General features: G+C 59.0%; 49 protein-coding genes and 1 tRNA gene (1 of these 50 running past the window's edge). 32 read left to right on the top strand and 18 right to left on the bottom strand.

Going from position 1 to position 57671, the window contains the following annotated elements:
• The 15 genes from pyk to B5G40_RS12385 all read left to right on the top strand — a co-directional run.
• Window positions 1-1282: the 3' portion of a pyruvate kinase gene (gene pyk, locus B5G40_RS12450; RefSeq protein WP_087399810.1), read on the top strand. The gene continues 152 nt to the left of window position 1, outside the view; the window shows 1282 of its 1434 coding nt (coding positions 153-1434); its start codon lies off the left edge, out of view; the stop codon is at window positions 1280-1282.
• Window positions 1283-1468: 186 nt separating this feature from the next.
• A complete protein-coding gene (locus tag B5G40_RS12445) occupies window positions 1469-2752 on the top strand; it encodes a response regulator (RefSeq protein WP_087399809.1) in 1284 nt (427 codons plus the stop codon).
• A complete protein-coding gene (locus B5G40_RS12440) occupies window positions 2749-4470 on the top strand; it encodes a cache domain-containing sensor histidine kinase (protein WP_343286736.1) in 1722 nt (573 codons plus the stop codon). Before B5G40_RS12445 ends, B5G40_RS12440 begins: the two co-directional genes overlap by 4 nt.
• Complete coding sequence (locus B5G40_RS12435; RefSeq protein WP_087399808.1) at window positions 4457-5434, top strand: substrate-binding domain-containing protein; 978 nt, start codon at window positions 4457-4459, stop codon at window positions 5432-5434. Before B5G40_RS12440 ends, B5G40_RS12435 begins: the two co-directional genes overlap by 14 nt.
• 180 nt (window positions 5435-5614) lie before the next feature.
• The gene (locus tag B5G40_RS12430) at window positions 5615-6910 is read left to right on the top strand and encodes a substrate-binding domain-containing protein (RefSeq protein WP_087399807.1); all 1296 of its coding nucleotides are present in this window, start codon (window positions 5615-5617) and stop codon (window positions 6908-6910) included.
• Window positions 6911-7110: 200 nt separating this feature from the next.
• Complete coding sequence (locus B5G40_RS12425) at window positions 7111-8619, top strand: sugar ABC transporter ATP-binding protein (RefSeq protein WP_087388894.1); 1509 nt, start codon at window positions 7111-7113, stop codon at window positions 8617-8619.
• Window positions 8620-8750: 131 nt separating this feature from the next.
• A complete protein-coding gene (locus B5G40_RS12420) occupies window positions 8751-10406 on the top strand; it encodes an ABC transporter permease subunit (RefSeq protein ID WP_087388895.1) in 1656 nt (551 codons plus the stop codon).
• A gap of 189 nt (window positions 10407-10595) precedes the next feature.
• On the top strand, window positions 10596-11882 hold the full coding sequence (locus tag B5G40_RS12415) for a galactokinase (protein WP_087388896.1): 1287 nt from the start codon (window positions 10596-10598) through the stop codon (window positions 11880-11882).
• A gap of 40 nt (window positions 11883-11922) precedes the next feature.
• A complete protein-coding gene (gene galE, locus B5G40_RS12410; RefSeq protein ID WP_087187367.1) occupies window positions 11923-12915 on the top strand; it encodes a UDP-glucose 4-epimerase GalE in 993 nt (330 codons plus the stop codon).
• Window positions 12916-12917: 2 nt separating this feature from the next.
• Window positions 12918-14408, top strand: a complete 1491-nt coding sequence (galT, locus tag B5G40_RS12405; RefSeq protein ID WP_087399806.1) for a UDP-glucose--hexose-1-phosphate uridylyltransferase — start codon at window positions 12918-12920, stop codon at window positions 14406-14408.
• Window positions 14409-14732: 324 nt separating this feature from the next.
• Entirely contained in the window at window positions 14733-16010 is a 1278-nt protein-coding gene (locus B5G40_RS12400; protein ID WP_143383413.1) for a hypothetical protein, read from the top strand.
• 38 nt (window positions 16011-16048) lie between these two features.
• On the top strand, window positions 16049-16579 hold the full coding sequence (locus B5G40_RS16710; RefSeq protein ID WP_143383412.1) for a hypothetical protein: 531 nt from the start codon (window positions 16049-16051) through the stop codon (window positions 16577-16579).
• 41 nt (window positions 16580-16620) lie between these two features.
• The gene (locus B5G40_RS12395; RefSeq protein WP_158099530.1) at window positions 16621-18384 is read left to right on the top strand and encodes a dynamin family protein; all 1764 of its coding nucleotides are present in this window, start codon (window positions 16621-16623) and stop codon (window positions 18382-18384) included.
• Window positions 18359-20116, top strand: a complete 1758-nt coding sequence (locus B5G40_RS12390; RefSeq protein WP_087399803.1) for a dynamin family protein — start codon at window positions 18359-18361, stop codon at window positions 20114-20116. Before B5G40_RS12395 ends, B5G40_RS12390 begins: the two co-directional genes overlap by 26 nt.
• 72 nt (window positions 20117-20188) lie before the next feature.
• Window positions 20189-22258, top strand: a complete 2070-nt coding sequence (locus B5G40_RS12385) for a dynamin family protein (protein ID WP_087399802.1) — start codon at window positions 20189-20191, stop codon at window positions 22256-22258.
• Between the two features lie 155 nt (window positions 22259-22413).
• Here B5G40_RS12385 and B5G40_RS12380 read toward each other — a convergent pair whose 3' ends face one another.
• Window positions 22414-23364: a homing endonuclease associated repeat-containing protein gene (locus B5G40_RS12380; RefSeq protein ID WP_087339119.1), complete on the bottom strand. Its 951-nt coding sequence runs from the start codon at window positions 23362-23364 to the stop codon at window positions 22414-22416.
• A 314-nt stretch (window positions 23365-23678) separates the two neighbouring features.
• A tRNA-Leu gene (locus B5G40_RS12375) sits at window positions 23679-23764 on the bottom strand.
• A gap of 151 nt (window positions 23765-23915) precedes the next feature.
• Between B5G40_RS12375 and B5G40_RS12370 the strand changes: the two genes are divergently transcribed.
• The 13 genes from B5G40_RS12370 (at window position 23916) to cysS (ending at window position 36749) form a co-directional block, all read left to right on the top strand.
• Window positions 23916-25307 (top strand): hypothetical protein, encoded by a 1392-nt coding sequence (locus B5G40_RS12370; RefSeq protein ID WP_087399801.1) that lies wholly within the window; start codon window positions 23916-23918, stop codon window positions 25305-25307.
• A 29-nt stretch (window positions 25308-25336) separates the two neighbouring features.
• Window positions 25337-26023, top strand: a complete 687-nt coding sequence (locus B5G40_RS12365) for a response regulator transcription factor (RefSeq protein ID WP_087187359.1) — start codon at window positions 25337-25339, stop codon at window positions 26021-26023.
• A gap of 64 nt (window positions 26024-26087) precedes the next feature.
• On the top strand, window positions 26088-27506 hold the full coding sequence (locus B5G40_RS12360; protein WP_242959421.1) for a sensor histidine kinase: 1419 nt from the start codon (window positions 26088-26090) through the stop codon (window positions 27504-27506).
• A 122-nt stretch (window positions 27507-27628) separates the two neighbouring features.
• On the top strand, window positions 27629-28609 hold the full coding sequence (locus tag B5G40_RS12355) for a DUF1385 domain-containing protein (protein ID WP_087399800.1): 981 nt from the start codon (window positions 27629-27631) through the stop codon (window positions 28607-28609).
• Between the two features lie 54 nt (window positions 28610-28663).
• The gene (prmC, locus tag B5G40_RS12350) at window positions 28664-29527 is read left to right on the top strand and encodes a peptide chain release factor N(5)-glutamine methyltransferase (RefSeq protein ID WP_087399799.1); all 864 of its coding nucleotides are present in this window, start codon (window positions 28664-28666) and stop codon (window positions 29525-29527) included.
• A gap of 41 nt (window positions 29528-29568) precedes the next feature.
• A complete protein-coding gene (gene recA / locus B5G40_RS12345; RefSeq protein ID WP_087187356.1) occupies window positions 29569-30681 on the top strand; it encodes a recombinase RecA in 1113 nt (370 codons plus the stop codon).
• Entirely contained in the window at window positions 30668-31318 is a 651-nt protein-coding gene (locus B5G40_RS12340) for a regulatory protein RecX (protein WP_087328117.1), read from the top strand. Before recA ends, B5G40_RS12340 begins: the two co-directional genes overlap by 14 nt.
• The gene (locus B5G40_RS12335) at window positions 31318-31893 is read left to right on the top strand and encodes a nitroreductase family protein (RefSeq protein ID WP_087187354.1); all 576 of its coding nucleotides are present in this window, start codon (window positions 31318-31320) and stop codon (window positions 31891-31893) included. The genes B5G40_RS12340 and B5G40_RS12335 overlap by 1 nt, the downstream gene beginning before the upstream one ends.
• A gap of 12 nt (window positions 31894-31905) precedes the next feature.
• Window positions 31906-33225 (top strand): 30S ribosomal protein S12 methylthiotransferase RimO, encoded by a 1320-nt coding sequence (gene rimO / locus B5G40_RS12330; protein WP_087399798.1) that lies wholly within the window; start codon window positions 31906-31908, stop codon window positions 33223-33225.
• Window positions 33226-33231: 6 nt separating this feature from the next.
• Window positions 33232-33759 carry a CDP-diacylglycerol--glycerol-3-phosphate 3-phosphatidyltransferase gene (gene pgsA / locus B5G40_RS12325; protein ID WP_087399797.1) on the top strand — a complete coding sequence of 176 codons (528 nt, stop codon included), beginning with the start codon at window positions 33232-33234 and terminating at the stop codon, window positions 33757-33759.
• Complete coding sequence (locus B5G40_RS12320; RefSeq protein WP_087187351.1) at window positions 33759-34394, top strand: DapH/DapD/GlmU-related protein; 636 nt, start codon at window positions 33759-33761, stop codon at window positions 34392-34394. The genes pgsA and B5G40_RS12320 overlap by 1 nt, the downstream gene beginning before the upstream one ends.
• A gap of 242 nt (window positions 34395-34636) precedes the next feature.
• The gene (gene epsC, locus B5G40_RS12315; RefSeq protein WP_191433340.1) at window positions 34637-35323 is read left to right on the top strand and encodes a serine O-acetyltransferase EpsC; all 687 of its coding nucleotides are present in this window, start codon (window positions 34637-34639) and stop codon (window positions 35321-35323) included.
• Between the two features lie 13 nt (window positions 35324-35336).
• On the top strand, window positions 35337-36749 hold the full coding sequence (cysS, locus tag B5G40_RS12310) for a cysteine--tRNA ligase (RefSeq protein WP_087399796.1): 1413 nt from the start codon (window positions 35337-35339) through the stop codon (window positions 36747-36749).
• Between the two features lie 40 nt (window positions 36750-36789).
• Here the strand turns inward: cysS and bcp are convergent, their stop codons facing one another.
• From bcp to B5G40_RS12265, 9 genes are all read right to left on the bottom strand, one after another.
• Window positions 36790-37248 (bottom strand): thioredoxin-dependent thiol peroxidase, encoded by a 459-nt coding sequence (bcp, locus tag B5G40_RS12305; protein ID WP_087399795.1) that lies wholly within the window; start codon window positions 37246-37248, stop codon window positions 36790-36792.
• 1 nt (window position 37249) lies between these two features.
• The gene (gene yaaA / locus B5G40_RS12300) at window positions 37250-37999 is read right to left on the bottom strand and encodes a peroxide stress protein YaaA (protein WP_087399794.1); all 750 of its coding nucleotides are present in this window, start codon (window positions 37997-37999) and stop codon (window positions 37250-37252) included.
• A 14-nt stretch (window positions 38000-38013) separates the two neighbouring features.
• A complete protein-coding gene (locus B5G40_RS12295; protein WP_087399793.1) occupies window positions 38014-39180 on the bottom strand; it encodes a pyridoxal phosphate-dependent aminotransferase in 1167 nt (388 codons plus the stop codon).
• A 24-nt stretch (window positions 39181-39204) separates the two neighbouring features.
• Window positions 39205-39636 carry an ACT domain-containing protein gene (locus B5G40_RS12290; RefSeq protein WP_087187148.1) on the bottom strand — a complete coding sequence of 144 codons (432 nt, stop codon included), beginning with the start codon at window positions 39634-39636 and terminating at the stop codon, window positions 39205-39207.
• 15 nt (window positions 39637-39651) lie between these two features.
• On the bottom strand, window positions 39652-40953 hold the full coding sequence (locus B5G40_RS12285; RefSeq protein WP_087399792.1) for a phenylacetate--CoA ligase family protein: 1302 nt from the start codon (window positions 40951-40953) through the stop codon (window positions 39652-39654).
• Window positions 40954-40972: 19 nt separating this feature from the next.
• Entirely contained in the window at window positions 40973-41545 is a 573-nt protein-coding gene (locus tag B5G40_RS12280) for an indolepyruvate oxidoreductase subunit beta (protein ID WP_087399791.1), read from the bottom strand.
• A gap of 2 nt (window positions 41546-41547) precedes the next feature.
• Window positions 41548-43290 carry an indolepyruvate ferredoxin oxidoreductase subunit alpha gene (gene iorA / locus B5G40_RS12275; RefSeq protein WP_087399790.1) on the bottom strand — a complete coding sequence of 581 codons (1743 nt, stop codon included), beginning with the start codon at window positions 43288-43290 and terminating at the stop codon, window positions 41548-41550.
• A 152-nt stretch (window positions 43291-43442) separates the two neighbouring features.
• Window positions 43443-45020, bottom strand: coding sequence for a sodium:solute symporter family protein (locus tag B5G40_RS12270; protein WP_087399820.1), 1578 nt, complete (start codon window positions 45018-45020; stop codon window positions 43443-43445).
• 42 nt (window positions 45021-45062) lie between these two features.
• Window positions 45063-46700, bottom strand: a complete 1638-nt coding sequence (locus B5G40_RS12265; RefSeq protein WP_087187144.1) for a class I adenylate-forming enzyme family protein — start codon at window positions 46698-46700, stop codon at window positions 45063-45065.
• A 219-nt stretch (window positions 46701-46919) separates the two neighbouring features.
• On the opposite strand from B5G40_RS12265, the gene B5G40_RS12260 reads away from it, so the two are divergent.
• Window positions 46920-47378, top strand: coding sequence for a zinc ribbon domain-containing protein (locus tag B5G40_RS12260; protein WP_087399789.1), 459 nt, complete (start codon window positions 46920-46922; stop codon window positions 47376-47378).
• 38 nt (window positions 47379-47416) lie between these two features.
• Window positions 47417-47977 carry a TetR/AcrR family transcriptional regulator gene (locus tag B5G40_RS12255; RefSeq protein WP_087399788.1) on the top strand — a complete coding sequence of 187 codons (561 nt, stop codon included), beginning with the start codon at window positions 47417-47419 and terminating at the stop codon, window positions 47975-47977.
• Window positions 47978-48022: 45 nt separating this feature from the next.
• Here the strand turns inward: B5G40_RS12255 and B5G40_RS12250 are convergent, their stop codons facing one another.
• Complete coding sequence (locus B5G40_RS12250; RefSeq protein ID WP_087399787.1) at window positions 48023-48706, bottom strand: zinc ribbon domain-containing protein; 684 nt, start codon at window positions 48704-48706, stop codon at window positions 48023-48025.
• A gap of 226 nt (window positions 48707-48932) precedes the next feature.
• Here B5G40_RS12250 and B5G40_RS12245 point away from each other — a divergent pair, with 226 nt between their 5' ends.
• A complete protein-coding gene (locus tag B5G40_RS12245) occupies window positions 48933-49760 on the top strand; it encodes a TrmH family RNA methyltransferase (RefSeq protein WP_087399786.1) in 828 nt (275 codons plus the stop codon).
• 46 nt (window positions 49761-49806) lie between these two features.
• On the opposite strand, the gene B5G40_RS12240 is transcribed toward B5G40_RS12245, so the two are convergent.
• From B5G40_RS12240 to B5G40_RS12230, 3 genes are all read right to left on the bottom strand, one after another.
• Window positions 49807-51204: an MATE family efflux transporter gene (locus B5G40_RS12240; RefSeq protein WP_087399785.1), complete on the bottom strand. Its 1398-nt coding sequence runs from the start codon at window positions 51202-51204 to the stop codon at window positions 49807-49809.
• Window positions 51205-51275: 71 nt separating this feature from the next.
• Window positions 51276-51515, bottom strand: a complete 240-nt coding sequence (locus tag B5G40_RS12235) for a hypothetical protein (protein ID WP_087399784.1) — start codon at window positions 51513-51515, stop codon at window positions 51276-51278.
• A 157-nt stretch (window positions 51516-51672) separates the two neighbouring features.
• Window positions 51673-53814 carry an ATP-dependent helicase gene (locus tag B5G40_RS12230; protein WP_087399783.1) on the bottom strand — a complete coding sequence of 714 codons (2142 nt, stop codon included), beginning with the start codon at window positions 53812-53814 and terminating at the stop codon, window positions 51673-51675.
• Between the two features lie 13 nt (window positions 53815-53827).
• Here B5G40_RS12230 and B5G40_RS12225 point away from each other — a divergent pair, with 13 nt between their 5' ends.
• Window positions 53828-54040, top strand: coding sequence for a hypothetical protein (locus B5G40_RS12225; RefSeq protein WP_206407240.1), 213 nt, complete (start codon window positions 53828-53830; stop codon window positions 54038-54040).
• A gap of 42 nt (window positions 54041-54082) precedes the next feature.
• Here B5G40_RS12225 and B5G40_RS12220 read toward each other — a convergent pair whose 3' ends face one another.
• From B5G40_RS12220 to B5G40_RS12210, 3 genes are all read right to left on the bottom strand, one after another.
• Window positions 54083-54529 carry a hypothetical protein gene (locus B5G40_RS12220; RefSeq protein ID WP_087399781.1) on the bottom strand — a complete coding sequence of 149 codons (447 nt, stop codon included), beginning with the start codon at window positions 54527-54529 and terminating at the stop codon, window positions 54083-54085.
• 131 nt (window positions 54530-54660) lie between these two features.
• Entirely contained in the window at window positions 54661-55044 is a 384-nt protein-coding gene (locus B5G40_RS12215; RefSeq protein WP_087399780.1) for a metal-dependent transcriptional regulator, read from the bottom strand.
• 68 nt (window positions 55045-55112) lie between these two features.
• Window positions 55113-57491, bottom strand: coding sequence for a phosphoketolase family protein (locus tag B5G40_RS12210; protein WP_164496951.1), 2379 nt, complete (start codon window positions 57489-57491; stop codon window positions 55113-55115).
• Window positions 57492-57671: the final 180 nt, after the last annotated feature.

Below are 57671 nucleotides of genomic sequence, written 5' to 3'. Positions count from 1 at the left end.
GCGGGTCAGAGACGGACTGGGCGCGCCGGTGGCCACCATTTTGGACACCAAGGGTCCTGAGATCCGGGTCAAGACCTTTGAAAACAGCCCGGTAACCCTGGAGCGGGGACAGACCTTTGTGCTCCACACTGACGATGTGCCCGGCGATCAGACGAAGGTGTCGGTGACCTACCGGAACCTGCATAACGAAGTGGGACCTGGCTGCCGTATCCTGGTGGATGACGGCCTCATTGAGCTGAAAGTGGAGCGCATCGAAGGCACCAGCATTGTTTGCGAGGTGGAGAACGGCGGCCCCCTGTCCAGCAACAAGTCTATCAACATCCCCGACGTACATATCCACCTGCCCTCCCTCACCGACAAGGACCGGGACGATATCAAGTTCGCCGTGGAGAACGACTTTGACTTCATCGCCGCCTCCTTCGTCCGCAAGGCCAGCGATGTGGAGGATATCCGGGCCGAGCTCCACAAGCATGAGGGGGGCGACAAGGTCCAGATCATCGCCAAAATCGAGAACCGGGAGGGCGTGGACAACATCGAGTCCATCCTTGCCGCCTCCGACGGCATCATGGTGGCGCGGGGTGACCTGGGAGTGGAGATCCCCGCCCATGAGGTGCCCATCCTCCAGAAGCAGATGATCAAGGCCGCCACCCAGAAGGGCCTGCCCGTCATCACCGCCACCCAGATGCTGGACTCCATGATCCGCAACCCCCGACCCACCCGGGCAGAGGTGTCCGATGTGGCCAACGCGGTGTTCGACGGTACCTCCTGCGTCATGCTCTCCGGCGAGACTGCCTCCGGCAAGTATCCGATCGAGGCTCTGGAGACCATGGTAGCCACCGTCACCGCCGCCGAGGAGGCCATCGACTACTGGGGCCGGTTCCGGGAGCGCAATCTGCTGCCTGAGATCAGCGGTATCAGCGATGCCATCACCCATACCTGCTGCCTGACCGCTATGGACCTGGGGGCGACGGCCATTCTGGCCCCCACCAAGTCGGGCTACACCGCCAAGGTGATCTCCCGTTTCCGTCCCGGCTGCAACATCATTTCCCTGACTCAAAGCGAGTCCACCCGCCGTCAGCTGGCCATCTCCTGGGGTGTCCACCCCTATCTTTGCGGCGAGGTGGATTCCACCGACCGGATGTTCTCCCTGGCTGTGGATGTGGCCCGGAAGGAGGGGGTGGTGAAGCCCGGTGAGACCGTGGTCATCACCGCCGGCGTGCCCTTGGGCAAGTCGGGCACCACCAACCTGATTAAGGCTCAAGTGGTGGAAGAAGGACTATAACTTCTATATTTTCTGGAAAAGAACCGGGCGCTGTCAGCGTCCGGTTCTTTTCTGTTTTGGAGAGAAATCGCGGGGCACGGCGAGAGGTGTTGAGAGTCGTCAAACTATCTGGTATAATGTGTCTAACTGAATCCAAGAACGGGGAGCGGACTGTCCGGCGCCCTGATAGAAAGGATAGGTGCCCCAATGGCTGCAAAGACGCAGTATACCGTGGTCGTGGCCGACGATGAGGACGAGCTGAGAGAAGCGGTGTGTACCATGATTCCTTGGCAGGACTATGGATTTTGCCTGGTGGGGAGCGCCAGCAATGGACTGGATGCCCTCCAGCTGGTGGAAAAACACGCCCCCGACCTGCTGCTTACCGACATCAGGATGCCCTTTATCTCAGGTATTGAGCTGGCCCGGCAGGTGCGGGAGGTGCGCCCTGCCACCAACATTGCCTTTTTGAGCGGCTATGACGATTTTGAATACGCCAAGCAGGCCATTCAATATAATATCATCAGCTATATGCTCAAGCCCCTGACGATGGAAGGGCTGGGGGCCGAGCTGTGTACCATCCGGAAAAAGATCGATGCCCAATATGCCATGTTTCGGCAGACCGGGCCCCGTACCGATGGGTCCGACCTGCAGGCAGCCATGCTGATGCCTCTGGTACTGGATGACTACGCCGAGCTGGAAGGGGAGGTCCAGGCAGAGGGCTATGCCCGGCAGTGCGGCCTGTTGCGGGATGTGGATGACAGGCCGGGCTATACCGTAATGGTATCCACCCTGCTCAATGAGGACGGCGGCAACGTCACCGAGCCCTCCTTTGTGGCCTCGGTGGACCGGTTGGCCTCCAAGTACCTGCGGAGCGTCAGCTTTTTTGCATCCGGAAAGGTGATTTCGGTGCTGCTGGGCAATGCGTCGGACTTTGACGAATATCTCCACATCCTGGCCGACGAGATTCCCCAGATGGCGGACAGGGTGTTGGGCAAGCGTTGCCGCATCGGCGTCAGCCGGGTGGTGAGGGCCCTGACCGATCTGCACGGCGCCTATCGGGAGGCCATGGAGGCTCTGCGCCAGGGGGATCGGACGGAGGGCGGCGCCCAATTTATCAGCGATCTGGCTCCCGCCGTCAAGGGTGGGGAGCTGCTGTGCAAGCGGGCTCTGGAGGCCCTGGACCAGCACTATATGGAGGCCGATTTGTCTCTGGTGTCCCTTAGCGGGATGCTGACTGTCAGCCCCAATCACCTGAGCGCCTGCATCAAGAAGTACACCGGTGAGACCTTCATTAACATCCTGATCCGCAAGCGAATGGAGGCTGCCCGGGAACTGTTGACTACCTCCGGACTGAAGGTGCAGGAGGTTTCCCAGCGCTGCGGTTATACCGACCAGCACTATTTCAGCTACTGTTTTAAAAAATATTGCGGAGAATCTCCCAATGCCATACGCCGCAGGCTGGAACAGGAAAGGCTGGGTGAGGACGCGTGAAAGGGCGCGGCGTAACCCGAAAGGGCCTGCGGATCACCACCATCCTGGTGGCCATGGTGGTGGGAGTAGTGGCGGTCATCCTCTGCTGCTGCATCCTGCTGTTTTTGGACCGTTATCGGGACGCCATGGTGCAGAATGCCCGCACCAGCAGCAGCCAGGCGGTGTCCCAGGTATCCACTACAGTGGCCAACTATCTGCGGGATATGGATCAGGCCATGGAGCTGGTGGAGCAGTCCATGCTGGAAAGCGCGGACAGCCGGGACAAGCTGCTCACCGCTTTTTTGAACTTCCGGCCTGATGTGGTGGCGGTAACCAGCTACTCCTCCGATGGGGAATTGCTGGACTGCTGGTCCCTGGGGCGGGAGCCCAGGGAGACCATTTACGAGAATCTCTCTTTTGATCTGGAGAAGGCCAGGGCCGCTCAGGCGCCCTATATGATGGCACCCCATGTGGAGACTATTTTTGAGAGTTACTATCCCTGGGTGGTGACCATGACTGCTCCACTGGAGCAGGGAGGAGGGGCCGCCTGGGTCTCTCTGGACCTGAGCTTTTCCAGCATCTCCAGCTATATCAATAACATCAGTATCGGCCAGCGGGGCTACTGCTTTTTGATGGACGGGGCGGGCAATATCGTCTATCACCCCCAGCAGCAGTTGCTGTACGCCGGCCTCAAGACGGAAAACACCGCGACGCTGGCCGGGCTGGAGGACGGCTCCTACGCCGACGACACGGTGATCTACAGCCTCACCGGCGTGGCGGACAGCGACTGGCGGGTGGTGGGCGTCAGCTATGTGGATGAACTGGTCAACCGCAGTGTCCGGGAGATGATCCAGCTGTCCCTGCTGCTGGCGGCGGTGGTACTGGCGGCGGCGGTGCTCACCAGCTGGCTGCTCTTCCGCCTGCTGGGCCGCCCCCTGCGGGGACTGGCTTCTGCCATGGAGAACTTCGAGACCGACGCAGACCACTTTACCTATCATCCGGTGGGCGGTACCCGGGAGGTACAGGAGCTCTCCGACTCCTTTGAGCACATGGTACTGCGAATCCAGCGGCTGATGACCACCGTGCGGGAGGAGGAGGTCAACCTCCGCAAGACAGAGCTGAAGGCCCTCCAGGCACAGATCAATCCCCACTTCCTCTATAATACGCTGGACTCCATTGCCTGGATGTGCGAGCAGGGCCGCAACGCCGAGGCCGTCAAGATGGTCCACGCCCTGGCCCGGCTGTTCCGCATCAGCATCAGCAAGGGCCATGAGCTTATCCCCATCGCCAAGGAGATCGAACACGCAGAGAGCTATCTTCAGATTCAGAAGTACCGCTATAAAAACCAATTTACCTATGAATTTAATGTAGACCCCGATTGCCTGGATTATTATTGCAATAAGATTACCCTTCAGCCCATCATTGAGAACGCCATCAACCACGGCCTGGATCTGATGGTGGATGAGGGACATATCTGGGTACAGGTGCTGCAGGAAGGGGAGGATATCCTGTTCCGTGTGCTGGACAACGGGGTTGGCATGAGCAAGGAGCAGCTCAGTTCCATCCTCCAGCACGATCCCAAAGATCGCACCGGCATCGGCATTAAGAACGTTAACGACCGGCTGAAGATCTACTTCGGCAAGCACTACGGGCTGCATATCAGCAGCGAACCCGATGTGGGTACCTGCGTGGAGATCCTGATGCCCAAGATACAGGAGGGGGATTATGAGACGAAATAGATACATCCTCTTGCTGTTGGCCGCCCTGTTCGGCATGGCGCTGGGCGGCTGCGGGGGAAGCGGAGGCGCCGCGGAGCAGTATACCGTGGCGTTGGTGGCAAAATCCACCCAGACGGAATTCTGGCTGTCGGTCTTTGCCGGGGCGGAGGCGGCTGCCACGGAGTACAATATGGAGCTGACCATTGTGGGACCGGAGACCGAGGAGGACTACGAGACCCAGAACCAGATGGTGGAGGAGGCGGCCAAGGACGGTGCGGATGCCATCGTTTTTTCCGCCATCGACTTTGAAAACAATGCTGCCTCCATTGACAGTGCGGCCCAGCAGGGCGTCAGGATTGTGGCCATCGACAGCAATGTGGCATCCGACCAGGTGAGTACCTACATTGGTACGGACAACTACGCTGCCGGACAGATGGCGGCCCAGGCCGCATTGGATCGGATGGAAGGTCCGTTGAAGGTGGGGGTGGTCAATTACGACATCAGCAGCGCCAACGGTCAGGAGCGGGAGCGGGGAGCCACCGACCTCTTTTTGAAGAGTGGTCGGGCGGAGATCGTCTCGGTCATTAACACACTGGCCGATGCAGAACAAGCGCAGACGGATACCGCCGCTCTGTTGCGGGCATACCCGGAGATCAACGTGCTTGTGGCCTTCAATGAGCCCACCAGTGTGGGCGCAGCCAGAGCGGTGGAAGAGGCAGGACGCTCGGATGATCTGTTTCTGGTGGGCTTCGATTCCAATGTGATCACCATTGACGGCCTGCAGGAGGGTTCGGTAGACGCCCTCATCGTGCAAAATCCCTACGCCATGGGCTATCTGGGGGTGGAGAGCGCCTATAAGCTGCTGGCCGGTCAGGGCGGTGTGGAGCAGACGGTAGATACCTCCACCAAGATCGTGGACAGGGATAATCTTTTTACCATGGACAGTCAAAAAGCGCTGTTTGCCTTCGAAAAACGTTGGAATTAGCAGTTTGCACAGTTTTCGGAACAAAATTTTTTGTAGATTGTTCTGTTCCCATAAATTTTTGCCCTTCTTTCAGTGAAATTTCACCTTGTTTTTCCAGAGAATTTCCATTAAGATTATGAAGTGTAAGGCGGGGGTGTGAGGAAGAGCCCCGCAAAATCCTAAGGAAAAAGGAGAATTGCTATGAAGAAGAGAATTCTTGCACTGTCCCTGTCCGCTGCCATGGCACTCAGTCTGGCTGCTTGTGGCGGCGGTGACAGCGGCACCCAGCCCTCCGGTTCCCAGGAGACCAGCGGCGGCGGCGCTTCCACCACCGAGGTTGCCAACAAGGATAAGCCCCTGGTGTGGTTCAACCGTCAGCCCTCCAACAGCTCCACCGGCGAGCTGGACATGACTGCTCTGACCTTTAACGACAACACCTACTATGTGGGCTTTGACGCCAACCAGGGCGCTGAGCTGCAGGGCACCATGATCGTGGACTACATCAAGGCCCATGCTGCTGAGATCGACCGCAACGGCGACGGCATCATCGGCTACGTGCTGGCCGTGGGCGACATCGGCCACAACGACTCCATTGCCCGTACCCGCGGCGTCCGCGCTGCTCTGGGCACCGGCGTTGAGAAGGACGGCGCCATCGACAGCACTCCCGTGGGCACCAACGCTGATGGCTCCTCCACCGTCGTGAAGGACGGCTCTATCGAGGTGGAGGGCACTACTTACACCATCCGCGAGCTGGCTTCTCAGGAGATGAAGAACTCCGCCGGCGCCACTTGGGACGCTGCCACCGCCGGCAACGCCATCGGCACCTGGGCTTCCTCCTTCGGCGATCAGATCGACATCGTTGTCTCCAACAACGACGGCATGGGTATGTCCATGTTCAACGCCTGGTCCAAGGAGAACAAGGTTCCCACCTTCGGCTATGACGCAAACTCTGACGCCGTTGCCGCTATCGCGGAGGGCTACGGCGGCACCATCAGCCAGCACGCCGACGTGCAGGCTTACCTGACCCTGCGTGTGCTGCGTAACGCTCTGGACGGCGTGGACGTTGACATGGGTATCGGCACCGAGGACGACGCCGGCAACGTGCTGACCGACGACGTGTTCTACTATGACGAGGCTACCCGTTCTTACTACGCTCTGAACGTGGCTGTCACCGCCGACAACTATCAGGACTTCCTGGATTCCACTGTGACCTACGCTCCCGTCTCCAATCAGCTGGATGCCACTGCTCACCCCACCAAGAACGTGTGGCTGAACATCTACAACTCCGCTGATAACTTCCTGGGCTCCACCTATCAGCCCCTGCTGCAGAAGTACGACGATCTGCTGAACCTGAACGTGGAGTACATCGCCGGCGACGGTCAGACCGAGTCCAACATCACCAACCGTCTGGGCAACCCCAGCGCCTATGACGCCTTCGCCATCAACATGGTGAAGACCGACAACGCCGCTTCCTACACCGGCATTCTGAGCCAGTAATTGACCGGCTTGCGCAGACAGATCTGCGTCAGAAATAAGAAGGAATAACTGCTGCTATTAGGGAGAAGGAATTCTCCGTACGGGAGGAGGAACTCTCCGTTCGGGAGAAGGAATTCTCCCTAATAGCGCATTTTAGTGAAAAACCGGCAGAATCAGACTTTTCGCTGAAACTGCTAATATGCAAAACGGGAGTAACGAGAATGGCAGATGCGAAAGATGATATTGTCCTGTCAATCCGTGGTATGTGCAAATCCTTTGGCCGGAACCGGGTGCTGGACCACATCAATCTGGATGTGAAGCGGGGCACGGTCATGGGACTTATGGGCGAGAACGGCGCCGGTAAGTCTACCATGATGAAGTGCCTCTTTGGTACCTACCAAAAGGACGAAGGCAAGATCTTCCTCAATGGCAAGGAGATCAGCTTTTCCGGCCCCAAGGACGCCCTGGAAAACGGGATTGCCATGGTGCACCAGGAGTTGAACCAGTGCCTGGAACGGAACGTCATTGATAACCTGTTCCTGGGCCGCTATCCCACCAACTCCGCAGGTATTGTGGATGAAGGCGGGATGAAGAAAAAGGCCTCCGAGCTGTTCCGAAAGCTCGGTATGACCGTCAACCTGACCCAGCCCATGCGGAATATGTCCGTTTCGCAGCGGCAGATGTGTGAGATCGCCAAAGCAATTTCCTATAATTCGCAGGTGATCGTGCTGGACGAGCCTACTTCCTCTCTGACCGTGCAGGAAGTGGACAAACTCTTTGAAATGATGCGGATGCTGAAGGAGCAGGGCATCGCTCTGATCTACATTTCCCATAAGATGGACGAGATCTTTGAGATTTGCGATGAGATCTCGGTCCTGCGGGACGGTAATCTGGTCATGACCAAGCCCTCCAAGGAGACCAATATGAACGAGCTGATCACCGCCATGGTGGGCCGCTCCCTGGAGAGCCGCTTCCCGCCGGTGGACAATCAGCCGGGAGACACTATCCTCTCCGTACAGCACCTGTCCACCAAGTACGCGCCTCATCTTCAGGACATCACCTTTGACGTCCGGGAGGGCGAGATCTTCGGCCTGTATGGCCTGGTGGGCGCCGGTCGTACCGAGCTTCTGGAGACCATCTTCGGTGTGCGTACCCGCGCAGCTGGGCGGGTATATTTCAAAAACCGGCTGATGAACTTCAACAGCGCTAAAGAGGCTATTGAACACGGCTTCGCCATGATCACCGAAGAGCGTAAGGCCAACGGCCTGTTCCTTAAGTGTGACCTTACCTTTAACACTACCATAGCCAACCTGCAGCAGTACAAGTCCGGTGTGGCTCTGTCCACGCCCAAGATGGTGAAGGCCACCAACAAGGAGATCAAGGTCATGCACACCAAGTGCATGGGACCGGACGACATGATTACCAGCCTGTCCGGCGGTAACCAGCAGAAGGTTATCTTCGGCAAGTGGCTGGAGCGGGAGCCCCAGGTATTTATGATGGACGAGCCTACCCGCGGCATCGACGTGGGCGCCAAGTATGAGATCTATGAGCTGATCATTCAAATGGCCAAGCAGGGAAAGACCATCATCGTGGTCTCTTCCGAAATGCCCGAGATTCTGGGCATCACCAACCGGATCGGCGTGATGTCCAACGGACACCTGTCCGGTATCGTCAACACCAAGGAGACCAATCAGGAGGAGCTTTTGCGCTTGAGTGCAAAGTACCTGTAATGGTGGAGGGGACAAAGCATACGTGCTTTGTGTGTATTGCAACAAAGGCTGAACGCCATGATATGGTAAGGCCCCGCAGATCACCCGTACAGCGGATGATCTGAGCGACATTATAGTGGGAGAAATTGCTTATGGTAGCAAATAATTCGAAAATTCTGACGGCTGAGCAGGAGGAAAAACTGCGTCAGCCTATTGACGAGTATGTCGGTAAGATCCAGGCACAGATCGACGCCCTGCGGGCGGACGGCACAGACAAGGTTATCGACATTCAGAATAGCATTGACAGCCTGAAGCGGGATAAGATCTATACGGCTCAGGAGAAGGCTGCCAAGCTGAAGGAGTATCAGGCAGAGCTGGCAAAGGCCAAAGAGGTGGAGGCCAAGAATAAGGAGCAGGTTTCCAAGCTGATTGGCGATGCCGAGGCCTATCTGAAAGCACACTTTGACACCGACTATTATCAGGCGGTCACTGCCAGCTGCAAAGAAGAGAAGCAGCAGGCCCTGACCAATTACGCCGCGGCGGTGGATCAGCTCAACAAGGAGCATCAGGCGACCCTCTCCAAGCTGAGCGATCCCCACGAGATCAAGGACGAGAAATACGTCCACAAGAACCGCCTGTTTGATGCCAAGATGAAGCGGACCAAGGACCTGCAGGAGGTCAAGGACCGCCGCCATGCCGCCTTCGATCACAAGTTCCACCTGATCGATATGCTGCGGATGAGCAAGTTTACCTTCGGTGAGACCATGTCTCAGAAGTGGGAGAACTACAAGTACACCTTCAACCGCCGTGACTTCCTGCTGAGAAACGGCCTGTACATCGCCATTATCATTATTTTCATTGCCCTTTGTATTGCCACCCCGATCATCAAGAATGTCCAGCTGCTGACGGTAAACAACGTGCTCAACATTCTGTCTCAGGCATCTCCCAGAATGTTCCTGGCTCTGGGCGTGGCGGGACTCATCCTGCTGGCTGGTACCGACCTGTCCATCGGCCGTATGGTTGGTATGGGCATGACGGCAGCCACCATCGTAATGCACTCCGGCCCCAATACCGGCGGCGTGTTCGGTTACCTCTTTGACTTCTCCGGCATCCCCGTGATCGTCCGGGTGTTCCTGGCTCTGGTGGTCTGCATCGTGCTGTGCACCATCTTCACCACCATCGCCGGCTTCTTCACCGCCAAGTTCAAGATGCACCCCTTCATTTCCACCATGGCTACCATGCTGGTCATCTTCGGCCTGGTGACCTATTCCACCAAGGGCGTGTCCTTCGGCGGCATTGACTCCACCATTCCCGGCATGGTCATTCCCCGCATCAACGGCTTCCCCACCATCATCCTGTGGGCGGTAGCCGCCGTGGCGGTGGTGTGGTTCATCTGGAACAAGACCACCTTCGGCAAGAACCTGTTCGCTGTGGGCGGCAACCCTGAGGCCGCCGCGGTTTCCGGTATCTCCGTGTTCAAGGTCACTGTGGGCGCCTTCATCCTGGCCGGTGTGCTCTACGGCTTCGGTTCCTGGCTGGAGTGCCTGCGCATGACCGGTTCCGGCTCCGCCGCTTATGGCCAGGGCTGGGAAATGGATGCCATCGCGGCCTGCGTGGTGGGCGGCATCTCCTTCACCGGTGGTATCGGTAAGATCTCCGGCTGTGTGGTGGGCGTGTTCATCTTCACCGCCCTGACCTACTCTCTGACCACTCTGGGCATCGACACCAACCTGCAGTTCGTGTTCTCCGGCATCATCATCCTCGTGGCTGTTATGCTGGACTGCCTGAAGTACGTGCAGAAGAAGTAATTCCATCAAGCAAAAGCGCGAAGCCGCTGCAAGGCAGACGCGGGGGACCGCTCTGCTTTGCAGCGGTTTTTCTTTGTACACCGCTCTGTCAGGGATTGGATTTGAGGGCGGAATGTGCTATGATGAAAGAAACAGCCCGAGGAGTGGGGGCTGCCCGCTCTGTCCGGGACGCAAAAGGAGAGAAGAACCATGCAAGAACTGGGCGCTGTGCGTAACGCACTGAACGCAGGGGAGCTGGATGGCCCACTGAAGGGCCTGCTGTGTCATGACCTTACCGCCGGCCGGAAACGGGTGGCGGATCTGCTGGATGGGTTTCAAAAGACCTTTGGGGCGGGGGAGAACACACCTGTGACTCTGTGCTCCGCCCCGGGCCGCACCGAGATCTGCGGCAACCATACCGATCATCAGCACGGCCGGGTGCTGGCCGGCGCGGTGGACCTGGACTTTTTGGCTTGCGCCGCCCCCAACGGCACCAACACCATCCGGTTCCAGTCTGAGGGCTGGCCCCTGGTGGAGGTGAACCTGGACACCCTGGAGCCCAAGGAGGAGGAGAAAGAGTCCACTGCTTCTCTGGTCCGGGGTATGGCGGCGCAGGCTGCCCAGCGGGGCTATCCTGTATCCGGCTTTGATGTATATGCCACCTCTGAGGTGCTGCCCGGCTCCGGCCTGTCCTCCTCGGCGGCCTGCGAGGTGCTGCTGGGTGTCATCGAGAATCATCTGTTCTGCCGGGACGAACTGGACCCGGTGACCATCGCCCAGATGGGCCAGAAGGCAGAGAACATTTACTTCGGTAAGCCCAGCGGCCTAATGGACCAGACAGCTTCCTCCGTGGGCGGCGCGGTGGCCATCGATTTTGCCGACCCTGCCGCCCCTGTGGTGCGGACGGTGGCGGTGGATTTGGCCGGCCTGGGCTATGCCCTGTGTATCATTGACTCGGGGGCCAGCCACGCCGACCTGACGGCTGAGTACGCTGCGGTGCCTCAGGAGATGGGGGCTGTGGCGGCCTACTTCGGTAAGCAGGTGCTGCGGGAAGTGGAGGAGGATCAGGTGATCCAGGCCCTGCCCCAGCTGCGGAAGGCGGTAGGGGACCGGGCGGTGCTCCGTGCCCTCCACTTCTTTGCCGACGACAAGCGGGTGAAGCTGGAGGCCGACGCCCTGGAGCAGGGAGATATGGATACCTTCCTGGAAGTGGTGAAACAGTCGGGCCGTTCCTCCTGGGATCTGCTCCAGAATATTACTCCCATCGGCGCGGTGAAGGAGCAGGCCATGGCGGTGGCGCTCACCGTGGCGGAGCGGGCTCTGTCCGGCCGGGGCGCTTGCCGGGTTCACGGCGGCGGCTTTGCCGGTACCATCCAGGCCTTTGTGCCGCTGGATCTGCTGGAGAGTTTCCGCAAGCAGGTGGAGGCCTGCCTGGGGGAGGGCAGCTGTCATGTGCTGTCCATCCGCCCTGTGGGCGGCACCGTTCTCTGGCCCTGAACAAGTGCATACAGTGAAGTGAAAGGAGCGCGTCTGAACAATGGCGATTTTGGTATTGGGCGGAGCCGGATACATCGGCTCCCATACGGTATATGAACTGATTGACGCCGGCCGGGACGTGGTGGTGGCCGACAACCTGCAGACTGGCTTCAAAGCCGCAGTCCATCCCAAGGCAAAATTCTATCAGCTGGACATCCGGGATCGGGGGGCTCTGGATACCCTGTTCCAGGCCGAGGACATCGAGGGCGTCATCCACTTTGCCGCCTCCTCCCAGGTGGGAGAGTCCATGTCCGATCCTCTGAAGTACTATGACAACAACCTCCACGGCACCATGGTGCTCCTCCAGTCCATGGTGGCCCACGGCGTGGACAAGATCGTATTCTCTTCCACCGCCGCCACCTACGGTGAGCCGGAGCGGGTGCCCATCCTGGAGGACGACCGTACTGTGCCCACCAACTGCTACGGCGAGACCAAGCTGTCCATGGAGCACATGATGAGCTGGGTTTCCAAGGCCCACGGCCTGAAATACGTGGCCCTGCGCTACTTCAACGCCTGCGGTGCCCATATCTCCGGCCAGATCGGCGAGGCCCACAATCCTGAGACCCATCTGATCCCCATCATTCTCCAGGTGCCCCTGGGACAGCGAGAGGCGGTCAGCGTGTTTGGCGACGACTATCCCACCAAGGACGGCACCTGCATCCGGGATTATATCCATGTCACCGACCTGGCTCAGGCCCATATTCTGGCTCTGGATTACCTGCTCAAGGGCGGGGAGAACAACGTGTTCAACCTGGGCAACGGTGTGGGCTTTACCGTAAAGGAAGTAGTGGACGTGGCCCGGGCAGTTACCGGACACCCCATCCCCGCCAAGATGGCTCCCCGCCGGGCGGGCGATCCCGCTCAGCTCATCGCCTCTTCGGAGAAGGCCATCAAGGTGCTGGGCTGGAAGCCTCAGTACAACGACCTGAACACCATCGTGGCCTCCGCCTGGGCCTGGCATAAGAGCCATCCCAACGGCTTTGAGGAGGGCTGAGCATGGAGCGTGACCAGGCCATTGCCAAGCTGGTGTCCTATGCCGTGGAGAAAGGACTTGTCCGGCCCGAGGAGCGGATCTGGGCAGTAAACACCCTGCTGGACATCCTGCGGGTAGACAGCTGCGCCCTGCCGGAAGTGGGACCGGTAGGGGAGGAGGAGTTGCCCGTCATTCTGGGCGCCCTTACCGACGACGCCTGTGCCCGGGGAATGCTGCCCGAGGACACCGTAACTTACCGGGACCTGTTTGACACCCGGCTTATGGGTGCCCTTACGCCTCGTCCCGCCCAGGTCATTGACACCTTCAACGACCTGTTCCGTCAGGACCCCAAGGCGGCTACCGATTGGTACTATAAATTCAGCCAGGACACCAACTATATCCGCCGGGACCGCATTGCCAAGGACGTGCAGTGGAAGGCCCAGACCGAGTATGGCGAGCTGGACATCACCATCAATCTGTCCAAGCCGGAGAAGGACCCCAAGGCCATTGCGGCGGCCCGCAACCTGCCCGCTTCGGCCTATCCCCGGTGCCAGCTGTGTGCCGAGAATGAGGGCTATGCCGGACGGGTAAACCATCCCGCCCGCCAGAACCACCGCATTGTGCCCATTACCATTAACGGTTCTCCCTGGTTTTTGCAGTATTCTCCCTATGTGTATTACAATGAACACTGCATCTGCCTGAACAGTGTCCATACCCCCATGAAGATCGACAAGGCCTGCTTCGGCAAGCTGCTGGATTTTGTGCGGCAGTTCCCCCACTACTTCGTGGGGTCCAACGCCGACCTGCCCATTGTAGGCGGCTCCATCCTGGCCCACGACCATTTCCAGGGCGGCCGCTACACCTTCGCCATGGAGAAAGCACCGGTGGAGACCCCCTTCACCTTCCCGGGCTATGAGGATGTGCAGGCCGGCATTGTCAAGTGGCCCATGTCGGTGGTGCGCCTTACCTGTGCCGATCCTCAGCGGCTCATCGACCTGGCTGACCGCATCCTGACCAGCTGGCGGGGCTATACCGATGAGAGCGCTTTCATCTACGCCGAGACCGACGGTGAGCCTCACAACACCATTACCCCCATCGCCCGGCGGCGGGGGAGCGACTACGAACTGGACCTGGTGCTGCGCAACAACATCACCACCGAGGAGCATCCCCTGGGCGTCTATCACCCCCATGCCGAGCTCCACCACATCAAGAAGGAGAACATCGGCCTCATCGAGGTCATGGGCCTGGCGGTACTGCCTGCCCGGCTCAAGACTGAACTGGCGGCGGTGGCGGACAAGCTGGCACAGGGCGGCGACCTGCGCTCCGACCCGCTGACCGCACCCCACGCTGACTGGGCGGAGGGCTTTGCCTCCCAGATTACTCCTGACAACGCCCTGGACGTGGTCTACCACGAGACCGGCCTGGTGTTTGCCAAGGTGCTGGAGCACGCCGGCGTTTACGCCCGTACCCCGGAGGGCAAGGAGGCCTTCCTCCGTTTCCTGAGCCAGGTGTAAGACAGTTCAACTTCATACGGCTGAAATCCCCCGACGCGATTAGCGCCGGGGGATTTTGCATATGCGGCTCTGTGAAATTCGGATATTCTGTAAGGTGCGTCCATCTTTCTATTGTCAGAGAGGAATAAATTGGGTATACTGGAAGAGATAAAATTGCAGAATCCAGTCGGAACTGGTCGGAACTGTGGGCCGGTGGCGGCACACGGAGGGAAGACGGTGAAACGAGGAAAGAAATGGTGGGCGGACCGGCCTGCCCAGGCCGAAACAGCCCTTTCCCAAGACGCAATCAGCGGTATAAATCCAGAGATGAGTGCAGAGAGGAGCATGATCATGTTTGCGGATATGTTGGACAACTTCATGGACCTGTTTGACCTGGATGACCTGCCGAAAGAGCCGGACGATGGGCTTATGTCCCAGGCGGGAGGTCAGGAGCAGAACAGTGACCCGGTACTGGTGGACCTGGACGGGGACGGCATCCCTGACATGGTAGTCCAACAGCAGGGATTGGATTTGGATGGGGATGGCATTCTGGAGACCCAGCTGGTCAACCAGGCTTTTGACCTGGATGGAGACGGCATCATCGATGCCCAGCGGGTAAGTGTGGGTGTGGACGGTGACCTGGACGGAGTTGCCGATCTGAATGTGGATACCGTTGCTGTGGACTTGGATGGAGACGGTCTGGCTGATTATCAGCAGATGGGTATGGATCTGGATGGGGATGGTGTGTTTGAACGCCTGGACCAGTTTGTGGATCTGGACGGAGACGGCGTCTTTGATATGGCCCATACGGCCATGGACACAGATGGAGACGGCCGCTTCGATGCATTCCAGATGACGGAGGACCTGGATGGCGACGGCGTGTTCCACGGTGTGGAGCTTGCGCCCGACGACCGTGAACCTCAGGCGGACGACCAAAATCGTCCCGATGATCAGGACGATCAGATCTTTGACGACGAGGCGGACCCCTTCTACGAGCCTGAACCTCAGGCGGAAGTGGAGCCTCAGCCCGACCCCGGCTATGGCGCAGTTCCCAATTTTGAACCCTTTGATCCCGACCAGGCTGACCCGAGTAAGGTGATCGGCGATCCGGAAAGCGCCATGGAAAACTGGCACTGGCAGGAGACTGGGAGCAGCTGTGCGGTGGCCTCCCAGGAGTTTGTGCTGGAGGAACTTACCGGGCAGGAATTTGAGGAGTCGGACCTGCGGGACCTGGCCGAGGCTAACGGCTGGTATATGCCCCAGGCGGGTACCCCCATGGACGACGTGGGCAATATCCTGGAGCATATGGGACTGGACGTGGAGCGCAGCCAGGGCAATTCCATCGATGATATCGCTCAATGTCTCCAGGACGGCGGTCAGGTCATTGTGGCGGTGGACAGCAGCGAGCTGTGGGAAGGGGTCAATGACGACAACTTCGGCCCCGGTATGCAGGCCGATCACGCGGTACAGGTCATTGGCATCGACTATACCGACCCGGATGAGCCTATGGTGATCCTCAATGACCCCGGCGCCTCCAACGGCGGCGGCGCTCAGGTGCCTCTGGATGAATTTATGGATGCCTGGGAGGACAGCGGCTGCTATATGGTAGAGGCCTATGCCTGAGGGAACAGACGTGTCATTGGTGAAAGGAGCAAAGTGCGATGCAAGAGATGCAGATACCATCCGTTTATCAGCTGATCCGCAGCTTTAACCGGGGCGAATTCCGGCGAAAAAGCATTCCCCAGGAACTGGTGTCCGGCTGGCCTGCCATCCGGCGGCTGGGCAAGACCCTGTGTGTGACCATCCCCTATTATGCCCGGGGACGGGCGGGGGATAAGACCATCCTTTATCCCCTGTACTGTTCGGCCACAGTGCCCCTGGGCAACCCGGATATGCTGTTGGATTATACCGTTTATCCCCATCAGCAGGGCTGGCAGGACCTGGACTGGTCAAAGCCTGTGGGATCTTTTCCCCATGAGGCCCTTGCGGGGATAGGGCGAAAGGAATACCAGGCTTTGTGTGCCCGCTTGTACAACTATTACGATGAGATGGTACGGGCTATTCTTCAGGGTAAATCCTTTGCTGCCCGGGAGGAGATGGGGGAACTGTTCTGCCGGCTGATGGAGCCAGACCAGTATCCCCAGTATCTGCGGATCGATCAGAGATTTTATCGCTTCTTCTGTCCCATCTGAAGGCACGGAAGAGATTATCATGGAGAAGAGGGTGGGCGGACGTGTGGAAAGAGGAATATACCCAGGCCTGCAGTATTTTGGCGGCAGGGCGCTATGCTAAGCTGGCCAAGCAGGCGGAGGGGCTCCATCGCTGGGTGAATGCCCGTAAATTCAGCGTAGTGGTGGTGGGGGAGTTCTCCCGGGGCAAAAGCCGTCTCATCAACGAGCTGCTGGACCGGCCGATTTTGCCGGTCAGAACCTTGCCCACGACTGCCCTGCGTACCACAGTGACCTACCATAACAAAGAGATGCTGGTCCATGTAGGCCCTGACGGAAAAAAGACGGGCTACCCCCTAAAGGAGCAGGCATGGCAGCAGTTTCTGGCCGGAGAGGGCAGAGCGGACCCGCAGGGCACCCTCTATGTGGGCGTGGACATTCCCTGGCTGGGTCAGCACCGGCTGGAGCTGGTGGACACTCCGGGCACCGGGGATCTTGTGGAGCGGCGGACCATCCTGGCGGAGGAGGCCCTCACCGGCGCGGACGGCGTGATCATTGCCGTTTCGGCCCGTACGCCGGTCAGCGGCACGGAGCGCAAATGGATCCAGAGCCGGCTGCTGGCCCGGGAAGTGCCCCGCATCATGGTGGTCATCACCAAGCTGGACCAGATCGAGGAGGAGTCCCGGGCCAGGGTAGTGGCCCATATCCGGGACAAGGTCCGGGAGATCAGTCCGGCGGTGGAGGTGTACGTGGCCCATGGCTGGAGCGGGGAAGAGGGAGTCCCCGGCGGCCGAGAGCAGATCATCAGACGGCTGATGGACTGGGCGGATGCCCCGGAGCACAGCCAGCTGCGGGAACAGGCGGCCCGGGACCGGCTGGCTGGGTTGTTGACCATAGCGGCCGACGATTTGCGCTGCAGGGCGGAGCAGGCCAGGAATCAACGAACCCAAAAGGCTCAGGACCAGCAGCAGGCAGCCAGACAAGCCGCAGAGCAGGCGGGACAGCTGTGGGACATGATGATTTCTGAGCTGAAGGACCGGGCCCCGGCGTGTATCAGCAGCATCCGCGGCTTTGCCGCTGAGAAGGAGCAGCTGCTGCTGGAGAAATTCCAATATGAGCTGTCCCATGTCAGTGAACCCAAGCGGTGGTGGGAGGAGGACTACCCCTACCGGATGAAAATGGAGATGACCGGGTTTTCCACCGCCATGGAGCAGGAGTTTGCCAGGACCTTCAGCGATGATCTTCGGGGAATCAACGAGACTATGGCCCGCAACTACCGGCAGACCCTGTCGGTGGGCCGCATCGGTATCATGGACAAGGATCTGATCGATATCGGCAGCGGCGAACAGATCGCCGGACTGGAGGACATCCAGAAGAAAAAGGTCAACTTTCAGGTGGGACGAACCCTGGCTACCGCCGCCGGGTATGTACTGCTGGCCGGTACAGGCGGTCCCGCTGCCATTGTTACCAATCTGTGCCTGGGTGCGGGCAGCACGGTGCTGGGTGAGAAGGTATTCCGCTCCAGTGTGGACGTGCAGAGGGGCAAGGTGCTGGAAGCGGTCAAGGGACAGGTGGAGCAGTTTACCAAACGGGCAATTTCCGCTGCTGAGCAAAACATCAATCAGGCCTACCGCCGGATGTGCGGCGAGATCATGCAGCGGAAGGAACTCTGGTTGGATACACAGACCAGAAAACCGGCGGAATCCATGGCGGACGAGCGGGGCGGCAGCCTGGACAAGCTGCTGCTGGAGACAGAGAACCTCATCGCACGGCTGACCAGACATCAAGGTGGAGGTACGGACGATGGAGCACTCTGTCAAGGCGGTTGAGTTTCAATTATATGAGGATTTGGTCCAGCTGCAGAAGATGCTGGAGGTCATGGAGCTGGATCCGGCCCTGACGGAGCGGTTAGAGGAGTGTAAAGAGCTGATTCGCACCAAGCGCTACCGCGTGGCGGTGATGGGGGAGTTTAAGCGGGGAAAGAGTACCCTCATCAACGCCATGTTGGGTCTGCCGGTGCTGCCGGCGGACGCTACCCCCACCACTGCTACCGTAAACCGTATTACCTACGGAGTGGAGGAGCGGGCGGTGGTGCGCTTCCGGGACGGTCGGGAGCAGGAGATCCCGGTGGACCGACTGGCGGACTATGTGACCAAGCTGACGGAGGAGGGCCGGGCGGTCTCTGAGACCGTACAGGAGACGGTGCTGTACTATCCCAGCGTTATCTGTCAGAACCATATTGAGATCATTGATACCCCGGGCCTGAACGACGAGCGGGAAATGACCCGCATTACCCTGGAGACCCTGCCCCAGGTGGATGCGGTCATTATGCCCATCCACGCCCGGGTACCCTTCAGCAGCACCGAGCGGGACTTTGTGTGTCAGATGCTGGAGAGCAAAAACATCGATGACATTATCTTCGTCATGACCTTTCTGGACCAGCTGGACGAGGACGACTATGTGTACGAGGACTACGTGGAGGCGGTGAGCCGCCGCATCCGGCAGGAGGTTTTTGGGGCGCTGGAGGAACGCCGGGCCTCAGAAGAGGTGCTGCGGAAGGCTCACCGGGTACTGGACCAGGTTCGGCTCAGTGGCGTTTCGGCCTCCCAGGCTCTGAAGTCCTTCGTGAGCAACCAGAAAAAGCTGCTGGCTCAGAGTCATTTTGAAGGTTTTCTCAACGACCTGAAAAAGACCCTGGCAGGCCGCCAGATGGAGTGCGCCGTCTGGAAGGCGGCCGCCGGCATGGAGTGGGTAGTGACCCATCTGGAGGAGGCCCAGCGGGAGCGGGAAGGCTTTTTCCGGCGGGAAGAGGATAGACTTCGGGAGATGCAGCGGCGTACCCAACGCTTTTTTGGGGATTTTTCCCAACAGCTGGAGGAACTTTTCCGGCAGCAGCCGGACGTCATGGAGCTGGTGCTGGAGCCCCTGCGTCAGGAGGAAGAGAAGGCGACGGCCGCTGTGATCCGGGCGCTGAGCGGGGTCAGGGTTGCGGAACATATGGCGGTATTCCAGGCGATCAATCCGGTGATCTTGCAGATCCCAGAGCAGATGCATGACTGCTGGCAGCAACAATTAAAACCCATGCTGCTCAGCCGGCTTGCCCAAGTGCTGGAGCAGATCAGCGTGGTGGGCAACCAGGCCGGTGTGGATGAGCCGCTGATGAAGGAGTACGGCTATCTGTTGCAGGAAGCAGAGGATACATGGACTGCCCAGAGCTTTGTTTGGGTGGACGGCCCTTATCCCAACGTGCCGGATCTGGCTCACTGCAACTTCATCCGCTATTTCCGCCCCTATTTGCAGCGCTCGGTGCAAGCCATGGCCCAGCGAATTGTAGACACCGCCGAGGCGGTAAAGGGACGCTGTTGTGCTCAGCTGCCTGAGCGCAATGAACCGCTGCGGGAACGCCTGGCACAGAGACATCAGGAGCAGTATCGCCAGTTGGACGGCCAGCGCCGGGCTTATGAGCAGAATCTGGACAATCTGCGCCAGACGGTCAATCAGGCCTGGAGTAATACCCAGGCTTTGCTGCGGGAGTGGGAAGACGGTCCCGGAGTTGGATAAGATACAGAGAACGACCGGAAAAGGAGACCCTCTTTTCCGGCGCCATTGACAGAGAGAAAGGCGGGAACACCTATGGCAGAGGAGAAGAACAGCCAGGAGACTTCATTCAGCGGATTTATCAACTATAAGCAGACCATGACCAGCATTACTACCGATCTGAAGAAGCTGCGGGAGTACAGTGAGAAGCTGGATCTGAACGGCAACATCAATGGCATTGACGAGATCCTCAAGCGGATGGCCAATGACAACTTCAACGTGGCCATTGTGGGTGAGTTCAAGCGGGGCAAGAGCACCGTCATCAATGCCCTGCTGGGCAAAAACATCCTGCCGGTGGACGTGCTGCCTACTACTGCCACCCTCAATAAGATCACCTACAATGTGACGCCCTTTGTCACCGTGGAATATAAGGACGGACGCAAGGAGCAGATCGGCATTGAGGAGCTGGACAACTACGTCACCAAGCTGACCCGGGAGAGCGAGGAGCGGGCCAAGACCATCAAGGAGGCAGTGGTTTATTATCCTATCAACTACTGCAAAAATGGCGTTACCATCATCGATACCCCCGGCCTCAACGACGACGCGGCCATGACCGAGGTGACCATGTCGGTACTGCCAACCATTGATGCCGCCCTGATGGTCATCATGGCTCAGGCGCCCTTCTCCGAGTCGGAGCGGGACTTCCTGGAGAGCAAGATCATCACCAGTGATCTGGGGCGGGTGCTATTCGTGGTCACCGGCATCGATCTGCTGGACGAGGAGGATGTGGATCGGGTCCTGGAGAACATCAAGCGCCGCATCCAGGAGCACGTGCTGAAGAAGGCGGAAAGCGTCTATGGCGTGGATTCCCGGGAGTATCAGACCTATCAGCGCAAGCTGGGCAACATCAATCTGTATGGCCTGTCCGCCAAAAAGGCACTGAAGGCTAAGGTCAAGGGCGACGTGCAGATGTTGGAGGACAGCTGCTTCCCCACGTTTGAAGCGGCACTGGAGAAGTTCTTGTCGGAGGAGCGGGGAGCGATCACCCTCAGCGTGCCGGTGAGCCGGATCAAAACCGCCTCCATGGAGCTGGTGAAGGCCATTCAGCTGCGGATGAGCAGCATGGACATGATGGCCAGCGAGTTTGAAAAGAAATATACAGCTGCGCTGGGGGAGATTGAGTCGGTCCGAAAGGAGCGCAGCCGGGAATTTGATACCGTCAATGAAAATGCCGACAAGGCCTTTGCGGGCCTGCTGCCCATGATCGACAGTTACTGGGATACAGTGGAGCAGGCGGTATCCGATGCCATTGACGCCTATCCCATCAGCAACTCCGACCTGAAGAAGGAAAATGCCGCCGCTACGGCGCAGGCGCTGACCAACCAGGTGAAAAATGCTGTGGCCAAGGTAAGCCAGACAGTAAGTGAGCGCATCCAGAATGCCATCAATGTGGCACTGGAGGGGGAGGCCCAGCGCCTGGCCGGCTTTGAGAATTACTTCTTCCAGGCCACCGAGCGCATCCATGGAATGTTTATGCCCCAACGTACCAGCGCGTCGGGAGGAGACTCGGTGATCGGTGTGGTAGCCAACTCGCTGGTTGGTTTCGGCATCGGCGGTGTGTATGTAGGCTTCAAGGAGGCCGGCTGGAGGGGGGCGCTGCTGGGCGGCGCCACTGGTGTGGGCGGCATGGCCCTGGGCAACATCGGTGTGTTCGGCCTGCTGATGCCTGCGCTGGCCATTCCGATCACCTGGCCGGTAGTGATTGTTGGCTCCCTGGTGGTAGGAACCCTCAGCCTTTTCAGCAGTAAGTGGGTGGTTGACAAGACCTTCTCCCGAGAGAAGATCGAGACCTACAAGGCGTCCTTCAAGGCGCAGGTGCTGGAAGAGATCCAGCGGATGAAGGGTGAGAACAACTTCGCCGAGACGGTGCGCCGGCAGGTGGACGAGGCGTTTGGAGCTCTGAAGGAGAAGATCCGCAAGGAGACTGAAAATATTCTGGAGGATACCCAGAACCAGCTGACCCAGATCAAGGTGGAGCTGGCCCAGCAGCAGGTATCCGGCTCCAAGGAGAAGGAACAGCTGGATGAGATGCTGGAGAGCATCAACCAGATCTGTGTCCGGGCAGAGGAACTGGAACAGCAGTTGGTAGGTATTTTGTCCCGATGAAGCAGAAAACGGAAGGCACACCGTTGGGTGTGCCTTCCGTTTGTTATCGGCATAAAAAGACGTCGGAGCAAGCGATAAAAAGCCTGCTCCGACGTGGAACATCGCAACACTATAGATGCCTGCTAAAAATAATGTAATAATGTATGGTCATATATTTATTCGATCAAGTCACTTTTTCCCAAATTGCATTTACTACAAAGTGTTTGCAAATTTCCTATGACCGTTTCTCCACCTTTAGACCAGGGAATAATGTGGTCAACGTGAAGTTCGACTTCTGAATCTTTTGCTGGAGATGCTCCACAGACACAGCATTTAAAATTATCACGTTTCATCACCAGGAACCGAATTCGAAGGTTAATGTCTCGTTTAGTTTTGTGCTTTATAATAGACAGAGGAGTGTCCTGAGGGACTAAATCTTTTTTGGGGATAAGCGGATCGTCCTCTACACTCTGGTCTGTTTTACTCTCCATTGCCTGAATATCATTTTGTTCATCATTAATCCATACGACAAAGGCTTCAAGTGCATTTCGCCAACCGCCGAACCGGCGACTAAAAGTATTAAGTGCATATTTTGAGTATCCGTTTTTTATATCACTTACTGTTGGCTGCCGTCCTAAAGTAATCCACATGCGTTCTATTTCTTCAAGAAGGGAAACAGTTTCAATGCGTTTTTCCGAAATTTGCTTATAAGGTTGAAGTCCCGCTTTATCTAATGCATCGTTCCATGATTTAAAGCGTTTAAAAACAGTTGAACTACTATATTTTGCAAGGTCATTATACTCCCTGCTGCTAAAAGACTCTTTGCCCAAAATCTTTGAAACACGAATAATATCATCTAATAAATCTCTATTTGAAATCGAAGTATACAAATGAGAACTACTTGCGGCAGCCAATTGGAACTGATTTGATTCCAGTTTACATAATTTTAGAACTTTGAGCCAACTGCCAAAACGTCTACAAATTGTTTCTACGCCATATTGACCGTTTTGTGTATATTCCTTTTTAGTTAAATTCGCCTTGTTTAAGGCCTTTGCTACACGAGCAACATCATTTAATAAATCTTTATCAGAGATATTATGGTGGTATTCGTTTAGTTTAAATTCCATAATATGCCTTTCTTTGCACTATAGTGTTGCAACATTTTGATTGACTTTCGTGTGGCGCTCACTTAAGATTATTTTTTATTGTAATATAAGTTTATACAAATTACAAGAAACAAGTAAACTGTAATGCTTGTTGCTTTTCGGAAAGTATCGTCTAAATCTCTGCCCAACATAAAAATATTGTTTTTGCATTTGAAGAATTTTGAAAAACAAATCAGGGGCTACAAAAAGTGGAAAGTCCCTTACTACAAGGCTTTCCACATACGATGAGCCCCGCTTTTCAATAAAACAGTTCGAAAAGCGGGGCTCATTCATTATGGTGCCGGTGGTGGGACTCGAACCCACACGGTGTTGCCACCAACGGATTTTGAATCCGTCACGTCTACCATTCCATCACACCGGCGTCCTATATGCGGTCTGGATGGTATTATACACGAATTGCGGACAGATGGCAAGCCCTGTAATCGGAATAAATTCAGAAAACGCCATACCATTTCACCGGAAGATGTGTTATGATAACACTATCGAAAATTCCCACGGAGGGCAGAAAATCCATGAAAAAACTCAGACTGATTTTGGCGGCAGGGCTGTTAATGCTGCTGACAGGCTGCTTTTCCCAGTCGGTGGACGACCTTTACGCCCCGCCCAGAGCGCCGGACGACTATCTGAAGCTGGATAATAAGATCAACGAAGTCCTTAACGCCGGCGGCGAGTACGCCGCCCCCCTCACCGGAGAACTGACCCAGAAGGTACAGCTTCAGGATCTGGATGGCGACGGTGTTCAGGAGGCCATCGCTTTTTTCCGGGTCAGTTCGTCGGAGTGCCCCCTGAAGATCTACATTTATCGTCAGACCGGAGACGACTATGAGGTGGCGGCCATTATTGAAGGCGAGGGTTCGGCCATCAACTATGTCTCCTATGAGAATTTGGACGACAGTCCCAGCAAGGAGATCATCGTCAGCTGGCAGATGATGAGCGATCAGAACCACTCCCTGGCTGCCTATTCCATTCATAACGGCCAGGTACTGGAGCTGATGCGTACCAATTATACCAATTTCCAGATCTGCGATATGGACCAGGATGGCCAGGACGAGGTCGTGGTGATCCAGACCGGCGGTACCGAGGAGAGCAACCGGGTGGAGTTGTACAACTATAAGAACGGCATCCTGGGCCTGGACTCCTCGGCGCCCCTGTCCCACAATGTTACCAGCCTGCCGGAGGGCGGAGTTAAGACTGGATATTTGCAGGATAACATCCCGGCGGTTTTTGTCAGCTCTGCCTATGGCCGCAGCGGCAGCGAGACCGATTACGATTCCAGCACCGCCTACAGCCAGACCGGGCAGATCACCGATATTTTCGCCTGGAAAAACGGACGGATCCAGAACATCACCCTGGATCCTGAGACAGGGGAGAGTGACAATACCATCCGTTGGTATACAGCGGTGACAGCAAAAGACATCAATAATGACGGCATTATGGAGCTGCCTGACCCCTATGCGCTGCCTGATCCCAGCAGCACTAGCATTGCGGTGAACTTCTGGGCCATCCGCTGGCGGCAGTACGATATCAACGGCAACTCCCATCCGGTCTTCTCCACCTACTACAACGATCAGGACGGCTGGTATTTTATCCTGCCGGATAGCTGGGACGGCAAGATCACATTGTCCCGCAGCGACGTGGCCGGCGGGGGAGAGCGGGCGGTCATCTTCTCCTACTGGGAGGGAGACGCCAGTGTGGACCCGGCCCCATTCCTGGTGATCTACACCCTGCGGGGTGACAACCGCTATATGCGGGCCAATATGTCGGGCCGCTTCCGGCTGCTGGAGGGGGATGACGACAGCGACACCATCTATGCCGCCCGCTTCATCCAGAACAGCTGGGATTGCGGACTGGACGAGAGCGGTGTGAAGGCACACTTTGCACTGATTACCAACGACTGGTCCTGACACGGACAGGAATATAAGGAGGGAATGGGATGAAAAAGGTACTCGTACTGGAAGACGAGGCCAACATCCGCAGCTTTGTGGTCATCAACCTGAAGCGGGCCGGTTATGAGGCCATCGAGGCCGAGACCGGCGAGGAGGCCCTGGCCCAGCTCAAGCGCAATCCGGATATCAAGGTGGCGTTGCTGGACATTATGCTGCCTGATATGGATGGCTTTGAGGTATGCCGCCGTATCCGGGCGGGGGACAATAACATCGGCATCATTATGCTCACCGCCCGCACTCAGGAGATGGATAAGGTCACCGGGCTGATGACCGGCGCCGACGACTATGTGACCAAGCCCTTTTCCCCGGCGGAGCTCACCGCCCGCATTGATGCCCTGTACCGCCGTACCGGCGGGGCGGAGGCGGTGGATACTGGCGAGATTAGTCAGCCGCCCTTCCTGTTGAATACCCGCAACCGCACCCTGGAGAAGAACGGACAGCGGGTTAAGTTGACCCAGGTGGAGTATTCCATTATGAAGCTGTTTATGGATAATCCGGGGAAGGCTCTGTCCCGGGAGGAGATTCTGGACTCCGTGTGGGGCCGGGACTATTTCGGCGAGCTGAAAATCGTGGACGTGAATATCCGCCGCCTGCGCATCAAAATCGAAGACGACCCGACGAATCCTACCTTTATAACAACGGTATGGGGCTACGGCTACAAGTGGGGCTTCTGACGGCGGCCGCCCAACCCTGTGACGCGCTATTTTTTATCAAACCCAGGTGGTGAAACATCGACCTATGAAGAAAATCAAAGGCATCCGCGGCATTCGGAAGCGGTGGATGGTCAACTCCATCAGCGTGGTGCTCTTCATCGTGCTGCTGGCGGTGACTGCCTTTTCCGCAGCCATGGGCAGCTACTACTATTCGACTCTCAGCGAATCTCTGTCCCAAAAGGCGGAAAGCGCGGTGCGCAGCTTCAACTACTACCGGGCCAGCGGCGACTCCTACTATGAGTATGCCCGGACGCTGGTGGGCAGCGACCAGTCCAGCGACCAGCTGGAGGTGGAGTTCCTGGACGCCAGCGGCCAGATCCGCTACTCCAGTTCGGACCTGACTGCTTTCCGTTCTCCGGGTACCCCTGATATCTCCAAGGCGCTGAGCCAGGGCAAGACCGAGGTGTGGACCGGCTCCGATCCCAGCACTGGGGAGCACATTATGGCTGCCACCAGCCCCCTCATCATCGACGGGGAAGTGGTGGGTGCCATGCGCTATGTTACCTCTCTGCGGAACGTGGACTGGCAGATCGTTATTGTGGTAGCCATCTCCCTGGGCATCGGTATGGTGATCCTGGCTATTGTTTACTTTTCCAACCTGTACTTTGTCCGCTCCATTGTGGAGCCGGTGGCGGGAATCACGGAGACCGCCAAGCGCATCGCCGCCGGGTCCTACGGCGTGCAGATCGAAAAGCGCTTTGACGACGAGATCGGTGATTTGACCGACGCCATCAATGATATGTCTCTGAAGATCAACCAGAGCGAGAAGATGAAGAACGAATTTATCTCCTCAGTGTCCCACGAGCTGCGTACCCCTCTGACGGCCATCAACGGCTGGGCGGAGACCATCATGAACGGCGAGGTGCGGGACGGTGCCGATGTGAAGAAGGGCATGGGCATCATCGTCTCTGAGGCCCGGCGGCTGACCAACATGGTGGAGGAGCTGTTGGAGTTCTCCCGCATCCAGGACGGTCGTTTCACCCTGTCGGTGGAGCCCATGGACATCAAGGCGGAGCTGGAGGACGCGGTATACACCTACCGGGAGTTCTTCCGCCGGGAGGGCATCGAGCTCAACCATTTCGACTGCGACGAGGAGTTTCCGCCCATTGAAGGTGATCCGGAGCGGCTGCGGCAGGTGTTCTGCAACCTGCTGGATAACGCCGCCAAACATGGCGGCTCGGGTAAACGCATTGATACCGCCATCCGCAGGGAGGAGGATATGGTGGTCATCACCATCCGGGACTATGGTCCTGGCATTCCCGAGGAGGAGCTGCCCCACGTCAAGTACAAGTTCTACAAGGGTTCCTCCAAGGCCCGAGGCTCCGGCATCGGCCTGGCGGTGTGCGATGAGATTGTCAGCCGCCATGAGGGTGTACTGGAGATCGGCAACGCCGAGGGGGGCGGCTGTATCGTTACCGTCCGTCTGCCCATCCAACCCCAGTGAGGAAATGTCAGGAAAATCGAACATCTGTTTTAAAAAAGAGACCCGCACCCCTTGCAATCGGGGTGCGGGTCTGATACAATATGTTAGATATGAATCCAAATAGCAAGGAGAACATGGAACGAATGTCAAAACAGACGAAACGTGCCTGCGACACGCCGTATAAGACCATGATCGGCGGTCAGGCCCTGATCGAAGGCATCATGATGCTGGGGCCGGAGAAAAAGGCCGTGGTGGTCCGCAAGCCGGACGGGGAACTGGCCGAGCAGGTAGAGGAGCGGGTGCTCATCAAGGACAAGCATCCGGTGCTGGGTGTGCCCTTCATCCGGGGCGTCTTTAACTTCTGTTCCTCCATGGCCAACGGCGTCAAGGCGCTGATGTACTCCGCATCCTTCGTGCCTGAGGACGAGGAGGAGCCGGAGGAACCCTCTAAATTTGAGCAGTGGCTGGACAAGCACCTGGGCAGCGAAAAGGCAGCCTCCGCCCTGGTGACCCTGGCGGTGGTACTGGGTATCTGCTTCTCGGTGGGACTCTTTATTCTGCTGCCTACCGCCCTGGTGGGCCTGTTGGGCCACTTTACCCCCCTGGCCATGTGGCTGCGCAACGTGCTGGAGGGTGTGGTTCGTATTGTGATCTTTGTGGGCTATCTGATCCTGTGCTCCCACATGAAGGATATCCATCGGGTATTCCAATATCACGGGGCGGAGCATAAGACCATCTTCTGCTATGAACACGGTCTGCCCCTGACGGTGGAGAACGTCCGCAAGCAGCCCCGGCACCATCCCCGCTGCGGTACCAGCTTCCTCTTTGTGGTCATCGTGGTAAGCATTCTGCTGTCCAGCGTGGTGTTTTCCTTTGTGGAGGTGACCAATACCTTCCTGCGGATGGGCCTGCATCTGCTGATGCTGCCGGTGATCGTCAGCCTGACCTACGAATTCAACCGCCTGGTAGGCCGGCATGACAACTGGTTTACCCGTGCGATGTCTGCTCCCGGTATGTGGCTCCAGAACTGGACCACCTTTGAGCCGGACGATTCCATGATCGAGGTGGGCATCCGGGCCTTTACCCTGGTGCTGCCTCAGGAGCAGGGCAAAGATCGGTGGTAACACCCAATAAAGGTGTTTTGAGAGAGAACAAGAGAAACGAGGAGTGGTTACAGCATGGCAACCACCTACAACAACCTCTATCTGGACGTGCGCCGCCGCCTGCGGGAAGCAGGGGTGGAGGGTGCCCAGCTGGAGGCCCGGGAGTTGGTGTGCGCTGCCGCCGGAAAGAACCGGGAGCAGTATTACCGAGATATGGCCCTCTATGCTTCTGACGCGGTGGAGGAGAAGCTGAAGGAGCTGGTGGAGCGGCGGCTGTCCGGAGAACCGGTGGCCTACATCATTGGAGAGTGGGAATTTTACGGCCTGTCTCTCACCGTCAACCGGGATGTACTCATCCCCCGCATGGATACTGAACTGCTGGCTGAGCGGGCTATTCTGCTGGCCCGGGCGGCAAGGGAGGGGGCACGGGTGCTGGATCTGTGCGCTGGCAGCGGCTGCGTGGGTCTGGCGGTGGCCTCCAACGTGCCCGACTGCCGGGTGGTGCTGGCCGATCTCAGCGAGGCGGCCCTGAAAACCTGCAAGCAGAATATCCGCCGGTGTGACCTGAATGCCCGGGTGACCTGCTTCCAGGCCGACGCCCTTCAGCCTCCGGACGGAGCGCTGTGGGACTTTGACGTCATTGCCTGCAACCCGCCATATATTCCCACCGGAGATATTGCCGGACTGGACCGCTCTGTCCGGGATTTTGAGCCTCGTACCGCTCTGGACGGCGGCGCCGACGGCCTGGATTTCTACCGGGCGGTGACTGCCCAGTGGGGCCCCGCTTTGCGGCTGGGCGGCTCCCTCCTTTTTGAGGTGGGGATCGGACAGGCTCCGGATGTGGAGCAGCTGCTGATTGAGCAGGGCTTCTCTAACGTGCAGTCCAGTCAGGACACCCAGGGCATCTGGCGTGTGGTGGAAGGCGTTTTGAATCGGTAAGGGCGGGCTTCTGGCCCGCCGTGAAAGGATGAAAAGGATACATGGCAGACAAGAAGAAATCTGTGGTGGAGAGCGCCGCTCCCGCCTCTGACAAGAAAAAGGCGCTGGAGACCGCCATGGCCCAGATCGAGAAGGCCTACGGCAAGGGCTCCATCATGCGCCTGGGCGACAACGCCGACATTGTGGTGGAGGCCATCCCTACCGGCTCTTTGTCTCTGGACCTGGCCCTGGGCATCGGCGGCGTCCCCAAGGGACGTATCATCGAGATCTATGGCCCCGAGTCCTCCGGTAAAACCACCCTGGCCCTCCACATTGTGGCCGAGGCCCAGAAACGGGGCGGGGAGGTGGCCTTTATCGACGCCGAGCACGCCCTGGATCCCTACTATGCCCGGGCTCTGGGCGTGGACATCGACTCCATGCTCATCTCCCAGCCCGACACCGGTGAGCAGGGCCTGGAAATCTGTGAAGCCCTGGTCCGCTCCGGCGCCATCGATGTGGTGGTGGTGGACTCGGTGGCTGCCCTGACCCCCCGTGCCGAGATCGAAGGCGACATGGGCGACTCCCATGTGGGTCTGCTGGCCCGCCTCATGAGCCAGGCTCTGCGGAAGCTGGCCGGCTCCATTGCCAAGACCAACTGTGTGGTCATCTTTATCAACCAGCTGCGCGAAAAGGTGGGCGTTATGTACGGCAACCCGGAGGTCACCACCGGCGGCCGGGCTCTGAAGTTCTATGCCTCCGTCCGTATGGATGTGCGCCGGGTGGAGTCTTTGAAGAATGGCTCTGAGATCATTGGTAACCGTACCCGGGTCAAGGTGGTCAAGAACAAGGTTTCTCCTCCCTTCAAGGAGGCGGAGTTTGACATCATGTACGGCGAGGGCATCTCCAAGGTGGGCGAGATCCTGGATCTGGCCACCAAGCTGGACCTGGTTCAGAAGTCGGGTTCCTGGTTCGCCATGGGTGAGACCCGTCTGGGTCAGGGCCGGGATGCTGCCAAGCAGTACCTGAAGGACAACCCGGAGGTATGCGATCGGCTGGAGGCCGACATTCGGAAGAACTCCTACAAGCTGATGAGCAGCCAGGCCCGGGCCGCTGCCCGTGCTGCCGGCCGGGCGGTGGATGTATCCGCCGAGGACTTCGAGGATGCGGATCAGTAAACTGGCCCCCTCGGAGCGCATTCAAGGCCGCTGGCTGTGTCACCTGGAGGATGGGACCATCCTCCGCATCACAGAAAATGAGATCGTCGCCTTTGGGCTGTGTTCCGGTCTGGAGCTGAGCCCGGAGCAGTTGGAGCAGGTGGAACGGGCTGCCAAAGCCGCCGCTGTGCGGGACAAGGCTCTGGACCTGCTGGCTGCCCGCCCCTTGTCCCGGAAGGAACTGGTAGACAAGCTGACTGCCCGGCCCCGGAACCGTGAGAAGGAACCGCTGGCTGACCGGGAGACCGCCGAAGCGGCGGCCGACCGGCTGGAGGAGCTGGGCTACCTGAACGATGAGGCCTATGCCCGTACGGTGGCCGACCACTATGCTGCCAAAGGCTGGGGCCCGGCCCGCATCCGGGACGAACTCTATCGCCGAGGTGTGCCCCGGGACTATTGGGACGAGGCCCTGGAGGATCTGGAGGCCCCTGACAACGCTATCGACGCTTTTTTGCAGAAAAAACTCCGCGGGGCGGATCTTACTGACCCCAAAAGCTATCAACGGGCGGCCAACGCTCTGGCCCGCCGGGGCTTCCGGTGGGAGGATATCAAAGAGGGCCTGCGCCGGTACGGCGGGGCACTGGAGGAGGAATTCTGATGGATACCCGCGAAGCCCTGATGACCCGCCGCAGCATCCGCCGCTATAAGGCCGACCCCATTCCGGAGGCCGATTTGAAGGACATCCTGGAGGCCGGTTTGGCTGCCCCGTCCGCTATCAACCTGCAGCACTGGTACTTTGTAGCCGTTCAGAGCCCCGAAGCTCTGGAGGAGGTCAAGACCATCATGGGCGGGGTAGTGGAGAAGTTCACCCCGGTGCTGGAGCAGCGCTTTGCCCGCAACCCGGAGCAGGTGGGTATCACCAACAAGTTCCTGTCCACTCTGGGAGGTGCGCCGGTGTGTGTACTGGTGTTCTTCCTGAAACCTGACTATCCAGACCGGGACGGCGCCATGCAGAGCGTGTCCGCCGCCATTGAAAATGTACTGCTGGCTGCCTGGGACAAGGGGATCGGCTCCTGCTGGCTGTCCGCGCCCCAGCGGATGGGCTTCGGCCCCGCCTTTCAGGAGCGGTTCGCTCCTGACAAAGGAGAATTTGTGGCGGCCATTACCCTGGGCTATCCTGATCAGCAGCCCCAAATGCCTCCCCGCCGGGAGGGCAGATATACCATCGTATAAGGAGGCAGTCTCTTGAAGATTGCATTTGTATCCCTTGGCTGTGCCAAGAATTTGGTGAATACCGAGCAGATGATGGCCCTGGTGAAGGCTGCCGGCCATACCGTTACCGGCGACCCCGAGGGGGCCGATGTGGCGGTGCTCAATACCTGCGGCTTTATCGATTCCGCCAAGAGCGAGGCCATCCAGAATATTTTGGAGCTGGCTGCCCTGAAGGACCAGGGTAAGCTGGGCAAGCTGCTGGTGGCGGGCTGTCTGACCCAGCGCTACCGGGACGAGATCCTGGAGGAACTGCCCGAGATCGACGGCATTCTGGGTACCGGCAGTTATACCGACATCGTGCCCGCTATCGAGTCTGTCATGGAAGGGGATATCCCCACCTACTTCGGGGATATCGACCATACCATCGAGGACGGTGCGCGCATCGTCTCCACGCCCCCCTATACCGCGTTCCTGAAGATTGCCGAGGGGTGCGACAACCGGTGTGCCTACTGCGTCATTCCCTCCCTCCGGGGCCGGTACCGCAGCCGCACCATGGAGTCACTGCTGGCTGAGGCCAAGAAGCTGGCCGACGACGGGGTGAAGGAGCTCATCGTCATCGCTCAGGACATCACCCGGTACGGCACCGATCTGTACCATAAGCGGATGCTGCCGGAACTGCTGACCGAGCTGTGTAAGCTGCCCTTCCACTGGGTGCGGCTCCACTACCTGTACCCCGATGAGCTGGATGACGCCCTCATCGACGTCATTGCCCGGGAGCATAAGATCCTCAAGTATATTGACATCCCCCTCCAGCATATCAATGACCGTATCCTCAAGGCCATGAACCGGCGCTCCACCAAGGCGGAGATCATCGCCCTGCTGAAGAAGCTGCGGGAGCGGCTGCCCGGTCTGGTGCTGCGTACCTCCCTCATCTGCGGCCTGCCCGGCGAGACGGAGGAGGAGTTTGAGGAGCTGTGTGACTTCCTGCGGGAGAGCGGCATTGAGCGGGCGGGTATCTTCCAGTTCTCTCCTGAGGAGGGGACCCCCGCCGCCGTCATGCCTGACCAGGTGGACCCGGATACCGCCAAGCGGCGGGTGGAGCTGCTGGTGGAGCTCCAGAGCCGGGTGATGGACGCCTGGAACGAGAGTCGCCTGGGGGAGACCCTGGAGGTGCTGTGCGAGGGCTTTGACCAGGAGATGGGCTGCTACGCTGGCCGCTCCTATGCCGATTCCCCCGACGTGGACGGCAAGGTGTTCTTTACCGCCGCCGGTCTGGTGCCTGCGGGGACCTTTGTCAACGTGCGTATTACCGGTACCAGCGATGGTGACCTGACCGGGGAAATAGAGGAGTGACGTGTTTTGAATACCGCCAATAAGCTGACTTTGCTTCGGGTACTGCTCATCCCCGTCTTTCTGGTGGTGCTCTACCTCCAGTTCCCCTTCCATATGTACTATGCCCTGGCTATGTTCATCCTGGCCAGCGTCACTGATTTTGTGGACGGCTATATTGCCCGTCACTACAACATGATTACCGATTTCGGCAAGTTCATGGACCCTCTGGCGGACAAGATGCTGGTCATGGCCGCCCTGCTGTGGTTTGTGGAGATGAACCGTTTCCCCGCTTGGGCGCTGCTCATTGTGGTGGTGCGGGAGTTTGCCGTTACCGGCCTGCGGCTGATCGCCGTGGAGCGGGGAAGGGTCATTGCCGCTGCCTGGTCGGGCAAGATCAAGACCGCCTCCACCATGGTGTGCATCTGCATTATGCTGGTGTTCCACAACCTGACCCTGGATGTGGTATGCGTGGCCATTATTTTGGCTACCACCATCTATTCCGGTATCGAGTATTTTGTAAAAAATAAGGACGTTATCGACTGGAGTAAAGTATAATGCTGGACTTTACCAGAACTTTGGAGGAGGACCGGCCCCTCATCCATCCCACCTGTGTGGTGAAAAACTGCACTTTTGGCCGCTATGTGGAGCTGGGGGACCACTGTATCGTGGAGGAGACCCATGTGGGGGACTACACCTACCTCTTCGGGTCCAACGATGTGATCTACTCCCATATCGGTAAGTTCAACTCCATTGCCACAGGGGTACGCATCAACCCGGTACAGCACCCGGCCAAGACTCGGGCGGCAGCCCACCATTTCACCTACCGCTGCGCCCACTACGGCTTCGGGCCGGATGATCAGGCTCTGCTCCAATGGCGGCGGGACAACCACCATGTGACCACGGGCAACGACGTGTGGATCGGCCACAACGCCGTCATCATGGCGGGGGTCACCCTGGGCCATGGCGCGGTGGTGGGGGCAGGGGCTGTGGTCACCCACGATGTGGCCCCCTATGAGATCGTGGGGGGCGTGCCCGCCCGACACATCGGCTGGCGGTACGATGAGGATACCATCGCCGCTCTCCTGCGCATCCAGTGGTGGGACTGGAGCCATGAAGAGCTGCGGGAGCGGCTGCGGGACTTTGACGACGTGGCATCCTTCTGCGCCAAGTATGACCCGGGTGTTCGTTGACTTGACACCAAATAGAAAACGTGGTAGTATACTATGGTAACCAAATAGCGCGAGGAACGGAAATAGTATCCAGCGAGTACCCGCCAGAGAGGGAACGTCACCGGCTGAGAGCGGTCCCAGGGAGTAACTGGAGAATGTGCGTCCGGGAGCGCGGGGGATGTGGATGCCCCCCGGCTGGCCCCGTCATCGGCCTTCGAGTGAGAAATGAGAGTGGAACCGCGATTTTATCGCCTCTTATGCGTATGCGTAAGAGGCGTTTTTCTTTGGAGGTGTTTTCCCTGACCCGACTTGGCGAGACCCTGCGGGCCTATCAGGCCCGCGACCCGGCGGCACGGAGCCGTCTGGAAATCTTTTTGCTCTATCCTGGCGTACACGCCATCATCTACCACCGGCTGGCCCATTTCCTCTACCGGCACCACCTGAAGTTCCTGGCCCGGTTTGTCAGCCAGTGGAGCCGGTTCTGGACCGGCATTGAGATCCACCCCGGGGCCAAAATCGGCCGCCGGTTCGTCATTGACCACGGCATGGGCATCGTTATCGGCGAGACCGCCGAGATCGGCGACGACTGCCTCATCTACCACGGCGTCACCTTGGGCGGTACCGGCAAGGACCAGGGCAAGCGCCACCCCACCCTGGGCAACAACGTGCTGGTGTCCACCGGCGCTAAGGTGCTGGGCCCCTTTAAGGTGGGAGACAACTCCCGCATTGCCGCCAACGCGGTGGTGCTCAGCGAGATCCCGCCCAACGCCACCGCCGTGGGTGTGCCCGCCCGGGTGGTGCGTATTGCCGGGGAGAAGGTGGACTACGCCTCCTCCGTGGACCAGATCCACGTTACCGACCCGGTACAGAAAGAATTGCAGGCCATCAGTTCCCGGCTGGAGTGGCTGGAAAAGCTGATGGATGAACAGGCCAGAAGCCAAAATCAATAAGGAGCGAATTGCCATGAAACTGTATAACTCCGCAAGCCACAAAAAGGAAGAGTTTGTCCCCCACGAGCCGGGCAAGGTGACCATGTACACCTGCGGCCCCACGGTGTACCACTTCGCCCACATCGGCAACCTGCGCAGCTACCTGATGGAGGACGTGCTGGAGAAGTTCCTCCGCTACGACGGCTATGACGTGAAGCGGATTATGAACATTACCGACGTGGGCCATCTGGCCTCCGACGCCGACACCGGCGAGGACAAGATGGTGAAGGGCGCCAAGCGGGAGCATAAGAGCGTCATGGAGATTGCCAAGTTCTACACCGACGCCTTCTTTGCCGACTGCAAGAAGCTGAACATCAAGTACCCCGACGTGGTGCAGCCCGCCACCGGCATGATCGACGACTATATCAAGGTTATCACCAAGCTGCTGGACACCGGCTACGCCTATGTGGCGGGGGGCAACGTGTATTTTGACACCTCCAAGCTGGAGAAATACTATGTATTCAACGACCACGACGAGGAGGACCTGGCGGTGGGCGTCCGTGAGGGCGTGGAGGAGGATACCAACAAGCGCAACAAGAACGACTTTGTACTGTGGTTCACCAAGTCCAAGTTTGAGGATCAGGCCCTGAAGTGGGACTCCCCCTGGGGCGTGGGCTATCCCGGCTGGCACATCGAGTGCTCCTGCATCTCCATGAAGTACGCCGGTGAGTATCTGGATATCCACTGCGGCGGCATCGACAACGCCTTCCCCCACCACACCAATGAGATCGCCCAGTCTGAGGCCTATCTGGGCCATCCCTGGTGCAAATACTGGATGCACGTCCACCATCTGAATACCAACGACGGCAAGATGAGCAAGTCCAAAGGCGAGTTCCTCACCGTCTCCCTGCTGGAGGAGAAGGGGTACGATCCTCTGGTCTACCGTTTCTTCTGCCTGCAGTCCCACTACCGCAAGGGCCTGGTGTTCTCCTGGGAGAACCTGGACAACGCCAAGGTGGCCTACGACAAGCTGGTGGCCCGGGTGGCCGCGCTGGCCGACGACCCCGCCCCGGTGGACGAGGAGGCCGCCGCCCGGTACAAAGCCGCTTTTATCGAGGCGGTGGGCAACGACCTGAATACCTCTCTGGGTGTCACCGCCCTGTACGACGTGCTCAAGGCCGACGTGAACGACGCCACCAAGCGGGCCCTCATCGGCAGCTTTGACACCGTGCTGGGCCTGAGCCTGCTGGAGAAGGCCGCTGCCCTCCGGGAGAAGGCCGCCGCCCCGGTGGAGGGGGCCGAGGAGATCGAGGCTCTCATTGCCAAGCGTCTGGAGGCCAAGAAGGCCAAGGACTGGGCCACCGCCGACGCCATCCGGGATCAGCTCAAGGAGATGGGCGTGGAGATCAAGGACAGCAAGGAAGGGACCACCTGGACCCGGGTATAATATGAAAAATGCCCTCCGGTTTATCACCGGAGGGCATTTCTTATCCCCGCAGGTAGGCCAGAATATCGGCGGCGTTGGTATCCGGCTTCACCTTGGGCATCACCTTTTCGATGACGCCGTCGGGGCTGATAACGAAGGTGGAGCGGACCACCCCCATGGACACCTTGCCGTAGTTCTTCTTCTCCTGCCATACGCCGTAGGCCTGAATAGCGGTCAACTCCGGGTCGGAGAGGAGAATAAAGGGCAGCTCGTGCTTCTGGGCGAACTTCTGGTGGGAGGCCACCGAGTCCTTGCTGATGCCGATGACTACCGTGTCAAGGGCCTGAAATTCGTCGTAGGCGGCGGCATAGCCGCAGGCCTGCCGGGTGCAGCCGGGGGTGTTGTCCCGGGGATAGAAATAGACTACCACCCGCTTGCCCCGGAACTGGGACAGGGTGACGGGGTTGCCCTCCTTGTCGGGGAGGGTGAAGTCGGGGGCGACGGTACCCACTTCCAGCATATCAGGGTTCCTCCTTCAGGAAAACATAGTGTTGGGGATCGGAATGGGCGGGGGAGAAGGTATAGTCCAGCTGATCGAAGGCCTGGAGCTCCTCCGCCTGATGGATATTATGCTCCGCCATCCAGCGGACCATCTCTCCCCGGGCCATCTTGCACATGGTGCCTTTTTCCAACACCTTGCCGTTCTTTTCCTCCCCGAAGGTGCAGGTGAGGAAGGCGACAGCGGAGGGCAGGTGGGGGGAGACAGCTTTGCTGTACTCCTTGGAGGCCAGATTGACCACCAGATCGGTCTGGGCGGCCAGTGCCTCTGCCAGCTTGTTCCCCCAGAAGGTGTACAGGTCCTTGTGGCCGTCCACCTTCAGGGGGGCGGCCATCTCCAGCCGGTAGGGAGTTACCCCGTCGAAGGGGCGGAGAAGCCCATAGAAGCCGGAGAGGATACGCAGGTGCTCCTTCACATAGTCCAGCTGTTCCCGGTCAAAGACGCCGGGGGCCATATACTGGTACTGGATGCCCTCGTAGGACAGCAGGGCGGGGGTGAGTCGCCCTTCCAGATCCATGTGGGCCAGCCGCTCCAGATTGAGGGCGGCGATGGAGTCGTTGCACTTCCACAGCTTTTGCAGCTGGAGGCCGTCCATTTCCTTTAAAGCCGCCAGCAGCCGCCTGGTCTCGGGCAGAAAGGCAGGCAGGCCCTCGGGGGCGAAGCTGTCGGTTTCCACCCGCATTTTTTTGGCGGGGGAGATAATGATGCGCATGGGTCCCTCCTGACTCAGGCCATTTTCTCCTTGATGTGGGACAGGCGGTCCAGAGCCTCCAGCAGGGTCTCATCCTTCTTGGCGAAGTGGAGTCGGACGATGTTGGGTACGTCCTCCATGAAGAAGGAGGTGCCGGGCACGGCGGCCACGCCTACCTTTTGGGTCAGCTCTTCGCAGAACTCCACGTCGGTCTGGCCCTTTTTCAGGTAGGGACCGATGTCAGCCAGCACAAAATAGGTGCCCTGGGGGTCGGTGTAGGGGATACCGATGTTGTCCAGACCCCTTGTGAACAGCTCCTTCATGTGGGCGTAATGGGCTCCGAATTCCTCATAGTAGCTGTCGGGCATCTCCAGACCGGCGATGGCGGCCTCCATCAGAGGGGAGGGGGCTCCAACGGCGTTGAAGTCGTGGTACTGTTTGATCTTGTCCATCAGATGCTTGGGGGCGATGGCGTAGCCCAGACGCCAGCCGGTGATGGAGTAGGTCTTGGACAGGGAGGAGCAGGATACGGTGCGCTCCCACATACCGGGGATGGAGTTCATATAGGTGTGCTTGTGGGGGGCGTAGACGATGTGCTCGTACACCTCGTCCATGATGGCGTACACATCGTACTTGATGCACAGGTCCGCAATGAGCTTCAGCTCCTCCTCGGTAAACACCTTGCCGCTGGGGTTGGAGGGATTGCAGATGAGGATGGCCTTGGGATGCTGCTTAAAGGCGTCCTCCAGCACGTTGGCGTCGAAGCCGAAGGCGGGAGGAACCAGCGGCACGTAGATGGGCTCGCAGTCGGCAAAGAGTACCTGGGCGTGGTAGTTCTCGAAGTAGGGGGAGAAGAGAATGACCTTGTCCCCGGGATTGGTGAGGGCAAAGATGGTGTCTACCATGGCCTCGGTGGAGCCGATGGTCACCACCATCTCGGTCTCCGTGTCCAGGGCGCGGCCCATGAAGCGTCCGCACTTCTTGGCCAGGGCCCGACGGAAGTTGGGGGCGCCCATGGTGATGGGGTACTGATGGGGACCCTCATGGGCCACCTCAGCCAGCCGGTCCAGCAGCGCCTTGGGCGGGTCGAAGTCAGGGAAGCCCTGGGCCAGATTGATGGCGTTGTTGGCAATGGCGATGCGGGTCATCCGGCGGATCACGGAGTCAGTGAAATACTGGGTTTTCTTACTCAACGGCTGCATAACAGTTCAACCTCGCTTTTCTCGTTAATGGACGCCCAGCGCCTCGCCACGGGCGGGGGGCATGGCGTTGGCCTGGAGCAGGCTGGCCAGCCCCACGGCGTCGGCCACACGGAAGATCATGCAGGCCTGGCCGTCCACCTGGCCAAAGACCGAGTAGACGTACTCCACATCAATGGATTCCTTAGCCAGCAGGGACAGAATACGGCCCAGGCCGCCAGGCTCGTCGGGTACCAGCACCGCCACCACCGGAGTCATGGAGACGATGAAGCCGTGCTCCAGCAGCAGGGAGGCAGCTTGCTGGGGCTGATCCACGATCATGCGCAGCACGCCGTAGTCGCTGGTCTCGGCGATGTGGAGGGCCCGCATATTGATCTGATGTTCGGACAGGATGGCGGTGATCTCCGCCAGCTGCCCCGCCCGGTTTTCCAGAAAGACAGAAATCTGTTGGATGGTCATAACCTTGCTCCTCTCTTAGATTTTCCGCTTGTCGATGACGCGGACCGCCTTGCCCTCGGAGCGCTGGATGGACTTGGGGGCCACCAGACGGACCTTGGCGTAGATGCCCAGCATGGCCTTGAGGGCGGCCACAACCTGCTTCTCCTTTTCGGCCACCTGGCTCAGCTGGTCGGAGAACATCTCCGGGGTCATCTCCACCAGCACCTCCATGGTGTCGGTGTTGTTCACCCGGTCCACGATGATCTGATAGTTGGGGGCGAAGCTCTGGCCCATGAGTACCGTCTCGATCTGGGACGGGAACACGTTGACGCCCTTGATGATGAGCATATCGTCGCTGCGGCCCATGGGCTTGCTCATCTTGATGTGGGTGCGGCCGCAGGGGCAGTCCTCATGGTGGAGCACACAGATGTCCCGGGTGCGGTAGCGCAGCAGGGGGAAGGCCTCCTTGGTGATGGAGGTGAACACCAGCTCGCCCTTGGACCCCTCGGGGAGGACTTCGCCGGTCTCCGGGTCAATGATCTCGGCAATGAAGTGGTCCTCGTTGATGTGCATTCCGCTCTGGGCGGAGCACTCGAAGGCCACGCCGGGGCCGGACAGCTCGGTGAGGCCGTAGATGTCATAGGCCTTGATGCCCAGGGTCTCCTCAATGTTTTGCCGCATTTCCTGGCTCCAGGCCTCGGCGCCGAAGATGCCCGCCTTCAGGGGGATCTGGTCGGGGGTGAGGCCCATCTCCTTCATGCTCTCAGCCAGATAGGCGGCATAGGAGGGTGTGCAGCACAGAATGGTGGCGTTCAGATCCCGGATGAACATGATCTGCCGCTCGGTGTTGCCCGAGGAGGTGGGGATGGTAAGACAGCCCACCTTGTGGGAGCCGCCGTTGAGGCCGGGGCCGCCGGTGAACAGGCCGTAGCCGTAGCTCACCTGGCATACGTCCTCGTTGGTGCCGCCGGCGGCCGTAATGGCCCGGGCGCAGCAGTCCTCCCACAGGTCAATGTCGTGCTGGGTGTAGAAGGCCACCACCCGCTTGCCGGTGGTGCCGGAAGTGGACTGGATGCGGACGCAGTCCTTCAAAGGCCGGGCCACCAGGCCGTAGGGATAGGCCTCCCGCAGGTCGGCCTTGGTGACGAAGGGCAGCTTGTGCAGATCGTCCACACCCTTGATGTCCTCGGGGGTCAGGCCCTTCTCCTCCATCTTCTTGCGGTAGTAGGGGACGTTGTCCCACACGTTGCGGACCTGCTTGACCAGGCGCTCATCCTGCCAGGCGCGGATCTGCTCCCGGCTGGCGCACTCAATATCTTTCTGATAGTAACGCTCCATGCTTCTCTCTCCTCGCGGCTCAGGAATTTCTGCCCAGGTGGAAGGCTTTACGGTTGAGTTCCAGGAATTTTTCCGGTACGCTGCGGGCCAGGGCCTGCTGCCAGGCCTCCTCCGGCAGGTCAAAGTACCGGGACAGACGGCCCATGAGCACCAGGTTTACCGCCTTGGGGGAACCGGCCTCCTCGGCCAGGGCCAGGGCGTCCATGGCGTCCACCAGCACTCCGGCCTCCTTCATCTGGCCCACCAGGTCCTGGGGATAGGCGGCAGCGCCGGTGATAACAGGCATGGGGTTGATCTGCTGGGTGTTGGTGATGATGCGCCCGCCGCTCTTGAGGAAGGCGGTGTAGCGGGCGGCCTCCAGCAGCTCAAAGGAGACGATAAAATCGGCCTCCCCCTGATCGATGATGGGGGAGTACACCTTGTCGCCGAAGCGGACGTAGGTGACTACGCTGCCGCCCCGCTGGCTCATGCCGTGGACCTCGGACACCTTCACGTCATAGCCCTGGTCCAGCAGCAGACGGCCCAGCAGCTTGCTGGCCAGCAGGGAACCCTGGCCGCCTACGCCTACGATCATAATATTTTTCGTATCCATGTTCACACCTCCTCACCCGTCTGGAGGGCGTCAAACTTACACAGCTGCTGGCACACGCCGCAGCCCACGCACAGGGTGGCGTCCACCCCGGCCTTGCCGTCCGTCACCGAAATGGCGGGGCAGCCGATCTTCATGCAGGCCTTGCAGCCCACGCACTTGCCGGTGTCTACCGTTAGGGGCGCCTTGTGCTTGACGTATTTCAGCAGGGCGCAGGGACGGCGGGAGATAACCACCGACGCCTCGGGGGCGGCCAGCTCCTCCTTGATGACCTGCTCGCACTGGCTCAGGTCGTAGGGGTCCACCACCCGCACCCGGCGGATACCCACGGCCTTGCACAGGGACTCCAGGTCGATCTTGGTGCAGGGGTCCCCCTTCAGGTTGAAGCCGGTGGTGGGGTTTTGCTGATGGCCGGTCATGCCGGTGATGGAGTTGTCCAGGATAATAACAGTGGCGTTAGACTCGTTGTAGGCGATGTTGACCAGGCCCGTAATGCCCGAGTGCATGAAGGTGGAGTCACCGATGACTGCCACCGTCTTGCCGTCCATCTGGCCGCCGGAGGCCTTCAGGAAGCCGTGGATGCCGGACACCGAGGCTCCCATGCAGATGGTGGAGTCAATGGCGGACAGGGGAGCCACCGCACCCAGGGTATAGCAGCCGATGTCGCCCAGCACGGTGAGCTTCATCTTGTTGAGGGTGTAGAACAGGCCGCGGTGGGGGCAGCCGGCGCACATGACGGGGGGGCGGTTGGGGATGGCGGTCTCCAGGGTTTTGCCCGCCTCAGGGGCGGTACCCAGCTTGGCGGCCACCTTGTTCTGGCTCAGCTCGTCGATGAGGGAGAAGGAGGATTTGCCCTCCACCTCCAGGCCCAGCTCCCGGCACCAGGTCTCCAGGAAGCCGTCCAGCTCCTCCACCACCACCAGCTTATCCACGCTGGCGGCGAAGTCACGGATCAGCTTGGAGGGCAGGGGCCACACCATGCCCAGCTTGAGGACGGGGTACTTGTCTCCCACTACTTCCTTTACATACTGGTAGCTGGTGGAGGAGGTGAGGATGCCCATGCTGTGGTCAGCGCCTGCCTCGATCCGGTTTAGAGAGCAGCTCTCCGCCCAGTCGGCCAGGGCCTGGGTGCGCTGCTCCACCACCGGGTGGCGCAGCTTGGCATAGCCGGGCATCATGATGTACTTGGCGGGGTTCTTCTCGTAGGGCCGGGCGGGAGGCTCCACCCGCTCCCCGGTCTCCACCACGCTCTGGGAGTGGGACACACGGGTGCACATCTTGAGGAGCACCGGGGTGTCGAACCGCTCGGACAGCTCATAGGCCGCCTTGGTGAAGGCCAGAGCCTCGGCAGAGTCGGCGGGCTCCAGCATGGGCAGCTTGGCCGAGCGGGCGTAGTGGCGGGAGTCCTGCTCATTCTGGGAGGAGTGCATCCCGGCGTCGTCGGCCACAGCGATAATCATACCGGCGTTGACGCCGGTATAGGCGATGGTGAACAGGGGATCGGCGGCCACGTTGAGGCCAACGTGCTTCATGCCGCAGAAGGACCGCTTGCCCGCCAGACAGGCGCCGAAGGCGGTCTCCATGGCCACCTTCTCATTGGGGGCCCATTCGGCGTACACCTGGGGGAACTTGGCCACCGCCTCGGTGATCTCGGTGCTGGGGGTGCCTGGGTAGCTGGAGACAACGGCGCAGCCCGCCTCATAGAGGCCCCGGGCCACGGCCTCGTTGCCGAGCATCAGGGTTTTCATGGTGCATTTCTCCTTTTCCAGAGGCTGGCGGAAAATAAAAAGCGTCCTCTGCATCGGATGCAGAGGACGACGATTTTCCGGCGAAACGGCCTCTACCTGGTTCCGTTCTCGCAATTTGAACGGTATAACTTTATCACTTTTCGTCGGTAAAGTCAATTCTTTTTTACAGGACCTTCCTTCTCCAGGGCGTTCCGGGGTCCGATGGAATCGGTGACCGCCACGGTGACGGTGCGCTCGTAGCAGGAGAAGATCTCCTTCACCCGGCCGGGGCCGGGGGCGGGGGTGATGAGACTGACCACCGGCACGATGATGAGGCCGGCCACCATGCAGAAGGCGCCGCAGTTGATGGGGGACTGGAGTACCGGAGGGAACCAGGCCCCGGCGAAGATGTTGGCCAGCATGACCACGGTAGAGAAGAGGAAACATACGGCGCAGGCGGCCTTGGTGGTGCGCTTCCAGTACAGTCCGTAGAGGAAGGGAGCCAGGAAGGCCCCGGCCAGTGCGCCCCAGGACACGCCCATAAGCTGGGCAATGAAGGTCAGGTTGGACCGGTACTGAACAATGGCCAGTACCACGGAAATGGCGATGAACACCACAACCAGGGACCGCATCCAGCGGACCTGCCGCTTCTCATCCATGTCCTTGATCAGGTTGTCCTTAATAAAGTCCAGGGTGAGGGTGGAGCTGGAGGCCAGCACCAGAGAGGACAGGGTGGACATGGAGGCGGAGAGAACCAGAATGACCACCACCGCGATGAGGATGGAGGGCAGACCGGAGAGCATGGCGGGGATGATGGAGTCGTAGCCTTGAGTAGCCACCGTCTCCGGGGTGGAGAAGAGCCGCCCGAAGCCGCCCAGGAAGTAGCAGCCTCCCGCCACCACCAGGGCGAAGGCGGTGGAGATCACAGTGCCCTTGGTGATGGCCGACTCGCTTTTAATGGCATAGAACTTCTGAACCATCTGGGGCAGACCCCAGGTGCCCAGGCTGGTGAGTACCACCACGCCCATAAGGCTGGGCAGGTCGGGGCCGAAGAAGGAGGCAAACACGCCGGGGGTATCGGACACGGCGGGGTCGCTGACCCGGGCCAGGGCGTCCAGGGCTCCGGTCAGACCGCCCTGGGTGTTGAGCACCGCGGCAATGACGGCGATGATACCGAAGATCATGATAATGCCCTGGATGAAGTCGTTGATGGCGGTGGCCATATAGCCTCCGGCGATGACGTACACCCCGGTGAGCACCGCCATTACTACGACGCACACGGCGTAGTCGATGTCGAAGGCCATGGCGAAGAGCCGGGACAGGCCGTTGTACAGGCTGGCGGTGTAGGGGATAAGGAAGATAAAGATGATGACGGAGGCAGTGATCTTCAGCCTGCTGCTGTCAAAGCGGCGGCCGAAGAACTCGGGCATAGTGGCGCTGTCCAGGTGCTGGGTCATAATGCGGGTGCGGCGGCCCAGCACCACCCAGGCCAGCAGGGAGCCCAGAAAGGCGTTGCCCAGGCCTGCCCAGGTGGCGGCGATGCCGAAGCGCCAGCCGAACTGGCCGGCGTAGCCCACAAAGACCACAGCGGAGAAGTAGCTGGTGCCGTAGGCGAAGGCGGTGAGCCAGGGGCCCACCGACCGGCCCCCCAGCACGAAGCCGTTGACGTTGGTGGTGTGGCGGCGGCAGTACAGCCCGATGCCCACCATGACGGCGAAAAACAGGACAAGTAGAGATACTTTGATGAGCATATCGGTCACAGGGGAACACTCCTTGTTGCCCGGCGGACTGGATCAGTTGGAGATCTGAGCCTCCACCAGACGGCCGTGGCAGTATTTCTCACGCAGCACCGGCTTTTCGATCTTGCCGGTGGGGTTGCGGGGCACATGGTCGAAGATGATCTTCCGGGGCCGCTTGTACCGGGGCAGCTCCTGACAGAAAGCGTTGATCTCCTCTTCGGTGCAGGAGACACCCTCCTTCACCTCCACAATGGCGGCGGCGATCTCGCCCAGCCGGGGATCGGGCAGGCCGATAACCGCCACGTCCTTCAGCTTGTCGAACTTCCGCAGGAAGTCCTCGATCTGCACCGGGTACAGGTTCTCGCCGCCGGAGATGACCACGTCTTTCTTCCGGTCCACCAGATAGATAAAGCCGTCCTCATCCACCTCGGCCATGTCGCCGGTGTACAACCAGTCTCCCTTGAGCACCTCGGCGGTGGCTTCCGGGTTTTTGTAGTAGCACTGCATCACGCCGGGGCCGCAGACGATAAGCTCGCCCACCTGGCCCTGGGGCACCTCCACACCGTGCTCGTCCACCACCTTGGCGGCCCACAGATAGCCCGGCTTGCCGATGGCGCCCACCTTGTCGATGTTCTCCACCCCCAGATGGACGCAGCCGGGACCGATGGACTCGGACAGACCGTAGTTGGTGTCGTACTGGTGGTGGGGGAAGAACTTCTTCCACCGGTGGATCAGGCTGGGCGGTACCGGCTGAGCGCCGATGTGCATGAGCCGCCACTGGTCCAGCAGGTAGTCGTCCAGATTGACCCGGCCGCTGTCGATGGCATCCAGGATGTCCTGGGCCCAGGGTACCAGCAGCCACACGATGGTACACTTTTCCTCGGTGACCGTTCGGAGGATCCACTCCGGGGACACCCCTCGCAGCAATACCGCCTTGCCGCCGCTGGCCAGGGAGCCGAACCAGTGCATCTTGGCGCCGGTGTGGTACAGGGGCGGAATGCACAGGAATACGTCCTCATGGGTCTGGCCGTGGTGGTGCTGCTCGGTGAGGCAGGAGGAGAGCAGGGCCTTGTGATTATGTAGAATGGCCTTGGGGAAGCCGGTGGTACCCGAGGAGAAGTAGATGGCCGCCAGATCGCTCAGCTCCAGATGGACCGGAGGGGGCTCAATGGTGCAGTACATGACAAGCTCCCGATAACTCTCAGCGAAGGCGGGGGTGTGGTTGCCCACATAGAACCACTGGCGCACCCGGCCCAGGTCGGGAAGGATGGGCTCCAGCCGGTCGATGAACTCAGGGCCGAACACCAGCGCCTCCACATCGGCCAGATCCAGACAGTAGCGGATCTCGTCGGAGGAATAGCGGAAGTTCATGGGGACGGCCAGACAGCCCGCCTTCAGGATGCCGAAATACACCGGCAGCCACTCCAGGCAGTTCATCAGCAGGATACCCACTTTGGTGCCCCGCTTCAGCCCGCGGCTGAGCAGCAGGTTGGCAAAGCGGTTGGCCTTCTTGTCAAACTGGCCCCAGGTGATCTCCCGGCGGTAGGGCTCGTCGGGACGGTTGCGCTCGATGAGGCTGAACTCCCGCCAGGTGGTGGCCTTGTCCCGCTCCTCCGAGGGGTTGATCTCCACCAGGGCGGGCTCGTCCCGGTACAGCCGGGCGTTGCGCTCCAGAAAGTCTGTGATAACCATGACAGCTGACTCCTTTGCGCCTCCCGGTTCCGCACAGCGGGGGAGGGGAGGCGGATGTTTTTCCAACTGGAAATTGTATCGTTGTGTATTTTACTGCTTTAAAGCGAAAAAGTCAAGAGGGAACCGGACAGTTTGCTCCGGTTGAAAAAGAGGGGCGGCTATGTTATATTGTGAGGGAAATCAAATCCAGGCCCCACCTGGAGGTGGGGAGAAAGGAGCATGAGTATGTCTCAGTTTTTGGATGGGATCAGCAAGCGGCTGTCCGACGCAGGGCAGGGCGTGGCCAAGCACACCAAGAACTTTACGGAGGTGACCCGGCTCAACGGAGCCATTGCCGAGCAGGAGCGGCAGGCAGCAGCCCTGCTGCGGGAGCTGGGGCAGGCCTGCTATGACCGGCACCAGAACGACCCGGACTATGAATATGCCGCTCAAATTGAAGGAATCCGGGCCGCCTATGCCCAGATTGCCCAGTATCAGGCCCAGATCCGTCAGATCAAGGGCATCCGCATCTGCCCGGAGTGCGGGGCAGAGGTGGGACCGGATTCTGCCTTCTGCGGCGGCTGCGGTGCCAAGATGGAGCCGCCTGCCGCCGAAAGCGGACGGGTATGTCCCAAGTGCGGCAGCCCGGTAGATGGGGACAGCCTGTTCTGCGCCACCTGTGGGACACGGCTGGAGTAATGCCGCCGGACCGGTGATCAAAGAGAGAGGTGAGTCTGATGCGGAATGCGGTGATTTCCCGGGACGAGATCCTGGAGGCCAGCCGCCTGATGCTTCAGGAGAAGGGATGGTCAGCCATCCATATGCGCTCGGTAGCGGTACGCTGTGGTGTGTCCGTGGGATCGCTGTACAACTATTTTCCCTCCAAGACAGAGCTGGTGGCGGCCACGGTGGAGAGCGTATGGCAGGAACTTTTCCATGTACCGGAGGATCTGCCGGAAGAGGAGCGGTTCTGCAAGGTGGTCCAGTGGCTGCATGACAGCATACAGGAGGGAAATCGCCGTTATCAGGGATTTTTGATCCTCCATGCCATGGGCTTTACCACTGGAGAGGGCAAGGTGGAGGGTCGCCGGATGATGGAACGGGCTCAGGGCCAGCTGCGGGAGTCCCTGTGCCGGGTACTCTGGGAAGATAAGCAGGTCAACCAGTCGGTATTTGACAGCCGCCTGACCACGGAGGGGTTTGTGGAACTGGTATTTTCCATGCTGATTACCGCCCTGCTGCGGGGGGAGGAGGATTGCGAACCCCTGCTGGCGGTGGTCCGCCGGGTACTCTATTAAAGAAAAAAGCCGGATGGCCATGCCATCCGGCTTTTTTGGTACAAATCAGTTGACAAACAGGGAAGCGCGCTTTTTGAAGTAGGTGTTATTAAGTGCAATTATCAATACGGAGAGTGCAAGTCCCAATACATACGAACCTGCAAGCGAAGAGGAAAAGAAGAGGTCGCCAGCCAACGCGGCTGTCAAAATCAGACGGGCAGCTGAATGTGCGGTGTTAATACTTAAAAATATAAGCAAGTAGGAAGGGGCATCTTTCCGAAACTGAACCAATTTTTGACGGACAAAAATGGCCATTACACCCAGCGCGATCATAACAATTCCGCTAAGCAAATCAACGATCCGCAATTCACCGAAGAAGAGATAAATTAACTCCGACTCTTCTCCATAAGCTTTTCCGGCTATTAAAAGGATACCGGAAATCACACCACCCACACAGGATGCAAACAGCGCAAAATAAATTAAAAATTTATACCATTTCATGGGATAACCATTGAAAGTGGAGACGCTGTTGGGACTCTGGTAGCCGCCGTTGGGACGGTAGCCGCCGACAGGCGGGGGCGTAGTGGGAGTGTAGTTGGGATAACTGCCGGGCTGGCTGGGGGGAGTCTGCTGGTAGGAGGAAGCCCCAGCCTGGGGCGGTGTTTCCTGCGCGGAATTCAACTGGTTTCCACAGCCAGGGCAAAACAGACTGCCGTCTGCGATCTGACGACCGCAATACTTACAGAACATGATATGACCTCCTGTTCTCTCTCTTAGTCCTCCCAATGGGAGTATCCTTATTTTAAACACTTTGACGAATTTTGTAAATAGCCAGGAGAAAATTTACAGAAAGCCAACGCCGGAAGAATGTGCGTTGCCACAGGCGAGCGGGTGCGGTATAATAAAAAATAACTCTGTACCAAGAGAGAACAACCTTCTGAATGAAGGGTGAAGAGAAGGCAGGAGAAGAGACACCATGGCCAACATTATTGAGATCACCGACTATTCCGATCCTCAGCTGGACTGCTACGCCCGGCTTACCGAGGCCCAGCTGCGCAACCGGCTGGAGCCGGAGAAGGGCATCTTTATTGCCGAGAGCCCCAAGGTGATCCTGCGGGCCCTGGACGCCGGGTATGAGCCCCTGTCCCTGCTGATGGAGCGCAAGAAGATCGACGGGCCCGCCAAAGAGGTGGTGGCCCGGTGCGGTGACCTGCCCCTTTACACCGCCGAACGGGATGTGTTGGAGGGTCTCACCGGCTATGAGGTGACCCGGGGCGTGCTGTGCGCCATGCGGCGGCCGGTGCTGCCCACAGTGGAGGAGCTGTGCGCAGGTGCCCGGCGTGTGGCGGTGCTGGAGGGTATTGTGGATTCCACCAACGTGGGGGCCATCTTCCGTTCCGCCGCCGCCCTCCACATGGACGCGGTGCTGGTTACCCCTACCTGCTGCGACCCCCTGTACCGCCGGGCGGCCCGTGTGAGTATGGGCACCGTATTCCAGATCCCCTGGACCCGCATCGGGGACGACCCCTCCCAGTGGCCCCAGCCGGGGCTGAGCCGCCTGAATGCTCTGGGCTTTAAGACAGTGGCCATGGCCCTCAGCGATACTGCCATCAGCATTGAGGACCCACGCCTGCGGCAGGAGGACAAGCTGGCCATCGTGCTGGGTACCGAGGGGGACGGCCTGTCGGATCACACCATCGCCGCCTGCGACTACACCGTGTGTATCCCCATGTCCCACGGGGTGGACTCCCTCAACGTGGCGGCGGCCAGTGCCGTGGCGTTCTGGGAGCTGCGGGCCCGGTAAGAATCAAAAACGCCTGTGACTTTCGTCACGGGCGTTTTTCGTTTTTTCAGGCCCTGAGGGTCCGGTAGGTGGACCGGATGAGTACGACTGCAATGAGAAAGGTCAGCAGGTCAGATACCGGCATGGAGTAGAGCACGCCGTCCAGGCCGAAAAAGCGGGGAAGCAGCAGGGCGAAGCCCACGCCGAATACCACCTCACGGATCATGGAGAGGGCAGTGGAGGCCAGGGCCTTGCCCAGGGACTGGAGGTAGATGAAGGTGCCCTTGTTGACGCAGGCCAGGATCATCATGCACAGGTAGATGCGGAAGGACTTAACGGCAAATTCGGTGTAATAGCTGCTCTCATTGGCGGCACCGAAGATGGCGATGAGCTGGGTGGGGAGGAGCTCCACAATGAGCAGGGCTACCGCGCCTACTGCCGCCTCGGCCAGCAGCAGGTGGGTAAAGAGGTTCCTGGCCCGGTCCTTCCGCCCGGCGCCGATGTTGTAGCCCACAATGGGGATGCACCCGGCGGCAAGCCCCACGGCGATGGAGATGACGATCTGGAAGAACTTCATGACGATACCAACCACTGCCATGGGGATCTGGGCGTACTGGGTCTGGCCGAAGATGGGGTCCAGGGCACCGTATTGCCGGATCATGTTGTTAATAGCAGCCATGGCTGCCACCAGAGAGATCTGGGACAGCAGGCTGCATACCCCCAGGGAGAGAAACTTTGCGATGACGTTCCACTGGAGGGCGAAGCAGCTTCGGTTCAGGGATACCGCCTTCATATGGCACAGGTACCACACAGCCAGGGCGGCAGTGAGGATCTGGCCCAGTACAGTAGCCACGGCGGCTCCCATCATGCCCCACCGAAAGCCGAAGATAAACACCGGGTCCAGGATCAGGTTGACCACCGCTCCCGCCAGGGTGGAGGCCATGGCAAACCGGGGGCTACCGTCGGAGCGGATGATGGGGTTCATGGCCTGACCGAACAGATAGAAGGGTACGCCCAGGGTGATGTAGAAGAAATACTCCCTGGAGTGGAGGAAGGTCTCCTCGTTGACCCGCCCGCCGAACATGGTGAGAATAGGGTCCTGGAAGAGGAGGTAGAGGGCGGTGAGGATCAGACCGGCGGCCAGGCTGAGCACCACGGCGTTGCCGACGCTGCTGCCCGCCCGCTTGTGCTCGCCGGCCCCCAGGCAGATGCTGACCAGAGCACAGCAGCCGTCGCCGATGAGCACGGCAATGGCCAGAGCTACCACGGTCAGGGGAAACACCACCGTGTTGGCGGCGTTACCGTAGGAGCCCAGATAGGACGCGTTGGCGATGAAGATCTGGTCCACGATGTTGTACAGGGCCGCTACCAGCAAGGATATGACGCAGGGCACGGCGTACCGGGCCATCAAAGACCCGATGGAGTCGGTGACCAGGAAGGAATTGGAGCGCTGTTCCTGTTCCATTTCAAATGACCTCCCAACAAAAGAAAGTGTGTGGCCAGTGCTGGATTTACGCCGTTGGCCACACGCTTTTCTTAATTCAGATAATCGCTCACCGGGCTTTGATTGTACTGCTTTATAATCTTCAGCAGGATGGAGCCGTCGGGCAGCGTATTCTCCTCCAAAATCTTATATTGGGTGCCGTTCCGCTCCAACTGCTTTTTGTAGTAGGCTACTTCCTGACGGACCGACTCTACCGCAAAGTTGTGTTCTACGCCTTCTTTCAGCTGAAAGTGCAGGGTCTGGCAAACACACGCCGCTTTGATCCGTTTCATATAAGTTCCTCCCATTCAGTGTATAAAAGAAACAACGTGCAGATATCAACCGGATTTACGCCGATGATAGCTACACGTTGTATTTTTATTATAACTTATGGGATGGGGACATTCAAAGGTGGTTTTCCACAAAAATAGCGCCCTGAATTTTGGACGGTCAATCATCAATCTGACCATAGTCTCCCGACGGCAGCCGGTGGCCCTCCAGGGTGAACTGGCCCATGCCCAGGGCGGTTGGGAGAGAGAAGGGCTTTACCGTGCCGTCGTCAAAGCGGACGGTGATCCGGTCCCCGTCCCGGGTGGTGAGCAGGCCGGGACCATAGCGGGCGTGGCGCACCCGGGTGCCGGGGATGTAGTCCTTGGCGGCGGCGGTAAGCTGGGCGGACAGGATCGCCGGATCGGGACTTTTACGGACAGGAGCCTTTCTTTTTGGGGGTTCTTTCTGCGGAAAGAGAAAGGAAGAAAAAGTGGAGGCCAGCTCGGGACGGCGGAAGGTCATGACCCACAACTCCTGGCGGGCCCGGGTCATGCCTACGTAAAAGAGCCGCCGCTCCTCCTCCCGCTGGTTGATCTCCTCCTCGGTTTCGTCCTCCTTGGGGGTGGGAGGCAGCTTGGGCAGTAGTCCATCGGCCACGTCCATCAAAATCACCCGGTCGTACTCCAGACCTTTGCTGGAGTGGATAGTGGACAGAATGAAGAGGCAGTCGGGGTGAGCTGAGCCCCGGCGCACCACCTCCTCCAATTCATCCAGCCGCTGAAGCAGTCCGGCGGGGGTGGGCTCGTTGGCCCCCAGAGCCTCCAGAATGGGCAGCTTGCTGTTGTCTGCCCCCCGGTCTTCCAGGTAGGCCCCGTAACCCATGAAGTGGACGATGCGGTATACCGCCTTGTCTGCCCGCTCCTCCAGCAGGTTATTCATGTGAGTCTGAAGAGCTTTACACTGCTTGCGGCTCCAGGGAGAGAGGGTGGAGCAACCCGCCAGATATTCCAGCAGGGTCTCCCCGGTGGGAGAACACTGGCTGACTGCCTCCTGGGCGGCGGCACGGCTGATGCCCGCCCCCAGCTTGTAGTATAGGTCCAGGAACAGCTCTCCGTTCCAGGGGTTCTGGGCCAGCCGGATGAGGTTGGTCACATCCCGCACCACCCGGTGGGTGAAAAAGCCGCTGTCCACCTGGCGGCAGCGATAGGGGGTACCGGAGCGCTCCAGCAGGTCCATGAGGGGGAGGGCGCTGTCGTTGTCCCGGTAGAGCACCGCCGTCTCCTGGTCGCAATTTTGGGCCACCTTGGCCAGATATTGATACTGCCGCTGCCGGTCGTACACCTCTACCTGCCGGATGGCGGGGCCGTCCCCTCCGGCGGCGTGCATGGTCTTGGGGCGGCGCTGGGTGTTGAGCCGGATGAATTTGTCCGCCGCCGCCACGATCTGGCGGGTGGAGCGGTAATTCTGCTCCAGCAGCAGCACCTGAGCACCTGGATAGGTGTTCTCAAAGGCGTGGAGAGCCTGGGGACAGGCGGCCCGGAAGCCATAGATGCTCTGGTCCTCATCCCCCACCATGAAGAGCTGGACCTGATTCCCCGCCAGCAGGCGGATGATGGCGTGCTGGATTTGGGAGGTATCCTGTGCCTCATCCACACACAGGTAGGGGTAGCGGCGCTGCCACTCCTGAAGGATTTGAGGGTAGCGGCGCAGAATTTGATACGCATAGCCCAGCTGATCGTCGTAGTCCATGAGCCGCCGCTGCCGCAGAGCTTGGTTGTAGGCCTTATAGACAGCGGGAAATTCCACCCCCTCCACCTCAACGTCGTTCAGATCGATCTGGCCGGGAAGATGGTTTTTTACATAGGTGATGGCAGTTTGAATGGCCTTGATGGTGGCCTCCGGGGCGTATTCCTGGGTGAGATTACGGCAGATCTCCCCGATGAGGGCGGCCTGCCGCCCGGTGTCCTCCAGCAGATCGAAGGCCTTCTGGTCCACCAGCTGTTCGCACCGGCGGATGATGGAGGAACATACCCCGTTGATGGTGCGGAAGGACAGCCGTTCCGCCAGCTCGGGGCCAAAGAAGGAGGCAAAGCGCTGGCGCATATCCCGGGCGGCGGAGACAGTATAGGTCATGGTGAGGATGGACCGAGGGTCCACACCCAGGCCCAGCACCAGATAGCCGATGCGGCTCACCAGTACGGTGGTTTTGCCGCTGCCGGGCACCGCCAGCAGCAGCACCGGGCCGTCCACAGCCTGAACGGCGGCCTCCTGCTGCTTATCCAGGCACAGACCGTAGGTTTTTTTGAATTGGGCAAAGGTCATACTTGTTTCTCCTGTGGCAGATGAAGGATTCCCACGAAAAATGGCCGCCATTGGCGGCCATTTTTTCAGAATGACAGGGGATAGGAGGCACTCAGGACTGGGAGAGCCCGCCGTTGCCCAGAGCGTGCTCCTTGATCTTCTGGAAGGTCTCCTCGCTGAGGTCGCGCTCCACTTTGCAGGTATGGATCGACTTGCAGTATACAGCATAAAGGATATTATAGAATAATGTCGCTTAAACATTATTCAAGCATTGCGCGGTGTGACATTATCAATTATCGATCAGTATAATAATCACGCTACCGCCGCCTCCTCCAAGCGCTGCGATCAGACCCACTATGGAAAGGATGGAAAATAGTTCAGAGTTGCTTATGCTTAATATAGTAAAGAAAAAAGCAAGAGCCATTACAAGGATAAACCCAACGATAAGCATCAGAATAGGTAAAAAAATAGCAGTTGCAATAATTGATCCAATGCTACTATCATCGTTGATGATTGAAGCAAATAGCAGTCCAAATACAGCACCTAAACCGGCGCCTAGGGTTACACAAAAGAATATATCGTCAGGCGTGCTAACATAAGGAGATAGAAAAATAATTGCCATAATGAGCCCAACTACTATGCAGTATAAATAGCCTAAAGCTAAAGGTGGGCATTTTACTAACATAATTATTGCCACAATAGCGGTGATGGCTAAAACAATAACCATTATTTGCATAAAATACCTCCTTAACAACCATGATAAAATGATACTAACGCTAGGAAATTGACGCATAAAATAGTTTATAAAACGAGTTTGTTGCGATATGTGCTCATTGATAATATTTAAAATAGCTAACAGTGGTACAGTTACACCTGGGAGAGCCCGCCGTTGCCCAGAGCGTGCTCCTTGATCTTCTGGAAGGTCTCCTCGCTGAGGTCGTGCTCGATCTTGCAGGCATCGGCGGCGGCTACCTCAGGGCTGACACCCAGGAAGGTAAAAAACTGGGTAAGCAGCTGGTGCCGCTCGTAGATGCGCTTGGCGATCTCCTCTCCGGCGGGGAGGAGGGAGATGAGTCCGTCCTTGTCCATCTCGATATAGCCGCTCTCCCGCAGCTTCTTCATAGCCACGCTGACGCTGGGCTTGGAGAAGTGAAGTTCATTGGCGATGTCGATGGAGCGAACCGTACCGTGCCGCTGGCGGAGACTGAGGATGGCTTCCAGGTAGTTTTCGGAGGATTCGTAGATATTCATGACAGATTCCTTCCCATCCATACTATTTCTATAAGATTAGCACAGAACGGACCCTTTGGCAAGGTGGATCAGATCCCTGCGCCGCCGTTCCATCTCCAGTCCCGGATCTCGGGCATATCCTGGCCATGGGCGGTGATATACTGCCGGTGTTCCACCAGCTTGTCCTTCATCAGCTGGATAAGGAAGGCGCCCCGGTTCCCCAGCTGGGGCAGCCGCTTGACGGTGTCAATGACCAGGTCGAAGCGGTCGATGTTGTTCTGCACCCGCATATCGAAGGGGGTAGTAAGGCCGCCCTCTTCCTTATAGCCCCGGACGTGAAGGTTCTTGTTGTGCCGCCGGTAGGTCAGCTCATGGACCAGGGAAGCATAACCGTGGAAGGCGAAGATAATGGGCTTATCGGTGGTGAAGAGCACATCGTAGTCCTCATCGGTGAGACCGTGGGGGTGCTCGGTGTGGGGCTGCAGCTTCATCAGATCCACCACGTTGACCACCCGCACCTTCAGCTCGGGCAGATAGCGCCGCAGGATGGTGACGGCAGCCAGGGTCTCCAGGGTGGGCGTCTCGCCGCAGCAGGCCAGCACTGCGTCAGGCTCGGCCCCCTGGTCGTTGGAGGCCCACTGCCAGATGCCAATGCCGTGGGTGCAGTGCTTGATGGCCTCATCCATGGTGAGCCACTGGGGCCGGGGGTGCTTGGAGGTCACCAGCACATTGATGTAGTTGCGGCTTTTGATACAGTGGTCGAAGCAGGACAGCAGGCAGTTGGCATCGGGGGGCAGGTAGAGCCGCACCACGTCCGCCTTCTTGTTGGCCACATGATCCAGAAAACCGGGGTCCTGGTGGGTAAAGCCGTTCTGATCCTGCTGCCACACGTTGGAGGACAGCACATAGTTGAGGGAGGCGATGTCCTGCCGCCAGGGCAGGGGACCGGCCACTTTGAGCCACTTGGCGTACTGGCTCACCATGGAGTCCACGATGCGGATAAAGGCCTCATAGCTGTTGAGGAAACCGTGACGGCCGGTGAGCAGATAGCCCTCCAGCCAGCCCTGGCACATATGCTCGGACAGCATCCCGTCCAGGATGCGCCCGCTGGGGGACAGTCCCTCATCGGAGGGCAGCCGGTCGGCATTCCACCGGCGGTCGCTGGCCTCCAAGGCGGCCCACAGCTTGTTGCTCATGGTCTCATCGGGGGAGAAGATGCGGAAGTTTTTGGCTCTCTGGTTCAGTTTGAGCACGTCCTTGACATACTTGCCCAGCTCGGCCATGTCCTCGGCCTCCGCCTCGCCGGGGGCGGGGACCTCCACCGCGTATTTGGAGAAATCGGGGGTGCGCAGGTCACGCAGCAGCAGACCGCCGTTGGCGTGAGGGTTGGAGCCCATTCGCCGTTCTCCCTGGGGAGCCATAGCCCGTAGAGCAGGGATGGGTGCCCCTGCTTCATCGAAGAGTTCCTCCGGATGATAGGAGCGCAGCCACTCCTCCAGAATCGGCAAGCGCTCCGGGTGGGCATCGTCCACCGCCAGAGGCAGCTGGTGGACCCGACTGGTGCCCTCCAGGGCTACCCCATCCGCCTCTTTGGGACAGGTCCAGCCCTTGGGAGAACGAAACACCACCATGGGCCAACGGGGACGCTCGGTTTCCCCGAAGGAACGGGCGCTCTCCTGGATGCGCTGGATCTCACGCACTGCCCAGTCCAGGGCGGCCGCCATCTTCTGGTGCATTTGGGCCGGGTCGTCCCCCTCCACGAAACGGGGGGTCCAGCCGCAGCCCTTGAAGAAGTCCTCCACCTCCTCGGCGGAGATACGGGCGAAGAGGGAGGGGGTGGCGTTCTTGTAGCCGTTGAGGTGGAGAATGGGGAGCACCGCTCCGTCTCCCACCGGGTCCAGGAACTTGTTGCCGTGCCAGGCGGCAGCCAGAGGGGCGGTCTCGGCCTCCCCGTCGCCCACGACACAGGCGGCGATCAGGTCCGGATTGTCCATGACAGCTCCGAAGGCGTGGGCCAGGGAGTAACCCAGCTCGCCGCCTTCGTTGATAGAGCCGGGGGTGTCGGGGGCGCAGTGGCTGCCCACGCCGCCGGGGAAGGAGAACTGCTGGAAGAGCTTGCGCATTCCCTCCTCATCCTGGCTTACGTTGGGGTAGACTTCGCTGTAGGTGCCCTCCAGATAGGTCTGGGCCAGTACGGCGGAACCACCGTGGCCGGGGCCGCAGATGTAGATCATGTTTAGGTCGTACTTGGTGATGACCCGGTTGAGGTGAGTATAGATAAAGTTCTGGCCTGGTACCGTGCCCCAGTGTCCCACCGGGGTGTGCTTCAGATGCTCCGGCTTCAGAGGAGTACGAAGCAGGGGATTGTCCCGCAGATAGAGCTGGCCGGCGGCCAGGTAATTGGAGGCCCGCCACCAGGCGTCCAGTTTCCGCAGGGCTTCGGGGCTGAGAGGACCTTTTTTGGACATACGGGCCGAGGTTTTAACTGTAACTTTGGTGCGGGGTCCGGAGGATTTTGCCAAAGGGATGCACTCCTATTACAATAAATTTGGACAGGAAAGCCGGACAGCCAGTCCGGCTTTCCCTCCATCTCGTGCCTAAGCTACAATGAGAGGAGCAACTGGCTGACCAATCACTCCTTGGGCTTG

It is taken from the genome of Flavonifractor sp. An9, from assembly GCF_002161245.1.
GTDB classification, from domain to species: domain Bacteria; phylum Bacillota; class Clostridia; order Oscillospirales; family Oscillospiraceae; genus Flavonifractor; species Flavonifractor avicola.
The sequence above is the reverse complement of the archived record's forward strand: the minus strand, read 5'-3'. Positions and strand labels throughout refer to the sequence as shown.

What these genes read in the sequence shown, in the direction of transcription:
- B5G40_RS12445 (WP_087399809.1), top strand. Translation starts at nt 1,469, where the DNA reads ATGGCTGCAAAGACGCAGTATACCGTGGTCGTGGCCGACGATGAGGAC.
- B5G40_RS12435 (WP_087399808.1), top strand. Translation starts at nt 4,457, where the DNA reads ATGAGACGAAATAGATACATCCTCTTGCTGTTGGCCGCCCTGTTCGGC.
- B5G40_RS12430 (WP_087399807.1), top strand. Translation starts at nt 5,615, where the DNA reads ATGAAGAAGAGAATTCTTGCACTGTCCCTGTCCGCTGCCATGGCACTC.
- B5G40_RS12425 (WP_087388894.1), top strand. Translation starts at nt 7,111, where the DNA reads ATGGCAGATGCGAAAGATGATATTGTCCTGTCAATCCGTGGTATGTGC.
- B5G40_RS12420 (WP_087388895.1), top strand. Translation starts at nt 8,751, where the DNA reads ATGGTAGCAAATAATTCGAAAATTCTGACGGCTGAGCAGGAGGAAAAA.
- B5G40_RS12415 (WP_087388896.1), top strand. Translation starts at nt 10,596, where the DNA reads ATGCAAGAACTGGGCGCTGTGCGTAACGCACTGAACGCAGGGGAGCTG.
- galE (WP_087187367.1), top strand. Translation starts at nt 11,923, where the DNA reads ATGGCGATTTTGGTATTGGGCGGAGCCGGATACATCGGCTCCCATACG.
- galT (WP_087399806.1), top strand. Translation starts at nt 12,918, where the DNA reads ATGGAGCGTGACCAGGCCATTGCCAAGCTGGTGTCCTATGCCGTGGAG.
- B5G40_RS12400 (WP_143383413.1), top strand. Translation starts at nt 14,733, where the DNA reads ATGATCATGTTTGCGGATATGTTGGACAACTTCATGGACCTGTTTGAC.
- B5G40_RS16710 (WP_143383412.1), top strand. Translation starts at nt 16,049, where the DNA reads ATGCAAGAGATGCAGATACCATCCGTTTATCAGCTGATCCGCAGCTTT.
- B5G40_RS12390 (WP_087399803.1), top strand. Translation starts at nt 18,359, where the DNA reads ATGGAGCACTCTGTCAAGGCGGTTGAGTTTCAATTATATGAGGATTTG.
- B5G40_RS12385 (WP_087399802.1), top strand. Translation starts at nt 20,189, where the DNA reads ATGGCAGAGGAGAAGAACAGCCAGGAGACTTCATTCAGCGGATTTATC.
- B5G40_RS12380 (WP_087339119.1), bottom strand. Translation starts at nt 23,364, where the DNA reads ATGGAATTTAAACTAAACGAATACCACCATAATATCTCTGATAAAGAT.
- B5G40_RS12370 (WP_087399801.1), top strand. Translation starts at nt 23,916, where the DNA reads ATGAAAAAACTCAGACTGATTTTGGCGGCAGGGCTGTTAATGCTGCTG.
- B5G40_RS12365 (WP_087187359.1), top strand. Translation starts at nt 25,337, where the DNA reads ATGAAAAAGGTACTCGTACTGGAAGACGAGGCCAACATCCGCAGCTTT.
- B5G40_RS12360 (WP_242959421.1), top strand. Translation starts at nt 26,088, where the DNA reads ATGAAGAAAATCAAAGGCATCCGCGGCATTCGGAAGCGGTGGATGGTC.
- B5G40_RS12355 (WP_087399800.1), top strand. Translation starts at nt 27,629, where the DNA reads ATGTCAAAACAGACGAAACGTGCCTGCGACACGCCGTATAAGACCATG.
- prmC (WP_087399799.1), top strand. Translation starts at nt 28,664, where the DNA reads ATGGCAACCACCTACAACAACCTCTATCTGGACGTGCGCCGCCGCCTG.
- recA (WP_087187356.1), top strand. Translation starts at nt 29,569, where the DNA reads ATGGCAGACAAGAAGAAATCTGTGGTGGAGAGCGCCGCTCCCGCCTCT.
- B5G40_RS12340 (WP_087328117.1), top strand. Translation starts at nt 30,668, where the DNA reads ATGCGGATCAGTAAACTGGCCCCCTCGGAGCGCATTCAAGGCCGCTGG.
- B5G40_RS12335 (WP_087187354.1), top strand. Translation starts at nt 31,318, where the DNA reads ATGGATACCCGCGAAGCCCTGATGACCCGCCGCAGCATCCGCCGCTAT.
- B5G40_RS12320 (WP_087187351.1), top strand. Translation starts at nt 33,759, where the DNA reads ATGCTGGACTTTACCAGAACTTTGGAGGAGGACCGGCCCCTCATCCAT.
- epsC (WP_191433340.1), top strand. Translation starts at nt 34,637, where the DNA reads ATGCGTAAGAGGCGTTTTTCTTTGGAGGTGTTTTCCCTGACCCGACTT.
- cysS (WP_087399796.1), top strand. Translation starts at nt 35,337, where the DNA reads ATGAAACTGTATAACTCCGCAAGCCACAAAAAGGAAGAGTTTGTCCCC.
- bcp (WP_087399795.1), bottom strand. Translation starts at nt 37,248, where the DNA reads ATGCTGGAAGTGGGTACCGTCGCCCCCGACTTCACCCTCCCCGACAAG.
- yaaA (WP_087399794.1), bottom strand. Translation starts at nt 37,999, where the DNA reads ATGCGCATCATTATCTCCCCCGCCAAAAAAATGCGGGTGGAAACCGAC.
- B5G40_RS12295 (WP_087399793.1), bottom strand. Translation starts at nt 39,180, where the DNA reads ATGCAGCCGTTGAGTAAGAAAACCCAGTATTTCACTGACTCCGTGATC.
- B5G40_RS12290 (WP_087187148.1), bottom strand. Translation starts at nt 39,636, where the DNA reads ATGACCATCCAACAGATTTCTGTCTTTCTGGAAAACCGGGCGGGGCAG.
- B5G40_RS12285 (WP_087399792.1), bottom strand. Translation starts at nt 40,953, where the DNA reads ATGGAGCGTTACTATCAGAAAGATATTGAGTGCGCCAGCCGGGAGCAG.
- B5G40_RS12280 (WP_087399791.1), bottom strand. Translation starts at nt 41,545, where the DNA reads ATGGATACGAAAAATATTATGATCGTAGGCGTAGGCGGCCAGGGTTCC.
- iorA (WP_087399790.1), bottom strand. Translation starts at nt 43,290, where the DNA reads ATGAAAACCCTGATGCTCGGCAACGAGGCCGTGGCCCGGGGCCTCTAT.
- B5G40_RS12270 (WP_087399820.1), bottom strand. Translation starts at nt 45,020, where the DNA reads ATGCTCATCAAAGTATCTCTACTTGTCCTGTTTTTCGCCGTCATGGTG.
- B5G40_RS12265 (WP_087187144.1), bottom strand. Translation starts at nt 46,700, where the DNA reads ATGGTTATCACAGACTTTCTGGAGCGCAACGCCCGGCTGTACCGGGAC.
- B5G40_RS12260 (WP_087399789.1), top strand. Translation starts at nt 46,920, where the DNA reads ATGAGTATGTCTCAGTTTTTGGATGGGATCAGCAAGCGGCTGTCCGAC.
- B5G40_RS12255 (WP_087399788.1), top strand. Translation starts at nt 47,417, where the DNA reads ATGCGGAATGCGGTGATTTCCCGGGACGAGATCCTGGAGGCCAGCCGC.
- B5G40_RS12250 (WP_087399787.1), bottom strand. Translation starts at nt 48,706, where the DNA reads ATGTTCTGTAAGTATTGCGGTCGTCAGATCGCAGACGGCAGTCTGTTT.
- B5G40_RS12245 (WP_087399786.1), top strand. Translation starts at nt 48,933, where the DNA reads ATGGCCAACATTATTGAGATCACCGACTATTCCGATCCTCAGCTGGAC.
- B5G40_RS12240 (WP_087399785.1), bottom strand. Translation starts at nt 51,204, where the DNA reads ATGGAACAGGAACAGCGCTCCAATTCCTTCCTGGTCACCGACTCCATC.
- B5G40_RS12235 (WP_087399784.1), bottom strand. Translation starts at nt 51,515, where the DNA reads ATGAAACGGATCAAAGCGGCGTGTGTTTGCCAGACCCTGCACTTTCAG.
- B5G40_RS12230 (WP_087399783.1), bottom strand. Translation starts at nt 53,814, where the DNA reads ATGACCTTTGCCCAATTCAAAAAAACCTACGGTCTGTGCCTGGATAAG.
- B5G40_RS12220 (WP_087399781.1), bottom strand. Translation starts at nt 54,529, where the DNA reads ATGCAAATAATGGTTATTGTTTTAGCCATCACCGCTATTGTGGCAATA.
- B5G40_RS12215 (WP_087399780.1), bottom strand. Translation starts at nt 55,044, where the DNA reads ATGAATATCTACGAATCCTCCGAAAACTACCTGGAAGCCATCCTCAGT.
- B5G40_RS12210 (WP_164496951.1), bottom strand. Translation starts at nt 57,491, where the DNA reads ATGTCCAAAAAAGGTCCTCTCAGCCCCGAAGCCCTGCGGAAACTGGAC.